Annotated in this window: 57 protein-coding genes, 4 tRNA genes and 1 pseudogene (2 of these 62 running past the window's edge); 33 read left to right on the top strand and 29 right to left on the bottom strand. The window is 65.7% G+C overall.

Annotated features, from left to right (window positions below; all coding sequences use genetic code 11):
- The 8 genes from J3E61_RS07800 to J3E61_RS07765 form a co-directional block, all read right to left on the bottom strand.
- Positions 1–1,475, bottom strand: the start of a protein-coding gene (locus J3E61_RS07800; RefSeq protein ID WP_210083176.1) for an arabinosyltransferase domain-containing protein. Its footprint begins 1,774 nt before the window's first position; only the first 1,475 of its 3,249 coding nucleotides appear in the window; it begins with the start codon at positions 1,473–1,475; its stop codon lies off the left edge, out of view.
- 126 nt (positions 1,476–1,601) lie between these two features.
- Entirely contained in the window at positions 1,602–4,832 is a 3,231-nt protein-coding gene (locus J3E61_RS07795) for an arabinosyltransferase domain-containing protein (RefSeq protein ID WP_210083175.1), read from the bottom strand.
- A complete protein-coding gene (locus J3E61_RS07790) occupies positions 4,832–6,685 on the bottom strand; it encodes a galactan 5-O-arabinofuranosyltransferase (RefSeq protein ID WP_210083174.1) in 1,854 nt (617 codons plus the stop codon). Before J3E61_RS07790 ends, J3E61_RS07795 begins: the two co-directional genes overlap by 1 nt.
- Complete coding sequence (locus J3E61_RS07785; protein WP_192724659.1) at positions 6,685–7,467, bottom strand: decaprenylphospho-beta-D-erythro-pentofuranosid-2-ulose 2-reductase; 783 nt, start codon at positions 7,465–7,467, stop codon at positions 6,685–6,687. Before J3E61_RS07785 ends, J3E61_RS07790 begins: the two co-directional genes overlap by 1 nt.
- Complete coding sequence (locus J3E61_RS07780) at positions 7,468–8,868, bottom strand: FAD-binding protein (RefSeq protein WP_192724658.1); 1,401 nt, start codon at positions 8,866–8,868, stop codon at positions 7,468–7,470. It lies immediately after the preceding gene.
- Positions 8,869–8,899: 31 nt separating this feature from the next.
- Positions 8,900–9,295 carry a GtrA family protein gene (locus J3E61_RS07775; RefSeq protein ID WP_210085470.1) on the bottom strand — a complete coding sequence of 132 codons (396 nt, stop codon included), beginning with the start codon at positions 9,293–9,295 and terminating at the stop codon, positions 8,900–8,902.
- Positions 9,296–9,326: 31 nt separating this feature from the next.
- The gene (locus tag J3E61_RS07770) at positions 9,327–9,989 is read right to left on the bottom strand and encodes a phosphatase PAP2 family protein (protein ID WP_210083173.1); all 663 of its coding nucleotides are present in this window, start codon (positions 9,987–9,989) and stop codon (positions 9,327–9,329) included.
- A gap of 43 nt (positions 9,990–10,032) precedes the next feature.
- Positions 10,033–11,445: a PLP-dependent aminotransferase family protein gene (locus J3E61_RS07765; protein WP_210083172.1), complete on the bottom strand. Its 1,413-nt coding sequence runs from the start codon at positions 11,443–11,445 to the stop codon at positions 10,033–10,035.
- 48 nt (positions 11,446–11,493) lie between these two features.
- Between J3E61_RS07765 and J3E61_RS07760 the strand changes: the two genes are divergently transcribed.
- Entirely contained in the window at positions 11,494–11,961 is a 468-nt protein-coding gene (locus tag J3E61_RS07760; protein ID WP_210083171.1) for a carboxymuconolactone decarboxylase family protein, read from the top strand.
- A gap of 46 nt (positions 11,962–12,007) precedes the next feature.
- A pseudogene (locus tag J3E61_RS07755) lies at positions 12,008–12,399 on the top strand (carboxymuconolactone decarboxylase family protein).
- Positions 12,400–12,417: 18 nt separating this feature from the next.
- Here the strand turns inward: J3E61_RS07755 and J3E61_RS07750 are convergent.
- Positions 12,418–13,797, bottom strand: a complete 1,380-nt coding sequence (locus J3E61_RS07750) for an HNH endonuclease (protein ID WP_210083170.1) — start codon at positions 13,795–13,797, stop codon at positions 12,418–12,420.
- Between the two features lie 89 nt (positions 13,798–13,886).
- Positions 13,887–14,501: a TetR family transcriptional regulator gene (locus tag J3E61_RS07745; RefSeq protein ID WP_210083169.1), complete on the bottom strand. Its 615-nt coding sequence runs from the start codon at positions 14,499–14,501 to the stop codon at positions 13,887–13,889.
- Between the two features lie 91 nt (positions 14,502–14,592).
- Here J3E61_RS07745 and J3E61_RS07740 point away from each other — a divergent pair, with 91 nt between their 5' ends.
- Positions 14,593–15,111 carry an isoprenylcysteine carboxylmethyltransferase family protein gene (locus tag J3E61_RS07740; protein WP_210083168.1) on the top strand — a complete coding sequence of 173 codons (519 nt, stop codon included), beginning with the start codon at positions 14,593–14,595 and terminating at the stop codon, positions 15,109–15,111.
- On the opposite strand, the gene J3E61_RS07735 is transcribed toward J3E61_RS07740, so the two are convergent.
- The 5 genes from J3E61_RS07735 to J3E61_RS07715 are packed head-to-tail and all read right to left on the bottom strand — an operon-like array spanning position 15,108 to position 20,116.
- Positions 15,108–15,938: an ABC transporter permease gene (locus J3E61_RS07735; protein WP_192724650.1), complete on the bottom strand. Its 831-nt coding sequence runs from the start codon at positions 15,936–15,938 to the stop codon at positions 15,108–15,110. The genes J3E61_RS07740 and J3E61_RS07735 overlap by 4 nt on opposite strands.
- A complete protein-coding gene (locus J3E61_RS07730) occupies positions 15,935–16,834 on the bottom strand; it encodes a glycosyltransferase family 2 protein (protein WP_210083167.1) in 900 nt (299 codons plus the stop codon). Before J3E61_RS07730 ends, J3E61_RS07735 begins: the two co-directional genes overlap by 4 nt.
- The gene (locus J3E61_RS07725) at positions 16,827–17,627 is read right to left on the bottom strand and encodes an ATP-binding cassette domain-containing protein (protein WP_192724648.1); all 801 of its coding nucleotides are present in this window, start codon (positions 17,625–17,627) and stop codon (positions 16,827–16,829) included. Before J3E61_RS07725 ends, J3E61_RS07730 begins: the two co-directional genes overlap by 8 nt.
- Before the next feature lie 5 nt (positions 17,628–17,632).
- Complete coding sequence (locus J3E61_RS07720) at positions 17,633–18,136, bottom strand: DUF2587 domain-containing protein (protein WP_192724647.1); 504 nt, start codon at positions 18,134–18,136, stop codon at positions 17,633–17,635.
- A 27-nt stretch (positions 18,137–18,163) separates the two neighbouring features.
- On the bottom strand, positions 18,164–20,116 hold the full coding sequence (locus J3E61_RS07715; protein WP_210083166.1) for a hypothetical protein: 1,953 nt from the start codon (positions 20,114–20,116) through the stop codon (positions 18,164–18,166).
- 125 nt (positions 20,117–20,241) lie between these two features.
- On the opposite strand from J3E61_RS07715, the gene J3E61_RS07710 reads away from it, so the two are divergent.
- Entirely contained in the window at positions 20,242–21,438 is a 1,197-nt protein-coding gene (locus tag J3E61_RS07710; protein WP_192724645.1) for a cysteine desulfurase-like protein, read from the top strand.
- Here the strand turns inward: J3E61_RS07710 and J3E61_RS07705 are convergent.
- On the bottom strand, positions 21,430–22,410 hold the full coding sequence (locus tag J3E61_RS07705) for an NAD(P)H-quinone oxidoreductase (protein ID WP_210083165.1): 981 nt from the start codon (positions 22,408–22,410) through the stop codon (positions 21,430–21,432). The two genes, J3E61_RS07710 and J3E61_RS07705, sit on opposite strands and share 9 nt — an antisense overlap.
- Positions 22,411–22,488: 78 nt before the next feature.
- Between J3E61_RS07705 and J3E61_RS07700 the strand changes: the two genes are divergently transcribed.
- Positions 22,489–23,001 carry a MarR family transcriptional regulator gene (locus J3E61_RS07700; RefSeq protein WP_192724643.1) on the top strand — a complete coding sequence of 171 codons (513 nt, stop codon included), beginning with the start codon at positions 22,489–22,491 and terminating at the stop codon, positions 22,999–23,001.
- A 77-nt stretch (positions 23,002–23,078) separates the two neighbouring features.
- A tRNA-Ser gene (locus J3E61_RS07695) sits at positions 23,079–23,165 on the top strand.
- A gap of 269 nt (positions 23,166–23,434) precedes the next feature.
- Here the strand turns inward: J3E61_RS07695 and J3E61_RS07690 are convergent.
- Positions 23,435–24,820, bottom strand: coding sequence for a PLP-dependent aminotransferase family protein (locus J3E61_RS07690; RefSeq protein ID WP_210083164.1), 1,386 nt, complete (start codon positions 24,818–24,820; stop codon positions 23,435–23,437).
- Positions 24,821–24,866: 46 nt separating this feature from the next.
- Here J3E61_RS07690 and J3E61_RS07685 point away from each other — a divergent pair, with 46 nt between their 5' ends.
- Both J3E61_RS07685 and J3E61_RS07680 read left to right on the top strand, forming a co-directional pair.
- Positions 24,867–25,277, top strand: a complete 411-nt coding sequence (locus J3E61_RS07685; RefSeq protein ID WP_192724641.1) for a hypothetical protein — start codon at positions 24,867–24,869, stop codon at positions 25,275–25,277.
- Complete coding sequence (locus tag J3E61_RS07680) at positions 25,274–26,218, top strand: NAD(P)-dependent oxidoreductase (protein ID WP_210083163.1); 945 nt, start codon at positions 25,274–25,276, stop codon at positions 26,216–26,218. Before J3E61_RS07685 ends, J3E61_RS07680 begins: the two co-directional genes overlap by 4 nt.
- On the opposite strand, the gene J3E61_RS07675 is transcribed toward J3E61_RS07680, so the two are convergent.
- The 4 genes from J3E61_RS07675 to J3E61_RS07660 form a co-directional block, all read right to left on the bottom strand.
- On the bottom strand, positions 26,172–26,672 hold the full coding sequence (locus tag J3E61_RS07675; RefSeq protein WP_210083162.1) for an isoprenylcysteine carboxyl methyltransferase family protein: 501 nt from the start codon (positions 26,670–26,672) through the stop codon (positions 26,172–26,174). The two genes, J3E61_RS07680 and J3E61_RS07675, sit on opposite strands and share 47 nt — an antisense overlap.
- A 4-nt stretch (positions 26,673–26,676) precedes the next feature.
- Entirely contained in the window at positions 26,677–27,783 is a 1,107-nt protein-coding gene (locus J3E61_RS07670) for a type III polyketide synthase (protein ID WP_192724638.1), read from the bottom strand.
- Positions 27,784–27,916: 133 nt separating this feature from the next.
- Positions 27,917–28,750 carry a crotonase/enoyl-CoA hydratase family protein gene (locus J3E61_RS07665; RefSeq protein WP_192724637.1) on the bottom strand — a complete coding sequence of 278 codons (834 nt, stop codon included), beginning with the start codon at positions 28,748–28,750 and terminating at the stop codon, positions 27,917–27,919.
- Between the two features lie 19 nt (positions 28,751–28,769).
- Positions 28,770–29,210: a hypothetical protein gene (locus J3E61_RS07660; RefSeq protein ID WP_210083161.1), complete on the bottom strand. Its 441-nt coding sequence runs from the start codon at positions 29,208–29,210 to the stop codon at positions 28,770–28,772.
- A 40-nt stretch (positions 29,211–29,250) separates the two neighbouring features.
- Here J3E61_RS07660 and J3E61_RS07655 point away from each other — a divergent pair, with 40 nt between their 5' ends.
- Positions 29,251–29,832 (top strand): TIGR03086 family protein, encoded by a 582-nt coding sequence (locus J3E61_RS07655; protein WP_210083160.1) that lies wholly within the window; start codon positions 29,251–29,253, stop codon positions 29,830–29,832.
- Here the strand turns inward: J3E61_RS07655 and hisC are convergent.
- Positions 29,829–30,878: a histidinol-phosphate transaminase gene (gene hisC / locus J3E61_RS07650; RefSeq protein ID WP_210083159.1), complete on the bottom strand. Its 1,050-nt coding sequence runs from the start codon at positions 30,876–30,878 to the stop codon at positions 29,829–29,831. The genes J3E61_RS07655 and hisC overlap by 4 nt on opposite strands.
- A gap of 83 nt (positions 30,879–30,961) precedes the next feature.
- Here hisC and J3E61_RS07645 point away from each other — a divergent pair.
- From J3E61_RS07645 to J3E61_RS07635, 3 genes are all read left to right on the top strand, one after another.
- Positions 30,962–31,050 (top strand) — tRNA-Ser (locus J3E61_RS07645).
- 39 nt (positions 31,051–31,089) lie between these two features.
- A tRNA-Arg gene (locus J3E61_RS07640) sits at positions 31,090–31,162 on the top strand.
- Positions 31,163–31,385: 223 nt separating this feature from the next.
- The gene (locus tag J3E61_RS07635) at positions 31,386–33,551 is read left to right on the top strand and encodes an acyltransferase (protein ID WP_210083158.1); all 2,166 of its coding nucleotides are present in this window, start codon (positions 31,386–31,388) and stop codon (positions 33,549–33,551) included.
- A gap of 11 nt (positions 33,552–33,562) precedes the next feature.
- Here J3E61_RS07635 and J3E61_RS07630 read toward each other — a convergent pair whose 3' ends face one another.
- Together J3E61_RS07630 and J3E61_RS07625 are read right to left on the bottom strand one after the other, a co-directional pair.
- Complete coding sequence (locus J3E61_RS07630) at positions 33,563–34,921, bottom strand: alpha/beta fold hydrolase (RefSeq protein ID WP_192724632.1); 1,359 nt, start codon at positions 34,919–34,921, stop codon at positions 33,563–33,565.
- Positions 34,918–36,375 carry an adenylate/guanylate cyclase domain-containing protein gene (locus J3E61_RS07625; RefSeq protein WP_210083157.1) on the bottom strand — a complete coding sequence of 486 codons (1,458 nt, stop codon included), beginning with the start codon at positions 36,373–36,375 and terminating at the stop codon, positions 34,918–34,920. The genes J3E61_RS07630 and J3E61_RS07625 overlap by 4 nt, the downstream gene beginning before the upstream one ends.
- 85 nt (positions 36,376–36,460) lie before the next feature.
- Between J3E61_RS07625 and J3E61_RS07620 the strand changes: the two genes are divergently transcribed.
- From J3E61_RS07620 to J3E61_RS07595, 6 genes are read left to right on the top strand one after another with little or no spacing between them, the layout of a single operon-like run.
- On the top strand, positions 36,461–36,934 hold the full coding sequence (locus J3E61_RS07620) for a DoxX family protein (RefSeq protein WP_210083156.1): 474 nt from the start codon (positions 36,461–36,463) through the stop codon (positions 36,932–36,934).
- Between the two features lie 57 nt (positions 36,935–36,991).
- Entirely contained in the window at positions 36,992–37,489 is a 498-nt protein-coding gene (locus J3E61_RS07615) for a sigma-70 family RNA polymerase sigma factor (RefSeq protein ID WP_192725231.1), read from the top strand.
- The gene (locus J3E61_RS07610) at positions 37,486–38,181 is read left to right on the top strand and encodes a Rieske (2Fe-2S) protein (protein WP_210083155.1); all 696 of its coding nucleotides are present in this window, start codon (positions 37,486–37,488) and stop codon (positions 38,179–38,181) included. Before J3E61_RS07615 ends, J3E61_RS07610 begins: the two co-directional genes overlap by 4 nt.
- Before the next feature lie 17 nt (positions 38,182–38,198).
- On the top strand, positions 38,199–38,759 hold the full coding sequence (locus J3E61_RS07605) for a DUF664 domain-containing protein (RefSeq protein WP_210083154.1): 561 nt from the start codon (positions 38,199–38,201) through the stop codon (positions 38,757–38,759).
- Positions 38,760–38,768: 9 nt separating this feature from the next.
- Positions 38,769–39,272: a metallophosphoesterase gene (locus J3E61_RS07600; RefSeq protein WP_210083153.1), complete on the top strand. Its 504-nt coding sequence runs from the start codon at positions 38,769–38,771 to the stop codon at positions 39,270–39,272.
- Entirely contained in the window at positions 39,265–39,678 is a 414-nt protein-coding gene (locus J3E61_RS07595) for an MmcQ/YjbR family DNA-binding protein (RefSeq protein ID WP_210083152.1), read from the top strand. The genes J3E61_RS07600 and J3E61_RS07595 overlap by 8 nt, the downstream gene beginning before the upstream one ends.
- Position 39,679: 1 nt before the next feature.
- On the opposite strand, the gene J3E61_RS07590 is transcribed toward J3E61_RS07595, so the two are convergent.
- A complete protein-coding gene (locus J3E61_RS07590; RefSeq protein ID WP_192724625.1) occupies positions 39,680–40,018 on the bottom strand; it encodes a winged helix-turn-helix transcriptional regulator in 339 nt (112 codons plus the stop codon).
- Between the two features lie 89 nt (positions 40,019–40,107).
- Here J3E61_RS07590 and J3E61_RS07585 point away from each other — a divergent pair, with 89 nt between their 5' ends.
- Positions 40,108–40,989 (top strand): NAD(P)-dependent oxidoreductase, encoded by an 882-nt coding sequence (locus J3E61_RS07585; protein WP_210083151.1) that lies wholly within the window; start codon positions 40,108–40,110, stop codon positions 40,987–40,989.
- Here J3E61_RS07585 and J3E61_RS07580 read toward each other — a convergent pair.
- Positions 40,964–41,512, bottom strand: coding sequence for a cupin domain-containing protein (locus J3E61_RS07580; RefSeq protein ID WP_192724623.1), 549 nt, complete (start codon positions 41,510–41,512; stop codon positions 40,964–40,966). The two genes, J3E61_RS07585 and J3E61_RS07580, sit on opposite strands and share 26 nt — an antisense overlap.
- A gap of 48 nt (positions 41,513–41,560) precedes the next feature.
- Between J3E61_RS07580 and J3E61_RS07575 the strand changes: the two genes are divergently transcribed.
- The gene (locus J3E61_RS07575; protein ID WP_210083150.1) at positions 41,561–43,438 is read left to right on the top strand and encodes an MBL fold metallo-hydrolase; all 1,878 of its coding nucleotides are present in this window, start codon (positions 41,561–41,563) and stop codon (positions 43,436–43,438) included.
- Positions 43,439–43,442: 4 nt separating this feature from the next.
- Here the strand turns inward: J3E61_RS07575 and J3E61_RS07570 are convergent, their stop codons facing one another.
- The gene (locus tag J3E61_RS07570) at positions 43,443–44,213 is read right to left on the bottom strand and encodes an SDR family oxidoreductase (RefSeq protein WP_210083149.1); all 771 of its coding nucleotides are present in this window, start codon (positions 44,211–44,213) and stop codon (positions 43,443–43,445) included.
- Between the two features lie 17 nt (positions 44,214–44,230).
- Here J3E61_RS07570 and J3E61_RS07565 point away from each other — a divergent pair, with 17 nt between their 5' ends.
- Genes J3E61_RS07565 through J3E61_RS07555 form a run of 3 tightly spaced genes read left to right on the top strand, consistent with a single transcriptional unit; the run spans position 44,231 to position 46,793 of the window.
- Positions 44,231–44,839 carry a histidine phosphatase family protein gene (locus J3E61_RS07565; protein WP_210083148.1) on the top strand — a complete coding sequence of 203 codons (609 nt, stop codon included), beginning with the start codon at positions 44,231–44,233 and terminating at the stop codon, positions 44,837–44,839.
- 9 nt (positions 44,840–44,848) lie between these two features.
- Complete coding sequence (locus J3E61_RS07560) at positions 44,849–45,874, top strand: phosphotransferase family protein (RefSeq protein ID WP_210083147.1); 1,026 nt, start codon at positions 44,849–44,851, stop codon at positions 45,872–45,874.
- A 1-nt stretch (position 45,875) separates the two neighbouring features.
- Complete coding sequence (locus tag J3E61_RS07555; protein ID WP_210083146.1) at positions 45,876–46,793, top strand: alpha/beta hydrolase; 918 nt, start codon at positions 45,876–45,878, stop codon at positions 46,791–46,793.
- On the opposite strand, the gene J3E61_RS07550 is transcribed toward J3E61_RS07555, so the two are convergent.
- On the bottom strand, positions 46,790–47,194 hold the full coding sequence (locus J3E61_RS07550; RefSeq protein WP_192724617.1) for a DUF1049 domain-containing protein: 405 nt from the start codon (positions 47,192–47,194) through the stop codon (positions 46,790–46,792). The genes J3E61_RS07555 and J3E61_RS07550 overlap by 4 nt on opposite strands.
- Positions 47,195–47,323: 129 nt before the next feature.
- Between J3E61_RS07550 and J3E61_RS07545 the strand changes: the two genes are divergently transcribed.
- Genes J3E61_RS07545 through J3E61_RS07525 form a run of 5 tightly spaced genes read left to right on the top strand, consistent with a single transcriptional unit; the run spans position 47,324 to position 51,477 of the window.
- Positions 47,324–48,265: an ABC transporter substrate-binding protein gene (locus J3E61_RS07545; protein ID WP_192724616.1), complete on the top strand. Its 942-nt coding sequence runs from the start codon at positions 47,324–47,326 to the stop codon at positions 48,263–48,265.
- Between the two features lie 4 nt (positions 48,266–48,269).
- On the top strand, positions 48,270–49,379 hold the full coding sequence (locus J3E61_RS07540; protein ID WP_210083145.1) for an ATP-binding cassette domain-containing protein: 1,110 nt from the start codon (positions 48,270–48,272) through the stop codon (positions 49,377–49,379).
- 3 nt (positions 49,380–49,382) lie between these two features.
- Positions 49,383–50,066: an ABC transporter permease subunit gene (locus tag J3E61_RS07535; protein ID WP_192724614.1), complete on the top strand. Its 684-nt coding sequence runs from the start codon at positions 49,383–49,385 to the stop codon at positions 50,064–50,066.
- The gene (locus J3E61_RS07530; RefSeq protein ID WP_210083144.1) at positions 50,063–50,863 is read left to right on the top strand and encodes an ABC transporter permease; all 801 of its coding nucleotides are present in this window, start codon (positions 50,063–50,065) and stop codon (positions 50,861–50,863) included. Before J3E61_RS07535 ends, J3E61_RS07530 begins: the two co-directional genes overlap by 4 nt.
- Positions 50,860–51,477, top strand: coding sequence for a putative glycolipid-binding domain-containing protein (locus J3E61_RS07525; protein WP_192724612.1), 618 nt, complete (start codon positions 50,860–50,862; stop codon positions 51,475–51,477). Before J3E61_RS07530 ends, J3E61_RS07525 begins: the two co-directional genes overlap by 4 nt.
- On the opposite strand, the gene J3E61_RS07520 is transcribed toward J3E61_RS07525, so the two are convergent.
- The gene (locus J3E61_RS07520) at positions 51,440–52,384 is read right to left on the bottom strand and encodes a prephenate dehydrogenase (RefSeq protein WP_192725230.1); all 945 of its coding nucleotides are present in this window, start codon (positions 52,382–52,384) and stop codon (positions 51,440–51,442) included. The genes J3E61_RS07525 and J3E61_RS07520 overlap by 38 nt on opposite strands.
- Before the next feature lie 108 nt (positions 52,385–52,492).
- On the opposite strand from J3E61_RS07520, the gene J3E61_RS07515 reads away from it, so the two are divergent.
- The 5 genes from J3E61_RS07515 to J3E61_RS07495 all read left to right on the top strand — a co-directional run.
- On the top strand, positions 52,493–53,014 hold the full coding sequence (locus J3E61_RS07515; protein WP_192724611.1) for a tRNA adenosine deaminase-associated protein: 522 nt from the start codon (positions 52,493–52,495) through the stop codon (positions 53,012–53,014).
- Positions 53,011–53,469, top strand: a complete 459-nt coding sequence (locus tag J3E61_RS07510; RefSeq protein ID WP_210083143.1) for a nucleoside deaminase — start codon at positions 53,011–53,013, stop codon at positions 53,467–53,469. Before J3E61_RS07515 ends, J3E61_RS07510 begins: the two co-directional genes overlap by 4 nt.
- A 29-nt stretch (positions 53,470–53,498) precedes the next feature.
- A tRNA-Ser gene (locus tag J3E61_RS07505) sits at positions 53,499–53,589 on the top strand.
- 382 nt (positions 53,590–53,971) lie between these two features.
- Complete coding sequence (locus J3E61_RS07500; protein WP_210083142.1) at positions 53,972–54,904, top strand: hypothetical protein; 933 nt, start codon at positions 53,972–53,974, stop codon at positions 54,902–54,904.
- Positions 54,905–54,949: 45 nt separating this feature from the next.
- Positions 54,950–55,503, top strand: partial view of a hypothetical protein gene (locus J3E61_RS07495; RefSeq protein ID WP_210083141.1) — the 5' portion only. Its footprint extends 79 nt past the window's final position; only the first 554 of its 633 coding nucleotides appear in the window; its start codon is at positions 54,950–54,952; its stop codon lies beyond the right edge, outside the window.

Here is a 55,503-nt window from a genome sequence, read left to right as displayed (position 1 = left end):
ACGGTCAGGAAGTAGTAGCGCAGAAAGTCCTGATACCACGGGATCGTCGGGCCGACTTTGTATTTGATGCGTGCCGACTCGGCGACCGTGGCCAGCGTCTGGTCGCGGAAGACGACAACGAAGATCAACGCAAGCGCAGCGGCCAGCGGCGCCACCTGCGCCAGAATCCCGTCGACGGCACGCCTGCTCCGAACCACCCCGGCGACCGCCCGCGCTCCGACCAAAAGCGGTGCCAGCGCGATCAGACCCTGTGGAGCCAGCGTCACGCAGAAGACTGCCACCACGATCGCGACCGCCGCGGGCCACAACCGACGGCTGGCGATGGTGTTCTCGATCAACACCCACGCGACGAGCGCACCGAATGCGATCAACGGCTCGGGCCGAAGGCCGTTGTTGAACGGCAGCCACGCGGCAAGGAAGACCGCGCCCGCGGTCCACGCGGCGACCCGATTGTTGGCCAGTCGCCGACCGACTCGCGGCAGCACCCAGCGACTGATGATCAGCCAGGTGCCGATGGCCGCCAACGTGGCGGGCAGTCGCATCCACACACCCGCCGTGCTGATCGCGGCCATGTGCGCGAGCACCGACTGATACCAGTCGAACGGCGCCTCGGTCGCGCCGAAGAAGCGGTAGTAGTTGGCCGCGTAGCCGGCGTCGGCGGACACGCGCGCGATGGTGAGGTTGTAGCCGTCGTCGGACGATGTCGCGCCGATCAGATGCCAGAGCAGCAGGGTGCCGACGACGCCGACGTCGAGGATCCACGTCGACGGGCCGGCCCGCCAGAACCGCCGCCACGGGACGCGACGACCGGACCGGCGGTCGAGCACCGCCAACGCCACGATCGAGGCGATCACGCAGAGAACGCCGAGCACCATCACGCCGAGCTTCAAAGCAGTCGGTGAGGTGATGAAGCGGGTGTCGACATCGATGCGTGCCGACAGCCCCGGCTGAGCCGCCACCTGGAGGTCGGTGAACACGCCGGTCACCTGTGGCTTCTTCTCCGCGGCCAGTGTGCCGGTGGCACCGGGCATGCCGATGAAGTCGGCGCCGACGCTGCCGGGGTTGGCCCACACGTGCAGGGTGCTGCAGGCGCCGGAGGCGACGGCCGCCCTCGGCGCCACCGCGGCCACCGAGTCACGGAAGGCGACGACGACGGAGTCCGTGTTGGCCGTCACGAACAGCCCGTTGCGCGTGGCCTGGATGCCGCCGGGCGGGTTGGTGGACAGCACCACACCGCCCGCGGCGGGCATCGACGCGATGGTCCGGCAGGGGATCGAGGCGTCGAGGGCCTGCGGGGCTCCGGAGACCAGCGGCGCGGTGATGTCGGTGACCAGTCCGTCCGGGCCGGGCGCCTGCGGCCAGGCGATGGTCGCGGTGGTCTGCGTGACCGGCAGCAGCGGGACCAGCCCGCACAACACGACGCCCGCGATGCCCGCGATGACGGCGATCAGCCGGGCGATGCGGTGGGCAGGCACGAGCGTCGATGGTAGGCGACGGACCTTTGTTGGTTGTCGACGCGTGGCCGGGCTCCGCGAGACTGCGGTGAGATCGTGATTTTGCGCGAGTTCGCGATCTGGCCGCAGTTTGGGCGCTGGGTGTGCCTAATGACGCAGCGGCGCCGGGCTCCAGAGCCCGCTACGAGTTGCCGAACCGAGATCGAGCCGTGCTGGTTGGGCGTTGGCGTAGTACGGCGTGAGCTGCTGCAGCGCGCCCCAGTCGCGGAACCAGTCGTCGCGCAGATAGGTCGGCACCGTGGTGGGCCGCAGCAGCAGTTCAGTGATGCCGAGCGGGCCGCCCCCGAGGTTGTCCATCACCGGGGAGTTGGCTTCCGCGCCGAACCGGTCGGGCAGGATGCGCCATTTCGGCACCTCGACGACGCCGTACTGATGGCCGAAGGGACGCTGGCAGGGGAACGCCATGCCGACGAGCCAGTCGAGGAGCACCGGGTCCTGCGAGCCGACGACGTCCTGCAGCGTGCGCAGGTGTGGGATCCGCGGCGGGGTGACGGCGATCCAGTGCATCGGGTTGAGGTCGTCGTCGGTGGCGACCAGCCGCACCTGGGTGGCGTCGCGCGGAATCGCGGCCATGGGTGCCCGCAGGTTGCGCCAGGCGGGTGCCGAGCCGACGTCGGCGAACCCGACTCCGCCCGCCGGCTCGCCCTTGTCGTTGGCCCATTGCACGACGACCTCGCCCGGATCGAAGCGCCCTGCGGCCGAGACAACGAGCAGCGGGCCCGCTTCATCGCGGGGCGGCAGCCGGTACCACGCGGAGCGCAACACCGCGGGCTGCTGGGTGCCGGGCCGCCAGCTGCCCATCACCGGAGTGCGGGTGGGGTCGAGGTTGTACGGCAGCCGGGCCTTCGAGCCGTTGACCCCCGCGGCCGCTGTCGTGCCGCCCTCTGTGCCGGCCTCGTTGGCGCTCAGGGTTCCGGTCTCGGTGTCTGCGAAGTTGGAGGTGCCGGGCGACTCCATCACCGGGTCGGCGGACACGTCCCCGGGAATGCCGTTGGGGCCGAAGCCTTCTGCCGTGACGTGACCAAGCGCCTCGCCGACGGGCACGCCGATGGGAGGCAGCAGTCCGGCGTTGGGATCCTGTTCGACCATCACGTCGTTGGCCAACCCGCAGGTCTTGCCGGTGAGCGCCTCGAGGTTGGATCGGCCGTTGCTCCACGCCGGGAACTGTTGCGTCATCCCGAGTGTCAGTGTCAGCACTTCGAAAATGACCAGCACCCAGGTCGCAATTGCCAACGGGCTCTGCACAATTCGCTGCCACCGGTGTTGGGTCGGCGGGGATTCGTCACGGCCGGAGAAGTGGAACCACGCCGCGACCAAGAGCGCCAGCACAGATAGGCCGAGCAGGAATGTGGTGAAGCCGAAATGCCACTCCGGGAACTGATTCGACCACGGCACACCGAAGTTGGAGACGTACCACCAGCCGTTCACGGTGGCGAATGACAACGCCATCACGAACAGCACCGTCGCGGCGAACACCGCTCGGTTGCGGCGCGACTTCATCGCCGACGCCGTGATGGCCACCGCGGCCAATGCTCCGAGCGATCCTGCGAGCCCGGCGAACACGCCGAAGTGGTGGGTCCACTTGGTGGGGGTGAACATCATCGCCAGGAACGAGATGATCGTGATGCCGACGATGCGCCTGCTGGGCCCGAGCGCGGTGCCGGGAATCCGGCCCTTGCGCAACGACATTGCCACCGAAACGGCCAGCGCCAGCAGCAGAGTGAGCACACCGAACCGGCGGGCCACCGACCCGTCGGGGCTGGTGGTGAACAGCCGCTCGTAGCGGATGTGTTCGTCGAACCAGCTCAGGCTCGGGCCGACTGCGGACTTGAAGGTGCTGGCCTGGACCTCTCCGATCAGCGTCTGGTCGCGGAAGATCAGGATGATCGTCACCGTGCAGGCAGCCAGGATCGGCGCCAACAGGGCCAGGTAGCCGAACCGCGAAGTATGCCGCGCCACAATGGTTTTCAGCGGACCGACGGCAACGAGCAGGGCACCGACGGCGGCGATGCCCGTGGGACCGGAGAACAACGTCAGCGCACCGATGATGATCGCGATGGCCACCGGCAGCATCCGGTTGGTGGCCACGCCCCGTTCGACCGAGCACCAGGTCAGCAGAATGCCAAGGGCGATAATCGGTTCCGGTCGCAGCCCGTTGTTCAGCGGCAGCCAGAACGCCAGGAACATGCCCGCGGCCGTCCATGCCGCGGCCCGACTGGTCTTGACCGCGTGGCCGAGTCGGGGGATGACCTCGCGGCTGATCAGCCACCAGCACGTCAGCGCCATCACCAGGGTCGGCAGTCGCACCCAGGCGCTGTTGGTGCTCACATGCGCCCACAGCGCCAGCAGGTCGTAGTACCAGCCGAAGGGCGCTTCCGGGGTGCCGAACCACCGGTAGTAGTTGGCCATGTAACCGGCGTGCTCCGACACTCGGGCCATGGTCAGGATGTAGCCGTCGTCAGATGTGTTGGCGCCGACGAAATGCCACCACACCAGGACGGCGGTCACCACGCCGTCCAGCGGGGTCGCCGACCACCAGCGCTGGGGCAGGAATCGCTTGACCCGTCTGCCGTCGGCGGCGTCGAGTACGTGCAGCGCGCCGAGCGCGAGCACGGTCATCGCGACGCCGACGATCATCGCCAGCATTTTCAGCAGCGTCGGCGAACTGCTGTAGCGGGAGTCGATGGTCGCGGAGAACTTCAGGCCGGGGGGCGCGGGGCCTGCCAGATCGGTGAAGACGCCGACGATCTGCGGGCGGAAGTCATAACCGCTGCGTTCGCCGCGCAACGGCTTGCCCGGGTTGTCGGAATCGTGCGGCGTCACCAGGCCGACGAACTCGCCGGTGACCTTGTCGGCGTGCGCGGTGAACGTGAGCTCTCGACAGGCGGGGCTGAGCACCTGGGTCAGCGGGGCGCTGACCACCGGCGTGTTGCGGACGATGACGAGCAGGTCGTTGTTGACCCGCTCGATGAGTAGCCCGCGGTCGACCGCCTTCGGTGCCTGCTTGGGCACCGTCGAAAGCAGCACGGTCTTGCCTGGGCCGGTCAGCCCGGCGGCCGCGCTGCACGGTACCGAGATGTCCAGGTCGGTGGCGACGTATCCGATCAGCGGCGCGTTGACGCTCTGCAGCACACCGTTCTGCGGCCAGTTGAGCTGCGCGGTGGTCTGGGTGACCGGAAGCAACGGGGTGGCGATCGCGAGCGCGGCACCGAGCAGCCCGGCGACGATGGCAATGAGCCGCGCGATGCGATGGTTGCCCGCAGCGGTCACGGGGGTTGATGGTAATTGGCCGGTGTGTGGCGGGGCTTCTGTGGCCATCACGACTTCCTGATCGCCAGCACGAAGGGCCCGATGTCGGTCACGGCGAACCGCGGGTCGGTGAAGAGCGCCTTGTCCAGGGTGACGTGGTAGCGGCGGACGTTGGGCTGGTTCGGGTAGACGTCGGCGGCCAGCCGCAGCGTGTAGGTGTCATTGGCGCCGCGGCGCATCAAGAACACCGTCGGCGGCTTCCACGGCAGCTTGTCCAGGGCGGTGATGAACTGGTCGGCGCTGGTGAGCGTGGCCCAGCTTTCAATGGCCTTGGCCCGCTCGTCGAACTGGGCGAGCGGGTTGGCGTAATGCGACGTCAGTCCTTGGAACCCGTAGTAGGGGTAGTAGGACAGGAAGCTGTAGTCCGCCGTGAGCACGACGGTTTGGTTGCGCGGCTGCCCCGTCGTCGCCTGGATCTTCGCGTCGATCTCGCGGTAGTACTGCTCGGCCCCCGGCGGCCTGCGATCCGCGCGGTGGCCGTCGGCGTCGGTATCCGTGTACGCCACGACGACGTCTGGCTTCAGCACGTTCGGAATGTCCTGGGTGAACCCGAGTGCGCCCGCAGCGCCGAGGACCGCCGCCGCGGCGACGACCCGCCTGCCGACTTCCGGTCGGTATCTGCTGGCGATCGCGAGTGTCGCCTCGACGAACCCGAATGCGCCTGCGGCGGCGAGCAGCACCGTCAGTGTCGGCTGCAGCCGGAACGACAACAGCGTCGTGCGGGCGAGTGTGGTCAGCATCGACAGCAGCGACCACGCGTAGACGGCCAGCACCGCGATCGCCAGTGCCCCGGCGCGGGTCGAGGAACGGGCGCGGACCGCGAGCCACAGCGTGCCGACCATGCAGAGCCCGCCGAGAAGGGTGAACTGCAGCATCGGGAAGGACAGTTCCGCGCCGTCGGCGGGCAGATAGTGCTGCGCGGTGCCGGAATCGGCAGGATGGCCGTTGATCGCGGCCATCACATACGGACCCCAACCGATCAGTGCGATGGCGCCTGCGATGACGGCGATGACGGCGAGCCTGACCAATGGCTCCAGCCATCGCCGCGCGACCGCGAGGAGCAGGCCCATGATTGCCAGCGTGAACGCGGCGAACCCGAACAGCAGTGTGTAGAACAGCGCGGCGACACCAAGAAAGACGCCGACGCCGATGACGGCAGCCCAGCCACCACCGCGAGTCGCCCCCCGGAGCCCCGACCAGGCGAGGACGAACACCGGCGGTAGCAGCACGGCGATGATCGCCGAGTAGGGCTCTGCCGGTGAGTATGCCAGCGCCGCAGCGGTCGTGGCCGTCGAGACGATCAGCGCGTACTCGAAGCGAATCATGCTGGCCCACAACACGAAAGCGAGCACAACGGCGATCGCGATCGACGTGATGGCCCACGGCTTGAACATCTCCCATGCGGGGGTGCCCGTCAGCGCCGCGAGCCGCCCGCCCAGCCAGAACCAGCCCGGCGGATAGAACGGCGGCAGACCGTAATAGGTCATGTCGTGCGGGGCGGCGGTGTCGGCCAGTCGGGTCAGGTACTCCGTGCGGAATTGCTGATCCACCGAGATGCCGAACAGATAGAGCTTGGTCGCACCGAGTGGCATCCCGAGAGTGACGACCGCGAAAGCCGACAGGAACACCAGCGCACCTGCCCTCGCGAGCAGCCGCCGTCCGCGGCGCCACACCCATCCGCTTGCGAAGATGCCTGCCAGGCAACCGAATTGGCCGACAGTGGTCAACGCATGCAACTGGTTCGATGAGTTGTAGGCGGGCCACTCCACCCGCGCTATCGCGGCGAGCGAGATCGCCGCAACCGCCACCGCCACGACGACCGCGACCGTCATCTGGCCGAGAACGGCCAGCGGGCCGCGCATCAGATGGGGAGCTTGCGGAAGATGGGCCGCGGAATGTGTCGCAACACCATCATCACGTACCTGAACGCCCCCGGCGCCCATACCAGTTCCTTGCCCTTGGCCGATGCCGTGACCGCCAACTCGGCGACGTACTCCTTGTCGACGGTGAACGGCGCTTCCTTGGCGCCTGTCGATTTCCAGTGCGCGATGGTGGTGCTGGTGCGCACCTGCCCGGGCCTGATCACCAGCACCCGAACCCCGAACTCGCGCAACGCTTCTCCGAGACCGAGGTAGAACCCGTCGAGGCCGGCCTTGGTGGACCCGTAGACGAAGTTGGACCGGCGCACTCGCTCACCGGCTGCCGAGCTCATCGCGATGATCTGCCCGAAGCCTTGCGCCTTCATCTTCTCGCCGAGCAGTACGCCGACGGAGACCGCTGCGGTGTAGTTGATCTCGGCGATCTGTACGGCCTTGCGCTGGTTCTGCCACAGCTCTTCGGCATTGCCGAGCAGACCGAACGCGACGATCGCCACATCTATGTCGCCACCGGCCGCCGCGGCGTCGATGACCTTCGGATGGTTCTCGGTTTCGGTGCCGTCGAAGTCGATCCAGTCGACGGACTTGGCACCGGCCTCTTTCATCGCGGCGACGGCTTCGTCCTTGCGCGGGTGGTCCGGCAGGTCGGCCAGCACGATCCGAGCGTGGGCATTGCGCAGATAACGCGCGCAAATGGCCAGCCCGATCTCGGACGTGCCGCCGAGCAGCAGGATGGTCTGGGGGTTGCCTACGGCGTCAAGCACCATCTAGAGCAGCTCCAAGCGTCGGGCCATGTCGGATGCGAAGACGCCGTTCGGATCGGCCTTGCGGCGCAGCGCAATCCACTCGTCAATACGGGGATACATCTTGTGGAACCTGTCGGCGCTCACCCTGGAGTCCTTCGCGGTGTAGACGCGGCCGCCGAATTGCATGACGCGGTCGTCGAGTTCGTTGAGGAACTCGTTGACCCCGGGTTTGTTCGGGAAGTCCATCGCGACGTTCCACCCGGCCATCGGAAAGCTCAACGGCGCGCGGTTGCCGGGGCCGAACAGCTTGAAAACATTGAGTGCCGAGTAGTGGCCGCGCGTCTGAATCCACCGGATGATGGCCTTGAACTCGTCGAGCGCGTCGGGCGGTACGAGAAACTGATGCTGCGCGAAACCCGTTGGGCCGTAAGCGTTGTTCCACCCGCTGACCAGATCAAGCATGTGGTAGAACTGCGACAGGTTCATGATCTTGCCGCTGTACGTTCCGCCGAGGCGGTAGTACACCTCGCCGATCGCCATGAACGACAGCTTGTTCATGGCGCTGACCGGAAAGACGTTGGGCACCGTGAGCAGTTGCGGTGCATCGAATTTCAGCGGGTTCTTCGCCAGCTTGGGCGGCAGCTGGTCCAGCGTCGCGAGGCTGCCCCTGCTGACTGCGGCCCTGCCCAGTTTCGGCGGCGGGCTGATGAGGTCGAACCACGCGCTCGAGTAGGTGTATTTGTCTTCGCTGCCGTCGAGATGGACGGCCACCGTCTCTTCGAGGTCCTTGGTGGCCACGCCGTCGGCGATGAAGTACGCGGTCTCGGTTCGGGTCATGGCGATGCTGGCCCGCAGCACGATTCCCGTCAGGCCGTTGCCGCCGACGGTCGCCCAGAACAGGTCGCTGTCCGGGCCGTCGGGCGTGATGGTGTGCACTTCGCCGTCGGCCATCAGAAGGTCCAGCGACAGCACGTGGTTGCCGAAGCTGCCCGCGCTGTGGTGATTCTTGCCGTGGATGTCGGAGGCGATTGCCCCGCCGACGGTGACCTGTCTGGTGCCGGGCAGCACCGGGACCCACAGTCCGAACGGCAGCGCGGCCTTCATCAGTTGGTCGAGGCTGACGCCCGCATCGACATCGGCCACCGCCGACTCGGCGCTGATCGAATGGATCTTGTTGAGCGCGGTCATGTCGATGACGAGGCCGCCGCCGTTGCAGGCCTGGTCGCCGTAGGACCGGCCGAGTCCGCGGGCCAGGATGCCGCGCCGCAGGAAGGACGGACTCGACGCGCTGGGATCGGCGGCTTCGCGGACGGCCTTGGCGATCAGTTCGACGTCGGGGGTGGCGAGAACCTGCGCGACGGACGGGGCGGTGCGCCCGAAGCCCGTCAGGGCACGCGCGGTCGTCGGGAGGTTCTCAAACATCGTGACGAGGGTACCGCCTGGCGTCTGGGGCTCAGCGCAGCCGGAATATGACCGCCCGCTGGACGATGAAGTTGATCACCGTCGCGGTGCCCTGGGCGATCACGAATGCCGCCGGCACACCCCACGACTTGTCGGCCCATGCCGTGTACAGGACATGGTTGATGCCCACCTGTACGACGAACGTGAGCGCGTAGAGCACGACGACGGCGATGAATCGGGCGGTGCTGGGGGGCGCTTGGAATGTCCAGCGTCGATTGATGACGTAGGCCGTAGTGGTGCCGGCAATAAAGCTTAGGATTTTGGCGAGGTCGCGCTGAAGGCCCAGTGCGTGCAACCCGACGTAGAGCCCGTAGTCGACGATCGCGGAGAATCCGCCGGTCACGATGAACCGCCACGCCTGGGTCTTCAGGGTCAGGTTCGGCGACATCGGGGGCTCGGCCACCCGGGCAGCGTAGCGATCAACCCTGGCCGGCTCGGGGTCTGGGCCGATCGGGCAACAGCGCGGCGCCGGCAAATACGGCGCTGCAACCGAGTAATACGCCACCAAGCGTGTCCGAGAACCAATGCACGCCGAGGTAGATGCGTGTCGCGGCCACGATCGCGGTGACGATCGCGATGCCCAGCCAAACGAGCAGATGTCGCGGCTTCGCGCCGCACGCAATGGCCACGATGCCGATCAGCGACAAGGCCGACGCCACGTGACCGGACGGAAAGGTGTGCTGCAGCCCGATTTGCATCTTCTCCACCAAGTGCGGGTGGGCGGCAGTGATCACCTGCTTTCCGACAGTGCTGCCAATCCCCACCAGACCCACCGTTGCGATCACAACGATGCCGGTCCAGAACGAGCGGCGCACGATGGCGCTGATCAGCGCTGCGACGAAGGTGGCAGGGATGATGAACGCCGGCGATCCGATCTGGGTCAACCTCTCCGCTAGCCGGGTCCGGTGGGGCGCGATGTGAGGCGGCACATGCCGAGCGATCGCGTCGTCGAGCCAGAGCGCGTCGCCGCCTTCGCGGATGTTGTACGCGACCGCGACAAGCAATGCGAAGAAGCACACCGAAGCCCCCAGGCACAGCAATGCGCGCAGCCACCGCGGAAACGGAGCCGGGGGATCGGTCACGGCGCGGCCCGCCGGATCTGGCGGCGCTGCGCGATCATGCCGACTACTTTGCCAGCCCGCTGGCCCGCAGCACGCCACACAGCGCATCGACTGCTGGACCGAACGCGTGCTCGGCGGGGGCGGCGAAGCCGACGATGATGCCGTCGCGGGCGGGAGTCTGCGGACCGGCGTGTGGGTGGCGCATCCGCGATAGGCCTTGCAGGGTGATGCCTGCCTCGCCGGACCGCCGCAGCACCTCTGGCTCGCTTCCGTCGGGCAGGGTCAGCAGCACGTTGACCCCCGCGGCCAGGCCGCTGATCCCGACGTCGAACCCGGCGAGCGCGTCAACGAGCGCGTCGCGACGCCTGCGGTAGCGCATACGCATCCTGCGGATGTGGCGGTCGTACTGGCCGCTGGTGATGAAGTCGGCCATCGTGAGCTGGTTGATGGCGTCGACGTAGAACTGTGCGCCGCCTGCGGCGTCGATCACCGGATCGACCAGTTCCTCGGGCAGCACCATCCAGCCGAGGCGCATCGTCTGCGCCATGCTCTTGCTGGTCGACCCCAGGTAGGCGACCCGTTGGGGGCACAGCGCTTGCAGGGCGCCGACCGGCTGGCGGTCGTAGCGGAACTCGCCGTCGTAGTCGTCGTCGAATATGTAGCCGTCGGTGCGCTGTGCCCATTCGATGACGGCGGTGCGCCGCGACGGGTGCAGCGGCATGCCCTGCGGATTGTGATGAGCGGGGGTGACCAGCACGGCCGACACATCCACGTCGTCGAGATCGCTTATCACAGCGCCGTTTTCGTCGAGGCCGATCGGTACTGTCGACACCCCGAGCGCGGTGATGGCATCGCGAAAGAAATGGAGTCCGTAGGCCTCGACGGCAATGGGGCTGCCGACCACGCGCGTCAACAATTCGACCGCATGTCTGACACCGGCGCAGATCACGATGGTCTCCGGTGATGTCCGCACGCCCCGCGCACGGGCAACGTATTCGGCGAGCGCGTCGCGGAGCTCGGGCCGTCCGCGGGGATCGCCCATCCGCAGCGCCTCGGTGGGGGCGTTGGTCAGGGCCCGGCGCGTGGCGGCGACCCATTGGGCGCGCGGAAACTCCGACACATCAGGCGATCCCGGCATCAGGTTGTGGTTCGGCACCACGCGAACGCCGCGCGGTGTGGCGGGGCCCCCGGTCGCGCCGACGCTGAGCACCCAGGTGCCCGCGCCCTGGCGCGATCCGAGCCAGCCTTCGGCGACCAGTTCGGCGTAAGCCTCCGCCACGGTGTTGCGGGCCAATCCGAGATCGGTGGCCAGGCTGCGCGACGGAGGCAGCATGGTGCCGGGGGCCAACCGGCCTGACCGTACGGCGTCGCGCAAGGCGCTGAGCAGCAGGTCGCGTACCCCGCGGGAGCCCGGGGTGATCGTCTGGCGCAGATCGAGGTGCAGATCGCGACTCCCCGAGTTGGCCCATGAATTCATAGCGGAATTGAACCATGTAGATGGGACTTTCGTCGTTAGCGTTGAGACATGACAACGACACTGGACAACCTGCCCACCACCCGCCTGAAGATCTACAAGACGTCGCCGGAGCTGTACGAGGCGATGATGGCGCTGAGCACCGCGGCTGCCAAGGATGTCGAGCCGGAGCTCGGCGAGCTGATCAAGATCCGTGCCTCGCAGATCAACCACTGCGCGTTCTGCCTCGACATGCACACCCGCGACGCGCGCAAGCATGGCGTGAGCGATCAGAAGCTGGACGTGCTGGCCGCCTGGCAGGAAGCGGGCGATTTGTACACCGAGCGTGAGCAGGCGGCGCTGGCGCTGACGGAAGCCGTCACCGAGCTGAGCAACGGCCACGTCTCCGATGAGGTGTATGCAAGGGCCGCAGCGGTTTTCACCGAACGCGAGCTCGGTCAGGTCATCGCGATGGCAGTCACCATCAATGCGTGGAACCGGATCAACGTGACGATAGGCCTCGAGCCCCCGCGCCGATGAGCCATCGCCTCACCTCAACGGGGTATCGCCGGAGGTCTACGAGGCGATGGTCACGCTGAGTGCCGCAGCGGCCAAGGATCTCGACCCGGATCTGGCCGAGCTGATCAAGATCCGCGCTTCGCAGATGAACCACTGCGCGTTCTGTCTGGCCATGCACAGTGTCGATGCACGCGGGCGTGGGATCAGTGAGCAGAAGCGGACCCTGCTGCCCGCTCGGAAAGAGGCCCAGGGCGTCTACACCGAGCGGGAGCAGGCGGCGCTGGCGTTGACCGAGGAGATGACCGATCTCACCGGCCCCTCGTCTCCGACGAGGTATACGCCCGCGCGGCCGCTGCATTCTCCGAGGGGGAACTGGGTCAGGTCATCGCAATGGCGCTAACGATCAACGCCTGGAACCGCATTGGCGTGACAACGCGCCTCCCACTGCGAAGGCTCTAACGCGGTCGCGCCAACCGCTTAGAAGGGTGGTGGGTCGGCTTGGTAGCGGGCGCGGTTTTGGGCGCGTTCGTAGTCGATGCGGTATTGGCGGTCTTGGGTTCGGGTGCGTTTGCGTTTGGGCATCGCTAGGTCGCGGTTCGGGTCCGGTGGTGGGCTGTTGGTCAGTTTTAATGCGCCGGTGGGGGTGGCGAGTTGGGGGAAGAACAGGGCCCCGGCCGGTGCGGTGGTGTAGGTGCGCCCGCGCGGTGAGGTCCACACGACGGTGCCATCCGGACGTTGGGAGTCGGCCCAGCCGCAGAACGTTTTGAGTAGATGATGAATCCGGCACTTCAAGCCGGTGTTGGACGGATGCGTCGGGCCGTGCGGGTAGGGCACGCTGTGGTCGATATCGCAACCCACCGCCTGTTGATCACACCCGGGGAACGTGCACGTCAGATCCCGGGACTGAATGAACCGCGTCAGTGCCGCCGACGGGCGGTAATGGGGTTCAGCGGCCAAGTCTTTCGCGGTGGGTACCGGGCGCACCGAGGCGCTGTTGGCCAACTCGGCCACCGTCGCCGCGGGCACCGCGCCGTAGCCGGGCAGATACCCCGGCTTGCTACTGGTGCCGTCGACAGTGGCGGCCTCGGCGATCACATTGATCACCAATGGACTCGAGGGCACCTCGGCGGTGGCGGGGCAGTCCGGGGCACCGCACAGACACGCCATGCAGGTGGCCCGCGCCGACAGCGGGCTCAGCGCATCGGTGCGACGCTGAGCGGTGGTGCGTGGATCATCCGGGCACACCGTGGCCGCTAGTTCGTCTAACGCGGTGTCGAAGACCGCGGCATCCGGGCCGCGGACCTGGCCATAGATTTCGGCGGTCCCGTTGGCGCCGGGGCGCACCGCGATATGGCGATCAGCATCGGCCTGGTTGGCGACCCGCACCGCCTCAGGGTCGGCGGCGATGACCATCCAGTCGACCAACTCGGCGACCCTCTCCCGGGACAGCTTGTTCCAGCCCGGCGCCTTGACCGCCAACTGCGCATCAACGCTCGCCAACGCGGCCTCATCAATGATCAAATCGGTGCGGTAAATGGCGGCCGCGATCACCCGCAAATCCACCTGCCCTGCGGCGAACACCGCGGCCAGTTTGGGCAGGCGTTCGATCAGGCTCTGCCCGTCGCTCATCTGCGACGACGCGCGTTTGCGGCTGATGCCCAACTGCGCGCTGATCTCCGCGGCGATCTGCTCCCAGCCATCGACTGCCCAGAAGTTGTGTTCATCGGTCTGCTCAGCGATCCGACGCACCGTGTACTGGCCGATGGCCAGCAACCGCTGAGCCGACGCGGCCCGCTCGACCTGCTGGGCATCACCCATCAGATCAAGCAACTCGCCATCACCACATCCTTCGAACACACCTCAATTCTTCCGAACCGGTCGTCAATTCGGCTCGGCGAGAAGCACTCTCGACGCCAACCTGTGGATGAATTCGAACCTGGGGATAACTACACCTCCGGGCCCAAAGATGTCGGACCCGTCAGGTACCGCTGCACGGTCGGACCCACCCACGCGACGAGCTCATCGATATCAGCGGACGCCATCGGTTCGATCTGCAGCTGATAACGCGCGAACGCCAACCCCATCAGATGCGAGGCGACCAATTCGACGCGCAGCACGGCGTCAGCGACACCGAACTCAGCCGCGACCCGTTCAGCGACTGGGCCTGCCAACGCGTCGTGAAGTAGCTTGCGCGCCAAGGGATGTACCGTCGCCGACCGCCACACGGTCAGTAGCGGCTCGAAGGTATCGCCTTCATCCCAGCGTTCGAGGAAGCGCCGGACAAGGCGCGTGCCGATCCCGTCTCGGCCCTGATCGTCGAGCAGTTCGGCCAATTGGTGCAGTGGGTGCTCTGGGATGTCGATGACGGCGGCGTTGAACAGGCCTTCCTTGTTATCGAAGAAGTAGTAGACCATCGCGACGTCAACGCCGGCGTCGGCGGCGATTCCGCGCACGGTCGCCTTCTCATAACCGTGCTTGAAGTGCTCGCGGGCCACCTCGATGATGCGCTGCTTGCTCTGCTGGCCCGTGCGCCATCGGCCCGTTCGCCGCAGTTCAGCCATGTCGAGCAGCGTACTTCAACGCCTGTTGACGTTTACCGAACTCCAAGCGTACCGTCTTCTTCAGCGACTGTTGAAGAAGGAGGCACCCGAAATGGCAAGACGACGGCTCTGGTGGCGGCATCTGCTTTCGGTACTGCTGGCACCGGCGATGATGACGGTCTTCATTCCGTGGGCGATCGCGTCGGCCACGGATACGCACGCCCCGGATCTGGGCACCGCCAAGGGCCTGACACTGGCCATCGCAGGCGCCGTACTGATCGCAGGCGGCCTGGCGATGTTGGTGTGGACTGTCGTGTTGTTCGACCGCGTCGGTGAGGGCACCCTGGCCATCGGGTCACCAACCAAACTGGTTGTCCGCGGCCCGTATCGACACGTCCGCAATCCGATGATGACGGGCGTGTTCTGCATTCAGCTCGGCACTGCGATCGCCACCGCGTCGCCGTGGCTGTTCGGCTGGTTCGCGTTCTTCTTCACCTGCGTGCTGATCGCGATTCGCGGGGTAGAAGAACCCCACCTACGCCGGCGGTTCGGCGCGGACTACGACGAATACGTGCGGCACGTGCCGCGGTGGATCCCGCAGCCCACCGCGTGGGAACCGAGCCGCGTCTAAACCCAGTACGGCACGCGCGCGCGAAACTGGCGCATGGCCAGCGCGGCGAACATCCACCCAATTACGGTCAGCACCACCACGATCACCCAGTGATGCAGTTCCTGATCGGCGCCCAGTAGTGGGGCCCGCACGATGTCGAGGTAGTGCAGTAGCGGGTTGAGTTCGACGATCCTGGCGTACGAACCCGCGCCCTGCTGCCGCAGCGTGGACTCGTTCCAGATGATCGGCGTCATGAAGAACAACAACTGCACAAGGCTGAACAACAGCGGGCTGATATCGCGATAGCGCGTGGCCAAGATGCCGAAGCAGATCGACACCCAAACCATGTTCAGCACGATCAGGCCAAGCGCGGGGATGACGGCAAGATCGGTCCATTTCCACGGTTTGGGAAAGATGATCGCGATGACGACGAAGATGATGATGTTGTGGGCGAACAGGATGACTTGGCGCCACACCAGCCGATAGACGTGCACGCTCAGCGGTGTCGGAAGTTGTTTGATGAGGCCCTCATTGGCGACGAACACCTCGGCGCCCTCGAGGATCGAGGCGTTGATCAGATTCCAGATGATCAGGCCCAGCGTCACGTAAGGAAGATGCTCGGCGAGCGGCAGCTTGAACAGTTTCGAGTACAGCAGGCCCATCGCGATCGCGGTAGCACCCGTCGCGATCGTGATCCAGAACGGGCCGAGCACCGAACGCCGGTACCGCTGCTTGATGTCCTGCCAGCCAAGGTGCAGCCACAGCTCACGCTTGCCGAATCCCGCGACGAGGTCGCCCCACGCGCGGTTCATCGTGCGCGACTGCGCCGCCGCATCGGTGAACGTCAAGAGCCAGGCCTTTCAAATCTCTCGCGACGACCCAAGCGCCGCAACCGAATCCACTCCCACAGGGCTGCCGGGTCACGCCGCGACACCAGGAAGTACCAGCCGAAGCGGATCCATTCCTGCGGCAACAGTTTCCGCATGCCAGGCTGCGACATCAGGTAACCACGGTTCCGATACGTGAAGAACCGCTTCGAGGCGTCGTCGGGGTACTGGGTGTGCATCCGGCCACCGAGGATCGGCTTGAACTCATCACTGCCGTGCGGATGCAGGTACACCGTGTTCAGGCAGGTGGCGAATGGCAGCCCGGACCGGACCAGACGGCGGTGCATCTCGACCTCGTCGCCCCGCACGAACAATCGAAGATCCGGAACCCCGATGGCCTCCAGCGTCGCTGCGCGAAACAGCGCGCCGTTGAACAACGACGCGATGCCGGGCAGCACATCTTCGGTGCCCGTGCTCAATTCACTGACCCATCGCCGCCACGCCAGGCCCCTGCGCAACGGAAACGCCAGTCGTCGCGGGTCATCCATGTCGCACACCATTGGCGACACCTCGGCCAGCCCGTACGTTTCAGCGCACGCCAGCAGCGTGGCCAGCACCTCGGAGTCGGCCGGACGGCCGTCGTCGTCGGCCAGCCATACCCAGTCCGCGCCAAGCGCCAGCGCGTGCAGTATGCCCAGCGCGAAACCGCCTGCGCCACCGAGGTTTCGGCGCGATCCGAGATAGGTTGACGCGACCGGCTGGCCGTCGACGATCTCGCGCACCCGAGGGTCGTCGTCGTTATCGACAACCACCAGGTGATCAGGTGCCCGGGTCTGGGCGGTAACCGCGTCAAGGGATTTCGCGAGTTCATCGGGTCGTCGATGCGTGACGACCACTGCGCATATCGACTCAGTCATGTGCACGTTCTCGGGCGTTCTCTTCCAACACCTCTCGTACGTGTCGGGCCGCGTCCTCACCCTCGTAGGCGCGCACGACGTCCTCGATGCCGCCGGTCATCTTGATGGTGCCGTGGTCGATCCACATCGCGGTCTTGCAGAGCCGGGCGAGAAATTCGTTGGAATGGCTTGCGAACACCAGGATTCCGGATCGCTCGACGAGACCTTGCAGTCGGGTCTGGGCCTTCTTGAGGAATTCGGCGTCCACAGCGCCGATACCCTCGTCGAGCAGCAGGATCTCGGGGTCGATGCTGGTGACCACACCCATCGCCAACCGCACCCGCATGCCGGTCGAGTAGGTGCGCAGCGGCATCGAAAGGTAGTCGCCGAGTTCGGTGAACTCCGCGATCTCATCGACCTTGGCCAGCATCTGCTTTCGCGTCTGACCGAGGAAAAGCCCGCGGATGATGATGTTCTCGAACCCAGAGATCTCCGGGTCCATCCCAACGCCGAGGTCGAACACGGGCGCCACCCTGCCCGTCACCGAAGCCACGCCGCGGGTCGGTTCGTAGATGCCGGACAGCAGCCGCAGCAGCGTCGACTTGCCTGCGCCGTTGTGTCCGACGAGACCAACTCGGTCGCCGAGTTCGAGCGACATCGTGATGTCACGCAACGCCTCGATGACAACGACATTGGATTCGTTGCGTCCGATCGCGCCGCCGGCCTTCCCCAGGAATGCCTTCTTCAGCGACCGCGTCTTGGCGTCGAAGATCGGGAACTCCACCCACGCGTTGTGGGTCTCGATGTGGACCACGTGACCTACAGGTACTGACCAGTCCCGCCGCCGCGCTGGCCGGGCACGCCCACGCCGGGCGGCAGCGCGCCCTGGCGCATCTGCTCCAACTGCTGACGGGCCGCCATCTGCTGGGCGAACAACGCGGTCTGGATGCCGTGGAACAACCCTTCGAGCCAGCCGACCAGCTGGGCCTGTGCGATCCGCAGTTCGGCATCGGACGGCACGCCGTCCTCGGTGAACGGCAGCGTGAGCCGCTCGAGCTCGTCGCGAAGTTCTGGCGCGAGCCCGTCCTCGAGCTCGCGAATGCTGGTGCGGTGGATGTCGCGCAGCCGGTTGCGGCTGGCGTCGTCCAGCGGTGCCGCGCGCACTTCCTCCAACAGCTGCTTGATCATCGTGCCGATCCGCATCACCTTGGCAGGCTGCTCAACCAGATCGGTCAACGACTTGCCGTCGGCATCGTCATCGGACATCGCGCGGGGTTCGCCGCCGATGATTTCGATGTTGTCGTCGTCGGGATTGGCCGTCATTTTTCCTCTCCGGTCTTCTGCTCTTCGCTAGTGCTCAATGCCGCGCCACTCGTAGATGCGGGCCTCGCCGTTGTCGTAGATCTTCTCCCACGACCGTGACCTATCTAGCGACACTAGTCCGTCGGGCATCACGAACCCGCGGACCACCGGTGTGCTGGTGACCACGTACCGGATGTTGAGCGCCTTGACCGCCTCGGCAACGCGCGGGTCGGTGTCGGCGTCATCGGCATAGGCCCAGATGATGAACCGGTGAAAGCCCGGGCCCTGCTGAACCGGATAGTCGTAGTGCGTCCACAGCGGATGCAGGTCGGCGACGGCGTACATCCACGCGGTGCCGTCGGTGTTCGCATCGGCGATCAGGGTGTCATGCGCGCCCGGCAGCGTGGCCAGATACGCCCATGCCTGCAGGTCCTTGGCATCGACCATCACCCGGTCGTACTTCTCGCCGAACAGAAATTGGGCCCGCGGTAGATACGCGAGCCCGATGCCGATGCTGACGGCCACACAGATGGTGGCCGTCGCCGCGTGCCAGGCCCGTTGGTCGCCGCCCTTGACCACCCGGTGCGCCCCTGCGACGACAAACGACGCCAGCGTGAACACGGCTATGCCGACCGCCCCGTACAGCAGCATCGTGATGACCCCCGACAGCCGGCGGGGATCGCTGTAGAACAGGTCGGCGAACTTTCCGATGATCGGGCCGACCGGTCCCAGCCGAAACGGCGCCGACGAGTGCACGATGGCCACGACCAGCAGGCACCAGATTGCCAGCGGCCACCACACCCTCCGCACGATCAGCACGATCGCTCCGACGGCCGCCAGGATGATCAGCACCCACTGGATAGGGAAGTCGTTGAGGTGACGGGTGTGCTGCACAACGGCGTCGAATAGGCCCCGCTTCTTACCCTCGTGGGTGACGAACGCGTGCCCGACGATGATCTCTGCCTGCTGCAGCACGCCGAGAAACTGTGGCAGCAACAGCACCACGGTTGGGGCGGCGATGAGCAACAGGTTGACGAAGTCGGCCACGCGGCCGCGGACCGGCCGCCACAGCGCGTCGAAAAGCCACCAGGCGGCCACGAACAGAACCGTCACCACTCCGCCGGTGATGTGCACGGAGAACACACCGAGCAGCGCCAGCACTGCGAGCGGCATGCGATCCCGGTGTCGCAGCGACGACACCACCAACACCATCGTCGGGATCGCGATGCCGTAGGCGGCGAGGTTGGGCATAGACGCAACGTCGAACTCGATGTAGGGCAGCGCGGTGAACGATGCCGACAGCGCCGCTGCGGTGGCAGCGGCGCCCGCCGTACGCCATGCGTCGGTGCGGGTGCGCAGCATCCGCCACGTCAGCGCCGCGGCGCTGACCGGAAACAACCAGATCGAGGCGGCCAGTGAACTCAGCGTGTAGGCGGTGGTGGGTGCCGAACCGGTGAGCTGACTGAACACCGCCGCGAGAGCGTGAAATGTCGACGGGTAGTACAGCGCTTCGCGCGTCTCGACGTTGCGCAACTCGCCCATGTGCGTCGGCGAGGCCTGGCCGGTGTCGACGATGAAGCGAATCGTGTTGGCGTGCCACACCGAATCCCAGTTACTCGGAATGGACTGCCAGTTCGGCATCCCCCGAACCGCTGCCAACGCGATCAGCAAGGCGCCCACCAGGACGCCTGCCGCCACCACCAGTGCGGGTCCGCGGGCGACCGCCAGGGCCTCGGCATCGACGTCGCGAACACGGCCGAGCACGATCCGCAAACACCACGCAATACCCGTAACGATCGCCAGAGCAAACAGTGCCGTCCATCCGTTCCACGGGACGCCAAGTGCGCCAAACGGAACGATGGCCAACGCCACTGTGCCGTAGGTCAGTGCAGGACCGACTACGACCGCGGCCGGCCAAGTTAGCCGGCCAACACGTGCGACGACTGCCCCGGGGATCACCAGCAACAACAGTGCAATTAGCACTCCGAACCCCAAGCTCACTGCACTAGTATGGCTGCCCAGGTGACTCGGTCCGGGCACGGCATGGGCAGCGACAGGGCACGGCCGGGCATCCGCCAAGATTGTGTCGGTTTGTGGAATTCACAGGCGCTCTAAGGTGGGCTGGAATGGCATACGACGTCGCCCGGGTGCGCGGTCTGCACCCGTCCTTGGGCGATGGTTGGGTGCATTTCGACGCCCAGAACGGCATGCTGCTGCCCGACACAGTCGGCCGAGCAGTGTCGACCGCGTTCCGTGGCTCGATGCCGACGCCCGTTGGACCGCATCCGTCGGCGCAACGCAGTGCGGCGGTGCTGGAGGCCGCGCGCCAGGCCGTCGCTGATCTGGTCAACGCGGACCCGCGGGGCGTGGTGCTCGGTGCCGATCGTGCGGTGCTGCTGACGTCGCTGGCCGACGCGTCCTCGTCCCGGGTCGGTCTCGGATACGAGGTGGTGGTGACCCGCCTCGACGACGAGGCGAACATCGCACCGTGGCTGCGCGCGGCGAATCGCTATGGCGCCAAAGTGAAGTGGGCCGAAGTCGACATCGAAACCGGTGAACTGCCGACCTGGCAGTGGGAGGGGCTGATCTCGCGGTCGACCCGGTTGGTCGCGATCTCGTCGGCCTCTTCGACGCTTGGCACGGTGACCGATCTGCGGGCGGTCACGAAGCTGGTGCACGACGGCGGCGGGCTGGTGGTCGTCGATCACTCTGCGGCCGCCCCGTACCGGTTGATCGACATCGACGAGATCGACGCCGACGTGGTGGCGGTGAACGCGGTGGCGTGGGGTGGCCCCCCGATCGGCGCGCTGGTGTTCCGCGAGCCGTCGCTGATCGACTCGTTCAGTTCGGTATCGCTGAACCCGTACGCTACCGGTCCCGCGCGACTGGAGGTGGGCACACACCAATTCGGTCTGCTTGCGGGAGTCGTCGCCAGCATCGAATACCTGGCAAGCCTGGATGAGTCGGCGCGCGGATCGAGGCGCGAACGACTTTCGCTCTCAATGCAATCCGCGGCGACTTACATGAACCGCGTGTTCGACTACCTGTTGACCTCATTGCGTTCGCTGTCCACCGTGATGGTGATCGGAAGGCCGGAGACACACATCCCGGTGCTGAGCTTCGCGGTCAGCGACGTGCCTGCCGAACGGGTAGTGCAACGACTGGCCGACAACGGCATCCTGGCCGTCTCCAATGTCAGCTCGCGGGTGCTCGATGTCATCGGGGTCAACGATGTCGGTGGTGCGGTCACCGTCGGCTTGGCGCACTACACGACCACTGCCGAGGTCGATCAGTTGGTGCGTGCGCTGGCCTCGCTAGGCTGAATCACCAACGCGCAGAAGGATTTTCCCTGACGCCTCACCTGAGGCCAGCAGCTCATGCGCGGCCTTGGCCTGATCGATCGGGAACTCGGCGCCGATGATCGGACGCACCTGGCCGTCGGCGATCATCGGCCAGACGTTGTCGATCACCTCCGCGACGATCTCACTCTTGCTGCCCGGCCCGCTGACCGGACGAGACCGCAACGCAGTGGCGATGACACCGGCTCGCTTGCCGAGCAGTTTGCCGATGTTGAGTTCGGCCTTGACGCCGCCCTGCATCCCGATGATCACCAACCGCCCGCCGGTGGCCAGTGCATCGATGTTGCGGTCGAGGTACTTGGCCCCCATGATGTCGAGGATCACGTTCGCTCCGCCTTCGCCGCGGAGCCGCTCGACGAAGTCCTCGTCGCGGTAGTTGATGGTGATCTCGGCCCCGAGATCGGCGCACAGGTCGAGTTTGTTCTGTGCGCCTGCGGTCACGGCCACCCTGGCGCCGAGCGCGCGGGCCACCTGAATGCCGTGCGTGCCGATGCCGCTGGCGCCGCCGTGAATCAGCAGCAGCTGGCCGGACGCCAAACCAGCGGTCATGATGAGGTTCGACCAGACGGTGCACGCCACTTCGGGGAGCGCGGCGGCGTGCGGCAGCGGAACACCGTCGGGAACCGGCATCACCTGGCCGGCGGGGACGGCGACGAATTCGGCGTAGCCGCCGCCTGCCAGCAAAGCGCAGACTTGTTGCCCGACAGTCCACTGGGTCACGTCGTCGCCCACTTGTGCGACGGTTCCGGAGACCTCGAGTCCGAGTGTCTGACTGGCACCGGGAGGGGGCGGATAGTTCCCGGCGGCCTGCAGCAGGTCCGCACGGTTGACACCAGCGGCACTTACTTTGATGAGGACTTCGCCGGTTTCCGGTGCGATGTCGGGGATTTCTTGCCAGCTGAGCTGATCGGCTGCTTCGGCCACGATCGCGCGCATTGGGTCAACGCTACTATGCGCGGAATGTAGTATGCATTTCCCTCACGGAGCAATGCTTGCTTGATTTACTATAGCGAAATGGAGGGGATGATTGCCGGGCGTACTGCTAGTGAGATGCCTGGTCTAGATATCGCTGAGCAGAGGTCGTGGCAAAACTTCCTCGACTCGGCGTTGAGGATGTACGCGACCCTGAACCGGTCGCTGGTAGACGCGCATCATCTGACGTTGAATGATGTGCGGCTGCTCGACATGTTGGACAAGTCCGCGACCGGCTCTGCGCGTATGGGGGACCTAGCCGACGGGCTGATGTCATTGCCGAGCCGGGTCACCCGGCAGATCCGGCGCCTGGAACTGCAGGGATTGGTGCGCCGCGGGGCCAGCCCCGATGACGGCCGAGGCGTGCTGGCCTCCATCACCGAGGAGGGCCGGGCCGCGGTGACCGAGGCCATGGTCACTTACGGCCAGGGGGTGCGGTCGCATTTCCTCGGCAGATTGTCTCGCCCGCAGATCGCGGCGATGGGCGAAAACTGTCGGCGCATCAACGTCGCACTGAAGGCAGGTGCGCCGCCGGCGAAGCTCGGCCGCGTCTAGCTCACGTCCAGGCTCGAGGGCCGACTGACCCGTCGGCCCTTCGCACAAGCGCGCATCCGCCCCGTACTCTTGTCGGCGGTGGCGTGGCAGAGCGGCCTAATGCACTCGCCTTGAAAGCGAGAGACGGCTAAAACCGTCCGGGGGTTCAAATCCCTCCGCCACCGCTCTTCCGAATTGACGCTTGCGGAAATTGACTCAGCAAAAATGTCGGGTGCGGTGAATCGCGGCGGCCGAAATGGCCGGTACCGATATGGCGAAATCTCTCTATTCGGCCGCGATGTCCGCCGACGGCTTCATCGCAGGACCAGGCGGGGATCTGTCGTGGCTGGACGGCGAGGGCGGGGGCGAGGCTTTCGGTGGCCGGTGTCACCGTCGTCGGCGATATCCATGCCGTCGCACCCGTCTGCGGTGACCAACCTCTGGTACCGCGTCCTCAGCGGATAGCCTGCGCAAGCGTCTCCACACCGGTGACGATCTGCGACTCGGTCAGATTGGCATAGCCGAGCATCAAACCCGGTGGCGCTGAGGAGTCTTCGGCGTAGCACGGCGACAGGGGCTCGACCCGCACTCGACGCCGTGCCGCGCGGCGCACCAATTCCGCGATGGGATAACCGTCAGGAAAGCGGACGGTCAGGTGAACGCCCGCTGCCGCCCCAAGTACCGTTGCTTCCGGCAAGTGCCGGGTCAGTGCCTGCAGCAACGCATTTCGGCGACTGAGGTAGCGGCGGCGCATCTGGCGCAGATGCCGGTCGTATTCACCCGACGCCAACAGCTTGGCGAATGCGATCTGGTCCATCACCGAGCTTCCAGTGTCTGCCAGCCCTTTGGCCAGTGTGACGGCGCCGACGAGGTGTGCGGGCAACACCATCCAGCCGATGCGCAGTCCCGGCGCGAGCGTTTTGCTGGTCGAACCGATGTACACCACCCGGTCGGCCGCGATGCCCTGAAGCGCGCCCACGGGCGCACGGTCGTAGCGGTATTCGGCATCGTAATCGTCCTCGATGACAAGGTGGTCCGACCTCGCCCACTGCACCAGCGCGGTGCGCCGCGCCGCGGACAGCACCACGCCGGTCGGCGATTGATGTGCCGGCGTCGCGAGGACAGCCGTCGCATCGCTGGCCGCCAGCGCGCCGACGTCAAGGCCATCGCCATCGACAGGCACGGGGACCGGCTCGATACCGTTGTGCCGCAGCACCATTCGATGCAACCAGAAGCCGGGATCTTCCATCGCCACCGGCTGGCCGCTCAACGTCGACGCGAGCAGCGCGACGGCCTGCGTCGCCCCCGAGCACAGCACGATGTACCGCGGGTCGGCAACAACACCCCTGGCACGCCGCAGATAGTCCGCCACCGCCACGCGGGCGGAATACAACCCCTGCGGCTCGACATAACCGAACGCCTGCGATTCGATCTCGGCGAGCCCTTGTCTCAGCGCCCGCAGCCAGGCATGCCGCGGAAAGCTGGCAAGGTCCGGCGAGCCGGGAGCGAAGTCGAAGTCGAATTGCTTGGCAGCTTCGCCGGCGTCGCGCCGCGGGGTGCTGGCCGTGTCGACCCTCGACACGCGGGTGCCGGAGCCGTGCGTGCTGAGCAGAAACCCCTCCGCGGCGAGCTGGCTGTACGCATCGACCACGAGGCGTCGCGAGACGCCGAGATCTGCGGCCAGCACCCGGGTTGACGGCAGCCGCGTCTCGGGTGCCAACCGTCCGGTGCGGATGGCGTCGCGCAGACCGTTGGCCAGCTGACGGTGCAGCGGCTCCGGCGCCGCCCGGTCGAGCTCGACCAGCAGCTCCGGACCAGAAGTGGTACCCGAAATTGCCATCGAAGTGGAGCCTATCGTGAGGCCATTGAAGAACTAGCGTGAAGATATGACGACGACACCCCTGCGCACAAGGACCCGCTACGTCGAGGTGATTCTCATCGTCTTCGGCGCGTACTCGGTGGCCCTTGGACTCTTCATGTTCTTCGCGCCGGGAACCTTCTTCGAGACACTCGGAAACTTCGGCGTCCGCAACGACCACTACATCGTCGACAACGCGTCGTTCGAGTTTCCGCTCGGCCTGATGATGCTGGCCGCGCTGCGATGGCCGTCGTGGCGAGTCCCCGCATTGGCGTTCGCCACAGTGCATTGGGGCCTGCACGCCGTCAGTCACATCATCGACCCGCACCACGCGGCGGGTGAATCGGTCGGCTGGCTCGAGGCTGCGGGGTTGGTGGTGACCACCGTCTTCCTCGCAATTGCGCTGCGCGCCAGCATCTCCGGGGAGAGGGCCCGATGAGAATTCTGGTAGCAGGAGCGACCAGCGTGCCGGGTCTTCCACTGCTGAGGGAATTGAACGCACGCGGCCACGACGTCGTCGGGTTGACCCGGCAGTCGTCGAAGACGCCGCAGATCGAACAGGCAGGTGCTAAAACGGTGGTGGCCGACGTCTTCGATGCCGACCAGATCGATGCCGTTGTCGCCGACGTCGAACCCGAGGTCGTGGTCAGTCTGTTGACCACGCTGCCGAAGCGGGGTCCTATGCGGCTCAAGGACTTTGAGCCGGCACGCGCACTGTGGGGCCGCGGCGCACCGAACCTGGTCGCGGCTGCGCAGCGTGCCGGCGTGCGCCGGATCGTCGCGGAGTCGGTGATCTTCGCGTATGGATACCCGTCGGCCGGGCCCGCGCTGATGGACGAGTCCGACCCTTATCCCGGTCCGCCGCCGCCAGGCGGTGAGGCGATGCTCAAGGCGCTGCGTGACATGGAGCAGACGGTGCTCACCTCGGGTCAACACAGCGAAACCGAGGGAATCGTGTTGCGCTACGGCGCTTTCTACGGCCCCGGCGTGCCGCACGACGAGCTGTTCACCCGGCTGGTGAAGTGGTGGGCGATGCCCGCCCCGACCGGAAACGGCGTCGTGTCCTGGGTTCACATCGACGACGTCGCCAAGGCGACCGCGGACGCCGTCGACAGCGGTCGGGGCGGACAGATCTACAACATCGTCGACGATCGACCGCAGTCGTTCGGCGACTACATCCGCGAGCTGGCAGTCACGCTGCACCGGCCCAAACCGCTGCCTATTCCACGGCGACTGTTCGGGCTGGTCGCTCCTTACGCGGCGATCGCGTTCGGCGACACCCGGTTGCCGTTGTCGAACGCGAAGGCCAAGGCGGATCTGGGCTGGACGCCCGTCACGCGTAACCCAGCGCTACGTTCTCGGAGCGGATCCGCACGTTGAGCACCAGCGCGTTGGCGATAGTGAACACGATCGCCGTCAGCCACGCCGCATGCACAAGGGGCAGCGCAGCCACCTCCACGGTCACCGCCGTGTAGTTGGGGTGGTGCAGGAAGCGGTACGGTCCGCGATGTACCAGCGGCGCACCGGGAATGACGATCAGTCGCGGATTCCAATGCTTACCTAGCGTTGCCACGCACCACCACCGCAGGACGGTGCTGAGTGCCACGAGCACCACCATCGGCCAACCCAGCCATGGAATGAAAGGCCGGTGCAGCAGCGCGACTTCGGCGATGCAGCAGACCAGCAGCAGGGTGTGCATGCCGATCATCACGGGATAGTGACCGCGGCCGAACTCCTTGCCGCCGTTGGCAAATGACCAGTTCGCATTGCGCCGTGAGACGACGAGTTCGACGAGTCGTTCCGCGCCGATCGCGAGGATGAACAGGTAGTACATCGCGCTACCAGCTCAGCAGCAACAGCTCGAAGCTGAATCCCGGCCCCATCGCCAGCATTACACCAAGCGAACCGGCCGGCGGCGGGGTAGCCAGCGTGCGGTGCAACACGTCGAGAACCGATGCCGACGAGAAGTTTCCGTTCTGCCGCATCGATTCTCGGCTGTGCACATTGGCTTCCGGTGGCAAGCCGACAGCACGCTCGATCGCGTCCAGCACCTTCGGGCCACCGGGGTGACAGATCCACGTCGAGATGTCACCGGTCGTCAGGCCGTGATCAGCGAGGAAGCGGTCGACCTCGTCGCCGAGATACGCGTCGGCCATGTGGGGCACATCGCGCGACATCACCAGACTGAAGCCGTTCGAGCTGACCTTCCAACCCATTACGTCTACGGTCCCGGGGAACAACCGGCTTCGCGTGGACAGTACGGCAGGACCGGGGTAGGCCGTCGGCGCTACGGGAACGCGGTCGGCTCCGGTGGCGACAACGGCTGCTGCGCCGTCACCGAACAGGCACGCGCCGATCAGTGCGGGAATGGACAGATCGTCACGTTGCAGCGTGAGTGAGCACAACTCCACCGACAACAGCACCGCGACGTGGCCGGGGAAGCCGCGCAGGTAGTCGTGCACCCGCGCCATCCCTGCCGCACCGGCGACGCAACCGAGCCCGAACAACGGAATGCGTTTGATATCCGGCCTGAACCCGATCCGCGACGCCAGCCTGGCGTCGATGGTCGGCACGGCGACCCCGGTGCTGGACACCATCACGATGGCATCCACTTCCTGGGGCGTGACGTGCGCCGCGTCGAGCGCCGCCCGCACAGCCTGCTCGCCAAGCTCGACGGCGACTTGCAGGTAGGCGTCGTTCGCCTCGGTGAAGCCGGTCAACTCGGGGTAGCGGGACAACGGCAGCGCGAGGCTGCGGGTATCCACGCCGCTGGTCTGTGCGAAGCGGGCGAATTCAGGGCCGAGGCCGCTCGTCAGCACGCTCGCGACTTGGTCTTGCTCGTAGCGGTGCGTGGTCAGTGCGACTGCGGTGCCTGCGATATGTGGGGCGCCGGTTCGCTGTCCGGCAATGTGATCCAGCGAAATGGAATGCGTTGTATCCGTCATACCGATCAATACGGCGTTGAGCCGCATATGTATTCAGTTCTGCATCCGCATAGTGACGCGAAACACCGCGCACGGCCGCCTTGGCGAATTCACCGCTTCCTCGCAGTGTTTTCGCAGGCAGACCGGAGGACAATTACTCGCCGGTGAAGTTCGGCGCGCGCTTTTCGAACGTCGCGGTGAGCCCCTCGGTGAGATCCTTCGACGGTAAGAATGCGGCGTTCCAGGCCGCGACATAGCGCAGGCTTTCCGAGACGCGGGCAATGCGTTGCTGATCGAGCACGTCTTTGATCCCGTTGACCACCAGCGGCGGGTTGCCGGCGATCTCAGCCGCCGTCTGGTGTGCCGCGGCCAGCGATGCGTCGGCGTCGGCGTAGACATCGTTGACGAGACCGATCTTCTCGGCGCGGGAAGCGTCAATGTCCTTGCCCGTCAACGCCAATTCGCGCAGATGCCCGTCGGTCAGGATCAGCGGCAGCCGGGCGAGGCTGCCGACATCCGCGACGATGGCCAGTTTGACCTCGCGCACGGAAAACTTCGCGTCCGCGCTGGCGTAACGGATGTCGACTGCCGAGATCAGGTCGACGCCGCCGCCGATGCACCAGCCGTGTACCGACGCGATGGTCGGGGTGCGGCAGTCGGCGACGGCGTTCATCGCACCCTGCATCCGCAGGATGGTCTGGTGAAACTCCGCCCGCGGCAGAGCCGATCCGCCACCGCCGAGCACACCCGACAGCGCGCCGCCCATCGCGGGCAGATCAAGGCCGTAACTGAAGTTGTTGCCCGATCCAGTCAGCACGATGGCGCGAACGTCGCGGTCGGCGTCGAGCTTGGCGAACACCTCGGGCATCTCCGCCCAGAACGCCGGTCCCATCGCGTTGCCCTTGCCGGGACCAATCAGGGTCACCTGCGCGACATGGTTCTCGATGTCGACGGTGACGGATTCATATGCCTCAACTTCGCGGCCCATGCCGCAATACGCTAGCCAGTCAGCGAGGCGGCGTTCCCATCAGTACCTCGCTGACAGTGGCCTGAGGCAGGAACTGACAGGCCGCCTCGACCAGCATCTGGCCGACGGATTCGCCGTTGGGGCCGAGCGGGTTGTCCTTCTGTTTGAGGATTTCCCGGATGACGGCCAGTCGGGTGGCCTCGTCGAGTTTGTTGAAGTCGCTGCAGGTCATTGTCAGCGCGTTGGGCGGTGCGGGCACCACAGGGACGTCGGTGTTCTTCGGGAAGCCGGGGAACGGAATGTTAGGGATCGGGATGCCTGGCAGCCCGGGCATCGTCGTGCTCGGCGCGCGTGTCGACGTGAGCGGTGGCCCGGGCTCGGTCGTCATGGCGACGGTGCCGGGCGTCGAGCGCTCGCAGCCGGCGATCAGGCCGGCGAGGATCAGGGCGGCTCCGGCCAGCGCCAAAACGTGGGGCCTCATCCCGGCAACGATATGCGGTGCCGCGTCGTAGCGTGAGCGCATGCCTGACGACTTGCGTCCCGGACCTGATTCACCGCCGACTGACGAGCTGCAAAGCGCCGAAGCGACGCTGGCTGTGCTGGTGCACGTGTTGCACGGCATCGCCAAAGACGACGAAGCCAAACAGACGCCGTGCCGGGAGTTCGACGTCGCCGCGCTGACAGACCATCTGATGAACTCGATCACCACGATCGGTGGGATGGTCGGTGCGGAGTTCCCCGAACGCGACAGCTCCGACTCGGTCGAGCGGCAGGTCGTGCTCGCTGGGCGGCCGGCTCTGGACGCGTGGCATAAGCACGGCCTCGAGGGCAATGTGCCGTTCCGGTCGGGGGAGGCGCCCGCCAAGATGATGGTGAGCATCCTTTCGCTCGAATTCCTGGTCCACGCTTGGGATTACGCGAAGGCGACCGGACGTGAGGTGACCGCACCCGATTCGCTGTCCGACTACGTCTTGGGCCTGGCCAAGACGATCATCACGCCGGAGGGCCGCACCAACGTCGGGTTTGACAATCCGATCGACGTGGCCGCCGATGCCGGCGCTTTGGATCGGTTGGTCGCCTACACCGGACGCCAGCCGAGCTAGCGGTTCCAGCCCGTCGCGAAGGCGAGGAACGCGTCGTTCTCATGCGGGGCTGCGACGGTGACGCGCACGCCGTCGTCGCCGTAAGGCCGGACGATCACCCGGCTGTTCGCCGAGTCGTTCGCGAACTCCTGAGCGCGACCGGGCAACGGCAGCCAGACGAAGTTGGCCTGTGACGGCGGAACGGTATAACCGGCATCGCGCAAAGCGGCAGTGACGCGGGCGCGTTCGGCGATCACCGCGTCGGTGCGGGCCAGCAATTCGTCCGCGGCGTCGAGTGACGCGATGGCCGCGGCCTGCGAGATGCTGGTCGCGGTGAACGGCACGTAGACCTTGCCCAGCGCGGTGATGATGTCCGGATCGCCCACCGCGTACCCGATGCGCAACCCGGCCAAGCCGTAAGCCTTCGAAAACGTCCGCAGCACAACGACATTGCTGTGCTTGCGGACCAACCCGAAGCTGTCGGGAACCAGGCCGTCGCGGATGTACTCGACGTAGGCCTCGTCGAGAGCGATCAGAATGTTCGGCGGCACCGCCTCGACGAACCGGGCCAGCGCGTCGGGGTCGACGACGGTGCTGGTCGGGTTGTTCGGGTTGCACACGAAGATCAGCCGGGTGCGGTCGGTGATCGCGGCGAGCATGGCGTCGAGGTCGAAGGTGTAATCGGTCAGCGGCACCTGCACGGGCGTCGCACCCGCGGTGCGGACCTGTAGGGGATAGATCTCGAAGCTGCGCCAACCGAATAGCACCTCGTCACCGACGGTCGAGGTGATCTGGATCAGCTGTTGACACAAGCTGACCGATCCGCAGCCCACCGAGATGTGCTCGGGGGCGAAGTCGACATGCTTGGCCAGGCGTTCCTTGAGTTCGACGTACCCGTTGTCGGGATAGCGGTTGATGTTGTCGGCGGCCTTCTCGATAGCGGCCCGCACGCTCGGCAGCGGCCCGTGCACCGTCTCGTTGCTGGCGATCTTGATCGCACCCGGCACCGTCTTGCCCGGGGTGTAGGCGGGTAGATCGGCCAGTTCGGGTCGTAGACGGGCGGTCACCCGACCAGTTTATGGGTCGCTCACCTGCGCTTTGCCTTCGCCTGTTACCCCTGTGTACGCTGTCGGATCGGCGGTAATCGTCGGGAGGCGTGCCAGAGCGGCCGAATGGGGCTCACTGCTAATGAGTTGTCGCCCTCAAAGGCGACCGGAGGTTCAAATCCTCTCGCCTCCGCCGCGGCTGATTCGTCAGCCACACAACTGAACAGGACAGGCGCCCGTAGCTCAACGGATAGAGCATCTGACTACGGATCAGAAGGTTAGGGGTTCGAATCCCTTCGGGCGCGCTCACTTTCGAGGACGCCCCGGCATCGGTCGGGGCGTTTTTGTTGCTCGCTCAGCCGCCGGAACAGCAAATGTACAAGTGTGTGCTAGTTCTTACGTGAACTCCCAGATCATCTCCGATTTTTGACTGATCAACAGGTCAGGACCTCACGATTCGAAATTGACGTAGCCGATATATCTTTCTTGTAAGGTCCCCTGCAAACGGGAAATCCCGGGAGGCCTGAGGTGGCAGCCGTTCTGGATCAGAGCCCGCGCCCATCGCGGCGCCGACGAAGCGAAGCCGTGCCGGCGCAGCAGCGCTTGGACATCCAGGGCCTGCGGATGGTCGCGGTGGTGGCCGTGTTCGCCTTCCACTTGTGCGGCTGGCCGCGGGGCGGCTTCATCGGCGTGGATGTGTTCTTCGTGATTACGGGGTTCCTGATCACCGGCAGCCTGTTACGCAGCACCGGCCGTCGCGGGAGTGTGTCGATCCGTCGGTTCTATTGGAATCTGGTTCGCCGGATCCTCCCGGCCGCCTCCGCCGTTCTGCTTTGTACCTATCTGGCTTCGGTGGTGGTGTTCCCACCATCTCGGGCCCGTCAGGTCGGCGTGGATGCGTGGTCGGCTTTCATCTTCATGTCGAATTGGCGATTCGCTGCCCAGCAGCCGGATTTCTTCGCGGCGGACGGCGCTGTTTCGCCGGTCCAGCACTACTGGGCGGTGTCGATCGCGGAACAGTTCTACCTCGTTTGGCCGGCGCTGATCTTCGTGATCGGGCTCATTGTCGTCCGCATGGCGTGGACCCGACGACGCCAAATGAAGTTCATGGTCGCGGTGGTGACATACATCGTCATCGCCTCCCTGGCATTCGCCCTACACGCGACCGCGACGTGGCCGACATGGGCGTACTTCAACACCTTCGCCAGGGTGTGGGAGCTGGGCGTCGGCGCGCTGTTGGCGACAGCGGTCGGGACGCTGGGCCGAATACCGCCGGCGCTCAAGTCGTGGTTGTCATGGGGAGGACTTGCGCTGATCGCGGCGGGCCTGCTGCTGATCCCCGAGGCGGGCTTCCCGGCGCCATGGGCGTTGCTGCCGGTGACGGGCGCGGCACTTGTCATCGCAGCAGGCGTGGAACACGAACCGCCACAAGCATTTCTGCGAAATCCCGCCAGTGTCTATCTGGGCGACATCTCGTACTCGCTGTATCTGGTGCACTGGCCCGTGATCGTCTTCCTCGCCGCGCAGATGCCGCGTGGCGGCAGCTTCTTCTTCGCGGCGGGCGCGCTCACCTTCGCGTTGGCGGTCGGCTGCTACCACTTCGTCGAGAATCCGTTGCGGTATTTCGACTGGCGCAAAACCGTTTCCGCGCTCCGTGAGATACCTCGCGGCGGCTTCCAACCGCAGCGGTCGATACGCCCTGCCGCCGCAGCGGTGCTGATGCTGTCGGCGGTGGGGCTCACCGCCTACGCATTGGGGCTTACGACGCAATCCATTTACGTGCCGTCGCCGGTGGCAACGCCGGCCCCGTCGCCGATGGCGGCTCGGCCCCCGGTCGCGGTGCTGGAAAAGTCCGAAGCGAAGTCGGGTCCCCTGGCTTCGGCGCTGCAAGCGGAGATCACTGCTGCGTTGTCAGCCACGCAGTGGCCTCCGCTCGACCCCTCGATGGAAGCCGCGATGGTCGAGCCCTTGCCGTCGGAGATCCAGCGTTGTTCGGACACCACACTGCCCATCGACGAAGAGTGCACGTGGGGCGCAACTTCGGCGCCGACCCGGATCGTGATGGTGGGCGACGATGCCGCGCTGAATTACGCGAACTCGTTGCGTGAGCTGGCGCTGAACTCCGGCGACCAGATCCAGGTACATCTGGAGGCGATGGGCGGTTGCCCGTTCAACAATGATCAGCAGTCCGCCGACGCCTGCACTGCCCGCAAGCAACGCGCGCTGGACTACATCACCGCGAACAGGCCGGCAGTTGTGTTGATCGCGAACTCCTACGGGGACTTTCGAGCCGGCGACGGTCGTCCGATGACGACGGACGTGTGGTTTGATTCGGTGCGTCAAATCGTCGGCCAGATCCGCGACGCCGCCACCAAGCTCGCGTTCCTTTCACCGCCGCCCGCCGACAAGAACATCGAAGACTGCTACGGCACCGGGTCGAGCGTCCCGGCGAACTGCATCAGTCGCGTCACCGACCAATGGGCTTCCACTGCTGCAGCCGAGAAGCGCCTCGCCGAATCCGTTGGCGGGCTGTGGGTGGACTCGCGTCCGTGGTTCTGCAGCGGGGACGGACGTTGCCCCGGCTTTGTCGGAACCACGCCGACCAAACGCGATGCGACGCACCCGACCCGGGCCTACGGTGAGCGGATCGTTGCGGTCATCGACGAGTCGTTAAGGGCTGCAGGCGTTTACTGAATCGCCTCGGCTCAATGGAGCAATCCCGCAGCCGGATCGTGTTCGCCCACAGGCGCGTACAGCTCCCACGCCGCGGGAATGCCCTTCAGCACATGTGCGCCGCGCTCTTCGAACGTGATGCCGGAGCCGTTGACGAGATCCTTGACGGTGCGCGACACCAAGACCTCTCGGCTCTTGGCGAGTGCGGCGATCCGCGCCCCGATGTGGACGGCGATGCCGCCGATATCGTCGCCGCGTACCTCACATTCGCCGGTGTGCAAACCGCTGCGGATCTCGATGCCGATCTGCGGCATGAGGTCAACGAGCGTCTTCGCGCAGCGCACCGCCCTGGTTGGTCCGTCGAACGTCGCCAGGAATCCGTCACCGGTGTGCTTGACCTCGCGGCCCTGGAAGCGACTGATGTGCTCGCGAGTCAGATCATCGTGGCGCTCGAGCAGCTCACGCCAGTCGCGGTCGCCGAGCTCGGCAGCTTGGCGCGTCGAATCGACAATGTCGGTGAATAGCACGGTGGCCAGCACGCGATCGGGCGGCGGCTCGTGGCGGTGCCCGGTGAGGAACTGCTCGACCTCACCGGTGATCGAGGCGATATCCCCGACGGCCATCCAGTGATCGATGCCATTCAGCTCGATGAGGCGTGCCGTCGGGATCTCTTCGGCGATTTCCCGTGCGAACTCCACCGGGATGGCTTCATCGGTGCGATGCAGCACAAGCGTCGGCACCGAAACACTTTTCAGGATGTCCTGGACCTTGGCCCTGGTGAGCACGGCCTCGAAGGTGAGGCGGGCCATCTTCGGGCTCATCGCGGCCCGCTCCAGCGCTCCGGTGCCCATTCGGCTCGCGGGGCTGTTCTTGAGGCTGGGGGCCGCCCAATCCAAAGTCGATCCCTCGCCCCAATGGTCGAGGGTCGCCTCGACCCGGGCCATCAGCTCTATCCACTTCGCGCGGCCGGGTGAGCCGTCGTCATCACGCGATCCATTTGCGTACGTGCCGAAGAGGATCAGCGAATGCACGCGATGTGGATACGTGGCGGCGAACATGACACTGATGGGCCCGCCTTCGGAGTATCCGAGCAGTGCAGCGCGCCGGCTTCCTGCGGCGTCCAGTACGGCGCGAAGGTCGTCGGCGCGGCTCTCGAGGGTGGGTACGCCATCGACTGGATCAGACAGCCCCGTACCGCGCTTGTCGTAGAGGATCACGCGCGCGAACGACGCAAAATCTCCGACAAGCTTCGCCCAGCTGGCATCCGCCCACAGCAGGTCGACGTGGGAGAGCCACCCCGGGACGATCACCAAGTCCACCGGACCGTCGCCGACGATCTGATAGGCGAGATCTCCCCCCGGGCCCTTTGCGTACTGCGTGTGCGGAGTCATCGTCTTCGCGCCAATCGCAGCACGGTACGTGCGATTCGGGGTTGACGTCCGAGCTGATCCGCCAGCAGATCTCGGCGCGGCTGAGTTGCCACTGCCTGATCAATCTCAGCGGGATCGCGCTCGCCTACGGGCGCGTATAGCTGCCATCGCGCCGGAATGCCCTTCAGCGCATGTATGCCGCGGTCTTCGAACGTGATGCCGGATCCGTTCACAAGGTCCTTGACCGTGCTGGAGACGAGCACCTCCTGTCTGTCGGCCAGCGCAGCGATTCGGGCTCCGATGTGGACGGCGATGCCACCGATGTCGTCGCCGCGTACCTCACACTCGCCGGTGTGAAGACCCGTTCGGATGTCGATCCCCAGCCCCGCGATGCGCTCGTTGAGCGTGGTGGCACAACGTACGGCGCGCGTTGGCCCATCGAAGGTCGCAAGGAAACCGTCGCCGGTGTGCTTGATTTCTCGGCCCTGGAACCGGGCGATCTCTTCACGCGTCATCTCGTCGTGGCGTCCAAGCAGTTCGCGCCAGCTTCGATCGCCGAGTTCAGCGGCGCGTCCTGTCGAATCCACGATGTCGGTGAACATCACCGTGGCCAGCACGCGGTCGGCCGGAGTCTGGTGTCGGTGGCCGGTGAGGAACTCCTCGGTCGCGCCGGTGATCGATTTGATGTCGCCTGCACCAGGCCAATGATCGACGCCGTCGAGTTCGATGAACCGCGCATTGGGAATCTTCTCGGCGAGCTCGCGACCGTACTCCACAGGGATCGCATCCCCTGTGCGGTGCAGTACGAGCGTAGGAACGCGAACGCTACCGAGAATGTCCCGAATGTCGATATGTATCAGGATCGACTCGAAGACCAATCGAGCCATTTTCGGGCTCATGCCCGCGCGTTCGTACGCGCCAACGGCCCTTCGGTACAGGGCGCTGCCTTTTCGGCTGGGTGCCGCCCAGTCCACGGTCCGACCCTCGCCCCAATGGTCGAGGGAATCCCGCGCTAGTCGCTTGAGTTCGAGCCATTTAGCCCTCGCGGGCGAATCGTCTTCTTCCGGCCATCCGCAGGCATAGGACCCGAACATCACGAGTGCCCGAACCCGCTCGGGATACGTTCCGGCGAACAGCACACTGATCGGCCCACCCTCTGAGTAACCGAATAGCGCCGTGTGTTCGGATTCGGCGGCATCCAGTACGGCCCGCAAGTCGGCAACTTCGTCTTCGAGAGTCGGCGGTCGGTCGATGGGGTCGGACAGCCCCGTGCCGAGTTTGTCGTAGAGGATCACGCGGGCGAACGAGGCCAGGTCGTCAAGGAAAGCCTTCCAGCCCGGATCCGCCCACAGCAGGTCGACATGGGAGAACCAGCCCGGAACGATCACCAAGTCAATCGGACCGTCGCCGACGATCTGATAGGCGAGATCTCCCCCCGGGCCCTTTGCGTACTGCGTCTGCGGCAACGGGGCCATCGCGCCCAGTATCCCACTTGACCGCGTGATCAGGGCGTTTCTGGCGATTGCAGCAACGGCGTAACCGCCGCGCCTATCTCTTGGTATGACGCTGACTCAGTTGACTGCCACGCGCGCGTCGAGCGCTGTTGTTCTGATCCGCCTCTATGTCGGCCTGATCTTCGCGGGCGAAGGGGTGCTGAAGTTCCTGCGGCCGGACTCGCTTGGGCCCGGCCGCTTCATCAAGGTCGGCATCCCCGGCGCGACGTTCTTCGCGTACTTGGATGGCGTCTTCGAAATCGGCTGCGGCATGCTGATTCTCGTCGGGTTGTTCACGCGCCTGGCAACTTTGCCGATGATCGTCGACATGCTCGGGGCGTTGGGCATCACCAAGGTGCCACTGCTGTGGGGGCATGCGCCGCTGTACCCGAAGGAGGGCGGCTTCTGGGACTTCTTCCACGAAGGCCGCCTCGAAGTGGCGATGCTGTGCGGCAGTGTCTTCCTGCTCATGGTCGGTGCCGGGGCGTATTCGTACGATGCCCGAGTGAACCCTGACCGCGCTCCTGCCGTAGTCACGTAAGTGATCCGCAGCGAGCGTGAGGAGCGCCGTCCTCGACCCGTTGCCGGGCTGCAACCGGTGACGGGGGCGGCGTATGCGGATTGGGATGCGGTGTACCGCGACAATGTCACGTGGGTCTATCGGCTGATGTACGGCAAGGTCGGCAACCAGCCCGACGCCGAGGATCTGACCGCAGAAGTCTTCATGACGGCGCTGCGCCCGCTGCGGGTTTCGGCAACCGTGCCCGAGGTGCGCAAGTATCTTCGTATGACGGCTCGCACGGTTCTCGCGTCTTACTGGGGTGACCGGATGGGCCGCCAGGTGACCGTCATCGAGGACGACGTTCCCGAGCCCATCGAACCGGAGTCGATCGCCAGCGAGGCACCAGACAAGGTGCGCCAGCTGCTGCAGCGGCTGCCGGACAACTATCGTCGCATCCTGGAACTGCGTTTCCTGCAGGCGTTTTCGGTGCGGGAGGCCGCCAACCAGATGGGGGTGACTGTCGCGAACGCAAAGGTGTTGCAGCACCGCGCGCTGCGGATGGCCGCACAGTCGGGTGAGGAGGCCACGTCGTGAGCAACCGAACCGTACGCCGTTTCGTCGAGGGGCTGTTGCGAGGGCAACGCACAGAGTCCGCACGCCCGGACGACTTCGAGGCCGAACAGATGAAGACCGCGATCGAATTGCGGGCGGCGCGGCTGGGCAGCGATGCCCCCCGCGAGGAATTCGTCACCGATCTGCATCGCAGGCTGGCGGCCGAGATGGCCGAAGACCAGCCCGCGGTCTCGCATCCGCGATGGGCGCCACGCCGGCGCGAGGTGGTCATCGGCGGCTCGGTGGCCGCCGCCTCGGCGGCAGCCGGTTTGGTCGTCGGCCGTAATCTGCTCGCGCCCACCGTGACCCAGCAGGCGGCGCCCGTCCAAGGCGAACTCGAACCCAACGCGGGAACGTGGCGGGCTGTCGGTGCGAGCACCGATCTACCCGATGGCGGGGCACTTGCCTTCGACCTCGGCTCAGTCAACGGATTCGTGCATCGCAACGACGCCAAACTGGAGGCGGTGTCCGGCGTCTGCACGCATCAGGGCTGCAAGCTGTGGCTGGATGCGCCGGAGAGCCGGCTGCGTTGTCCCTGTCACTCGACGTCGTTCTCGTTGGAGGGGACGAACGTCACCCATCAGCTACCCGTCGCTCCGCCACCGCTGCCGAGGTACCGGGTACGCGAGATCGACGGGGTGATCCAGGTCTTCGCGCCGACGAAATCCGCCTAGCCGCATACGGTGTCGGTATGACCGACACCCCGTGGGAGCCCCCGCTTGCCGGCACCGAACCCGAGCACCTCCTCGGTGCGCTCGAGCGTCTGCGAACGACGTTCAGATGGAAGGTCGACGACCTCGACGCGGACGGACTGGCCACGCGGATCGGTGCGTCGGCGCTGACGCTCGGCGGCCTGCTCAAACACATGGCGATCAACGAGGACGCCATGTTCACCAGCAAGCTGACCGGCGAACCGATCGGCGAACCATGGGAGTCGTGGTGGGACGGCACCGACGACTGGGAGTTCACCAGTGCCGCAAGCGATGCACCCGAGCGGCTCTACGAGTTGTGGGACGACGCGGTCGAGCGGTCTCGCGCGCGGGTCGACGCGGCGCTGGCCCGCGGAGGCCTCGATCAACTCGTCGACGTCTGTTCCGCCGACGGCGAGCACGCGAGCCTGCGCCGTCTGCTGTGCGACCTGATCGAGGAATACGGGCGCCACACCGGGCACGCCGACCTGATTCGAGAGGTCGTCGACGGACGGGTGGGCGAGGATCCGCCTCCGGGATGGCGCCCGGTGTCCAACCGATAGGTTGGGACCGTGCGACTGCTTCTGATCGCCGACACTCATATCCCCAAGCGAGCCCGTGACCTACCCCGTCGCGTGTGGGACGAGGTAGCCGACGCCGACGTCGTGCTGCACGCCGGCGACTGGGTAGACCCTTCGCTGCTGGACGCGCTCGAAGCCAAGGCGAAGCGTCTGATCGGCTGCTGGGGCAACAACGACGGCGCGGAGTTGCGCCGACGGCTGCCCGAACGTGCCGACGTGACGCTCGGCGGCCTGCGCTTCACAGTGGTGCACGAGACCGGGGCGGCCACCGGCCGCGAAGCGCGGATGGCCAATGCGTACCCCGACACCGATGTGCTGGTGTTCGGCCACAGCCACATTCCGTGGGACACCACCGCGAAGACCGGTCTGCGCCTGCTCAACCCCGGCTCACCGACCGACCGGCGCAGGCAACCGTTCTGCACGTACATGACGGCGACCGTTGAGCACGCCGCGTTGTCAGATGTCGTGCTGCACAACCTGGATCGCCATGCCTGATCGCAAAGCGCGCGTCGCCGACGTGCATGAGATCGCTGCGGCGATGCCCCACGTGACCCGCATCGAGGGGCCGAAGGGAAACGCCATCTATCAGGTCGGCGGCAAATCGTTCGTGTTCTTCCGCACTCCGCAGCCCGATGCCGAGGATCCGGAGACCGGCGAACGCTACGCCGACGTGATCATGATCTGGGTGGAGTCCGAGAGCGACAAGCTCGCGCTCATCCAGGATCCCGGTTCGCCGTTCTTCACCACCGACCGGTTCGACGGGCATCTGTCGGTTTTGGTGCGCGCCAAGGACTTACGCTCAATCAGCAGAAGCGAGTTGACCGAGCTGATCCAGGACGCCTGGCTGTCGCGGGCGTCGAAGCGGCGCGCGGAGAAGTGGCTGGCCGAGCGGGTAGGCTAGCTCAGCTCGCGTCGGCGGCGCAAATCAAGCCGATATGTTTGGTCGCCCAATCACCAAGGGGTCCAAGGGCTTTCAACAGCTCCTCGCCGGCCGGTGTCATCGAGTACTCGACCCGCGGCGGCACCTCGTGATAGCTCTCCCGGTGCACGACACCGTGGCGCTGCAACTCCTTGAGGTGCTGGGTCAGCATTTTCTGCGAAATGCCGGCCAGGCTGCGGTGCAGTGCGTTGAACCGTTTGGGTCCGCCCTGTAGCTCCCAGAGGATCAGCGGCTTCCACTTGCCGTCCACCACGGCCATCGCGGCGTCGAGCCCGCAGGTGTACTTCCCCAACGCCGCCACTGGTCACCTCCATTAGTTCCAAAAAGGTAAGTATCGCACTTTTTAGTGGGTACTTGTCCAAAAGTTTGCGTGGACCCAACGATGGTCGCATGACCACTCCACAGCGCACGGTGAGCTTCCTCGGACTCGGTGAAATGGGTTCTGCCCTTGCCCGCGTAGCCCTGGCCGGGGGCTGCGCCACTACCGTCTGGAACCGCAGTGCCGACAAGATGACCGCCCTTGTCGACGCAGGCGCCTGCCCTGCCGGCACGGCAGCCGACGCCGTAATGTCCTCCGACCTGATCGTGGTGTGCTTGTTCGACCACCAATCCGTCCACGACGTTCTCGATCCGCTGGGCGATCGGCTCGCGGGCCGGCGCCTGCTCAACCTGACGACGACATCCCCCGACGGTTCCCGCGAACTGGCGCGATGGGCGTCGGACGTCGGTGTCGACTACCTCGACGGCGGGATCATGGCGACACCGAAGATGATCGGCACGCCGTCATCAAGTGTGTTGTACAGCGGTTCGCGGCGGCTCTATGACGAGTACCGGGATTTGCTCGAATTATGGGGCGGCGCTGAATATTTCGGTGCGGACGCGGGGATGGCGTCCCTGTATGACCTGGCGCTGCTGTCAGGAATGTACGTGATGTTCGCAGGCTTCTTCCACGGCGCCGCGATGGTCGGCGCCGCGGGCGTCCCCGCGAGGGAGTTCGCGACGCGAGCGGTCGGGTGGCTGCACAGCATGGTGCCTTCGATCGCCGGATACGCCGAGATCATCGATGCCGGCGACTACTCGCGCCCCGGCCAGCAGAGCCTCGAGTTCTCCGACATCAGCGACATCGTCGAGGCGAGCCGCGCACTCGGCATCAGCACCGAAGTGGTCGACATGGTCCAGCGTCTGATCCACCGGCAGATCGACGCGGGCTACGGCAAGGACGGGTTCGCCCGCGCGATCGAGAGCATCAAGCACCCGGAGGAGGTGGCGTGACGGCAGGCACGGCGGCGTGGTTCGCGCCGCACATGAAGACCGCGAGACGCGCCACTGTGTCGCCGGCATTCCGCCATCGATGCCGAGTGCCGTTCTGCACCACGGTGTCACCGGCGGTCAAGGTGACCTCCGCGCCGTCGTCGAGTTCCAGCACGACCGTGCCCTCGAGGACGACTTCGAAGTCGATCGTGTCGGTGGTGTGCATACCAGGGTCGGACCGGTCCATGTACCGGAGCAGCCCCGGCGCCTCGGCCTCGAGGTCGGCCACGCTCGCGGCGCCCTCGATATCGGAGCCTGCCGTGCTGGCCGGCGGTAAGGAGAACATCCCGAATCGAAAGCCACCGACCGGCGGGAAATACGAGTGATGGTCGGGGATGCTGCCGTCGTCCGGGAACTCCGGCGTCGTGTCGCCACCCCATAGTCGATGAAACCCCGTCGTCGGCGACGGCTGCACCAACTCGTCGCTGACGAACACGGACTTGCCGGACGGGTTGTGCCCGGTCACTACTCGACGCACATTCATGGCGTCAGTCAAGCACCGCCGTCGGGAATCCGTGGCAGTGTCTGCGTCATGGAGCAGAAACCGCCCACCGCCACCATCGAGTCGGCAAACAGCGGCCACCTCAACGGCCTGCCGTTCGATGACAGCCGCGACTTCGAGGATGCCGACCGCGGGTTCATCGGCGCGCTCGAACCATGCGTCGTCAAGGCCGCCGACGGAAGAGTGGTGTGGGACAACGACGTTTACGCGTTCCTCAACACCGATGTGCCGAACTCGGTGCATCCCAGCCTGTGGCGGCAGAGCCAGTTGTGCGCCAAACAGGGCCTCTACGAAGTGGTCGAGGGCATCTACCAAGTGCGTGGTCTTGACCTGTCGAACATCAGCTTCATCGAGGGCGACACCGGAGTCATCGTGATCGATCCGTTGATCTCCACAGAGACGGCCGCCGCCGCGCTGAACCTGTACCGCACGCACCGCGGTGAGCGGCCCGTCGTCGCCGTGATCTATACCCACAGCCATGTCGACCATTTCGGTGGCGTGCTCGGCGTGATCACGCAGGCAGACGTCGACGCGGGCCGGGTGGCAGTGATTGCGCCCGAACACTTCACCCAACACGCCGTCCAGGAGAACGTCTACGCCGGCACCGCGATGGCGCGGCGGGCCGCCTACATGTACGGCGCAGCGTTGCAACGCGGCCCGCAAGGTCAGGTCGGCTGCGGGCTGGGCCAGGTCGGTTCCACCGGTGAGGTCGCACTGATCGTGCCAACGGTCGACATTCGCGAAACCGGCGAGACGCACACCATCGACGGCGTCGAGATCGAGTTCCAGATGGCACCCGGCACCGAAGCGCCCGCCGAGATGCACTTCTACTTCCCGAAATTCCGGGCGTTGTGCATGGCCGAGAATGCCACACACAACCTGCACAACCTGCTGACGCTGCGCGGTGCACTGGTACGCGATCCACACGGGTGGGCCGGCTATCTGACCGAGGCCCTCGACCGCTTCGCCGACCGCGCCGACGTCGTGTTCGCCTCACACCACTGGCCCACCTGGGGCCGCGACCGAATTGTGGAATTCCTTTCCCTGCAACGGGATCTGTACGCCTATCTACACGACCAGACGCTGCGACAGCTCAACCAGGGCTTCACCGGCATCGAGATCGCCGAGACTTTTCGGATGCCGCCCGCGCTGGAGCGCGCGTGGCACACCCGCGGGTACTACGGCTCGGTCAGCCACAACGTCAAGGCGGTCTATCAGCGCTACATGGGCTGGTTCGACGGCAATCCCGGCCGGCTGTGGGCGCATCCACCCGAGGCATTGGCGCCACGCTATGTCGAGGCGATCGGCGGCATCGACCGCGTTGTCCAAGTTGCGCGCCAGGCCTTCGACGATGGCGACTTCCGTTGGGCCGCAACCCTGCTCGATCACGCGATCTTCACTGACCAGAACCACACCGCGGCACGCGAGCTCTACGCGGACACACTCGAACAACTGGCCTACGGGGCGGAGAACGCAGTGTGGCGCAACTTCTTCCTTGGCGGTGCGACGGAGCTGCGTGAGGGCAACTTCGGATCTCCGACAGTGGCCGCCTCGCCGTCCCTCCTCGGCCAACTGACTCCTGAGCAGATCTTCGACACGTTCGCGATCAACATCAACGGGCCGCAGGCATGGGATCTCGACGTCGCCGTCGACATCACCTTCCTCGACGTCGGCACCAACTACCGGCTGACACTCCGCAACGGCGTGCTGGTGTATCGCAAGCTACCTGCGGACGACTCGACAGCCAATGCGACGGTCAAACTCGCAAACAAGCTGCGGCTGTTCACCTTTGCCGCTGGCGACAGCGACTCGCCCGGGATCGAGATCAGCGGGGATGGCGGGGCTTTGCCGTCGATCATTGCGGTGGTCGACCGGCCCGACCCGAACTTCAACATCATCACGCCCTGAATCGTCACGGAATGCCGCCGTCGACGCGGATGATCGAACCGCTGGTGTAGCTCGACGCATCCGACGCCAAAAACAAAGCGGCGCCGATGATTTCGGGCGGATTGCCCAGCCGCTTGAGCGCGAAATGCTGTGCGCCTTTCGTCGTCGCCGGAATGTCCCAGGCCTTGCTGATGTCGGTCAGGAAAGGCCCCGGCATCAACGTGTTGACGCGCACCGTCGGTCCGAACGCAAGGGCCAACCCTTCGGTCAGCGCGTTCAGTCCCGCCTTGGCCGCCGAATATGGCAGCTGTTCCGGCCTGGGCCGGCGTGACCCGCTCGAGCTGACGTTGATGATCGAACCGCCACCGTCGGCCACCATCCGCTCGCCGACCAGGGCCGACAACCGGAACGGGCCCTTGAGGTTCAAGTTGATCACGGAGTCGAACAACTTCTCGGTGACCGAGCTCAGCGATTCGTACAGCGGCGACATGCCCGCGTTGTTGATCAGGACGTCGACCTTGCCGAACCGTTCGTAGGCCGCGGCCACCAGCCCGTCGGTCTCGTCCCAGTGCCCGACGTGCACCTGGTACGGAAACGCGCTGCGCCCGGTCGCGGCCTCGATCTCCTTGGCGGTGTCGACGCACGAGTCGTATTTGCGGCTGGCGATGACCAGATCCGCGCCGCAGTGCGCGGCCGCGAACGCCATCTCCCGGCCGAGGCCGCGGCTGCCGCCGGTGACCAGCACGACCCGGTCGGTGAGATCGAAGAGTTGGTCGGCGTATCCGCGAGAAGTCACAGCAATATGGTGACACGGTGCAACTGCTTCTCATCAGGCATGCGCTGCCGCTGCGCAGCGAACCAGGACAAGGCTCGGACCCTGACTTGTCCGAAGAGGGTTTCGAGCAGGCCAAGCGACTGCCCGACGCGCTCGCGCGGTTCCCGATCACGCGGCTGGTCAGCAGCCCGCAGGTCCGCTCGATACAGACCGCCCAGCCCGTTGCCGACGTGCTGGGGCTGGACGTCGAGGTCGACGACCGGCTCGCCGAATACGACCGCGACATGGCCCACTACATCCCGATCGAACAGATCGCCGCCGAATTCCCCGAGGAGCTGGCGCGCCTGGCGCAGGGGCACCTGCCCAGCAGCGTCGACGAGCAGGCGTTCCTGGATCGCATCAATGCGGGCATCCGGGCGATCGCTGAGTCCAGCGACCACGAGGACACGGTCGCGGTGTTCACCCACGGCGGCGTCATCAACGGTCTCGTGCACACCATCATGGGCACCGAGAAGATCCTGTGCGTCAACGTCGACTACGCCGGCATCACCCGGCTGCTGTCGTCCCGCGAAGGCAACCTCTACGTCGCCGCCGTCAACGGAACCGAGCACGTATGGGACCTCTTGCCGCGAAACCAGCGGTGGTAGACAAGTCCCGTGACTACCTCGCTCGAAGGGCTGGATCTCGACGCCCTTGATCGCCATCTGCAGTCCATCGGCATCGCACGCAGCGGGGAGTTGCGCGCCGAGCTGATCTCCGGCGGCCGGTCCAACCTGACGTTCCTGGTGTCCGACGACGCGCACAAGTGGGTGTTGCGGCGGCCACCGCTGCACGGGCTGACGCCCTCGGCCCACGACATGGCGCGCGAGTACAAGGTGGTTGCGGCGCTGGCCGACACCCCGGTGCCCGTCGCGCGCGCCGTCACGATGCGCAACGACGACTCCGTGCTCGGCGCGCCGTTCCAAATGGTGGAGCATGTTGCGGGGCGGGTCGTCCGCTACGACGCCGAACTCGAAAAGCTCGGCGACAAGGCCGTCATCAGCGACTGCGTCGACGCGCTGATTCGGGTGCTCGCCGATCTGCATGCCGTGGACCCTGACGCCGTCGGGCTCGGCGACTTCGGCAAGCCCACGGGTTACCTCGAACGGCAGGTACGCCGTTGGGGCGGGCAATGGGACCTGGTGCGGCGCGAGGACGACCCGTGCGACGCCGACGTCAAACGGCTGCATTCGGCTCTGGCAGAAGCGATTCCGCCGCAGAGTCGTAGCTCGATCGTGCACGGCGACTACCGGATCGACAACACGATTCTGGATGCGCAGGATGCCACCAAGGTCGTCGCGGTGCTGGACTGGGAGATGTCCACGCTTGGCGATCCGCTCAGTGACGCCGCGCTGATGTGCGTTTACCGCCACCCCATGTTCAACATGATCCACGCGGCGTCGGCGTGGGCGTCACCGCTCATGCCCGAGGTGGACGACCTCGCGAATCGCTATTCGTTGGCAGCCGAACAGCCGCTGGACAACTGGGACTTCTACCTGGCACTCGGCTACTTCAAGGTGGCAATCATCGCCGCGGGCATCGCATTTCGAGCCCGCATGGGTGGCGGGGTTGCCGACGATGCGGATGCGGTCGACAAGGCGGTGGCTCCGCTGGTCGCCGAGGGCCTGCGCATCCTGGCCTGACATGCGCCGGTTCGTCCGCTTCGCTGCCTGGTCGGTTGTTCTCCTGGTGGTTGCACTGACGGCGGTCAACCTCACCTTGGCGAAGCTGCCTTCGATGCCGCAGTCCGACGGGCGGTATATCAGCCTGCGGGGCAAGGACATTAACTTCTTCGAGCAGCCCGGCGAAGGTCCTCCGGTGGTGCTGATTCATGGACTGCCCGGCACGCACAAGGATTTCGAGCGGGTCTTCCCGCTGCTGCGGGGCAGGCACGTGATCGCAATCGACCGCCCCGGGTTCGGGTGGTCGAAGGGCGGCTGGCTGCCGTATCAGGAACAGATCGAGCTGGTGCACGAAATGCTCACGCAGCTAAGGCTTTCCCGCGCGGTTGTGGTCGGGCACTCGTTCGGCGGCACGGTGGCGCTCGGGCTTGCGCGTCGGTATCCGCAAGACATCGCAAAGATGATCCTCGTCGCGCCCGGCGCGGGTGGCACCCGCTCGAAGCCGATGGATCAATTCAACGCCCACTACGTCCAGTTCAGTCAGCTGCCGGTCGTCGGCACAGTCATCGACGTGACGGCAGGAAACGTGATCAAAAGGCTGATCGCGAGCGGTGGTGCAGCGCATGCCTTCGAGCCGAAGCCGACGGACGCGACATACGAGGCGCGCCTGCTGTCGGTGACGATGACGCCCGGCAATCTGGCCGCATACGGCTCGGACCAACTGGAGTTCGACGACACCTCGCGCTGGGTGGACGCCAACGTGTCCCAGATCCGCGTGCCGTCGGTGATCGTCGCCGCGCTCGACGACAAGCTGATCAATATCGATCACGCCCGACGGCTCGCCGACAGCCTGCCGCAGACGCGACTGGTCACCGTCGACGGCAACCACATGATCCCGTACACCCACCCCGACGTGATCGCCGCTGCGGTGCTGAATTAAAGGCCTGCCTTCAAATTCTTCTTCGCCGCGCGGCGCAACTGCACAATGCGGGCGGTGCCTGCCGCGACGGTCAGCAGTCCGCCGCACACCGCGGCGAGCAGAATCGCCACGCCCACCGGCAGGTTCCACTCCCACCCGAAGAAGTGGATGGTCGCCGAATCGGTGTTCTGCAGGATGAAGACCAGCAGCAGGATCAGAATCACGAACCCGACGATCAGCGCCGACCACAGCGCCGCCGCACGCGTGAACTTGACGGCCGACTCCGGCGAAACGAGATACTCGCCCGGGGTGGCCGTCGGGTCCGGCGGCGCCCCCTTCGAGGAGCCCGCCTGCGGCTCAAGAGGCCTCGGCGGAACCTCGCCGCGGGGGTGATCGGGCGAGGCGGGCGGATCGCTGGTCATAGTGCCATCTTTGCCCGTTCCAGCACCGAAAGAAACCACATCAGTGATCACGCTGACCTAAAGGGCGGCGTTTCGGCGCACATCTCGATAGGGTCCCGGGGGAGCCAATGCGCCGGGAGGACGTTCGGTATGTCGAGCACGCGTACATCGATTCTGGCGGTCATGGCGGCGGTTCTTGCGCTCGTGATCGCAGGCTGCGGCAGCTCCAACCCGCTCGGCGGCGGAGAGATATCCGGAGATCTCAAGTCGATCAAGGTCGGTTCGGCCGACTTCACCGAGTCGAAGATCATCGCCGAGCTCTACGCCCAGGCGTTGGAAGCCAACGGCTTCACCGTCGGCCGTCAGTTCGGCATCGGCAGCCGCGAAACGTATATCCCTGCGGTGCAAGACCATTCCATCGACCTGATCCCGGAGTACACCGGCAACCTCCTTCAGTACTTCGACAAGCAGGCGACGGCGACGACGTCCGATGCGGTGCTGTTGGCTCTGCTCAAAGCGCTTCCCGGCGATCTGTCGATCTTGTATCCATCACCGGCGGAGGACAAAGACACCCTGGCGGTGGCCGAGGCGACCGCGCAGAAGTGGAATCTCAAATCGATTGCGGACCTTGCCGCGCATTCAGCCGAGGTGAAAGTCGGCGGGCCATCGGAATTTCAGACCCGCGTGACCGGCCTCGTCGGTCTCAAGGACAAATACGGTCTGGACATCGCGCCCGCCAACTTCGTCGCGATCAGTGACGGCGGCGGACCCGCGACAGTGCAAGCCCTGACGAGCGGTGCCATCACCGCGGCCAACGTCTTCAGCACTTCACCGGCGATCGAGCAGAGTCACCTTGTGGTTCTCGAGGATCCGAAGAACGTATTCCTCGCGGCGAACGTGGTGCCGCTGGTGGCGTCACAGAAGATGTCCGCTGAGCTCAAGACCGTATTGGACGCCGTCAGCGCGAAACTGACCACAGAGGGTCTGATTCAGCTCAACACGGCGGTGGAAGGCAACAAGGGCATCGACCCCGACGAGGCGGCGCAAAAGTGGATCAAGGACAACGGCTTCGACAAGCCCCTGCAGAAATAGACGAATGATCACATTCGAGAACGTCACCAAGAAATATCCCGATGGCACTGTCGCGGTTGACAACCTGACGCTGGAGGTCCCGGAGGGGACGCTGACGGTGTTCGTCGGTCCATCCGGCTGCGGCAAGACCACCTCGATGCGGATGATCAACCGGATGATCGAGCCGACGTCGGGCACACTCACCGTGGACGGTAAAGACGTCACGAAAGTCGACGCGGTGAAGCTGCGGCTCGGCATCGGCTATGTCATCCAGAGCGCGGGGTTGATGCCGCATCTGCGGGTGGTCGACAACGTCGCCACCGTACCGGTGCTGCGAGGCGAATCACGGCGCAGCGCACGCAAATCCGCGCTGGACGTGATGGAGCGCGTCGGTCTGGACCCGAAGCTCGCCAACCGCTACCCGGCGCAATTGTCGGGCGGTCAACAGCAGCGGGTTGGTGTGGCTCGCGCGTTGGCTGCGGACCCGCCGATCCTGTTGATGGATGAACCGTTCAGCGCGGTGGACCCGGTGGTGCGCGAAGAGTTGCAGACCGAAATCCTGCGGCTGCAAAGCGAATTGCGCAAGACGATCGTGTTCGTCACCCACGACATCGACGAGGCGGTCAAGCTAGGCGACAAGGTCGCGGTGTTCGGGCGCGGCGGCACGTTGTTGCAGTACGCAGACCCGGCGTTCGTGTTGTCCAACCCCGCCAACGAGCTCGTTTCGGGATTCGTCGGGGCCGATCGTGGTTATCGGGGCCTGCAGTTCTTCCATGCGACGGGTCTGCCGCTGCACGAGATCAAGACGGTGGCCGACGGCGAGGTCGACGCTCTGGCGTTGCAGCCCGGTGAATGGTCCCTGGTCGTCAAGGCAGATCGCACGCCACTGGCCTGGATCAACGCCGATGGTGTCGCGGTCCACCGCAAGGGCTCATCGCTGTATGACAGCACCGTTGGCGGCGGGTCCTTCTTCAAGCCGGACGGCACCCTGCGACAGGCGCTCGACGCCGCGCTGTCCTCACCGACCGGGTTGGGTGTGGCGGTCGATGAGCGCGGCCACTTGATCGGCGGCGTGCGCGCCGATGATGTGCTCGAGGCGCTCAGCGAACAGCGCCGCGTTCCGGAGCTGGGGTAGCGCATGCGCTATCTGCTCACTCACCTCGACGACCTCTGGACGCTGACGCTGATCCACCTACGGTTGTCACTGGTTCCAATCGTCCTTGGACTGATCATCGCCGTGCCGCTCGGCGCGCTGGTCCAGCGGACCACTGCGTTGCGACGGCTGACGACGGTGACTGCCAGCATCATCTTCACCATCCCGTCCCTGGCCCTGTTCGTCGTGCTGCCGCTGATCATTCCTACCCGCATCCTCGACGAGGCGAATGTCATTGTGGCGCTGACGCTTTACACCGTCGCGCTGTTGGTGCGCGCGGTACCCGAGGCGCTGGACGCGGTGTCACCCGCGGTGCTCGACGCCGCGACCGCCGTCGGCTACAAGCCGATCTCGCGAATGTTGAAAGTGGAGCTGCCACTTGCTGTTCCGGTGCTCATTGCAAGTCTGCGCGTGGTCGCCGTCACCAACATCTCCATGGTTTCGGTCGGATCGGTGATCGGAATCGGTGGCCTTGGCACCTGGTTCACCGAGGGGTATCAGGCCAACAAGAGCGACCAGATCATCGCAGGCATCATTGCGATCTTCGTGCTGGCCATCGTCATCGACTCCCTGATCATGTTCGCCGGAAAGGCGATGACGCCCTGGACGAGGGCCACCAATGTGCCCCGAGCAGCCCGCGCAGGAGCGACCGCAGGAGCGGCCGCATGAACTTTCTGCAGCAAGCACTTTCGTACATCTTCACCGCGGCCAACTGGGGTGGGGCCGCCGGCCTGACGGCACGCATTCTCGAGCACCTGCAGTACACCCTCGTCGCCGTCGTCTTCTCGGCCCTCATTGCCATCCCACTCGGCATGATCATCGGACACACCGGCCGCGGCACCTTCCTCGTAGTGACCGGGGTCAACGCGCTTCGCGCACTGCCCACGCTCGGAGTGCTGTTGCTGGGTGTACTGCTGTGGGGCCTGGGGCTGGTGCCGCCTACGGTGGCGCTGATGTTGCTGGGCATCCCGCCGTTGTTGGCGGGCACCTACTCCGGCATCGCCAATGTGGACCGCGCGGTCGTCGACGCGGCGCGTTCGATGGGCATGACAGAGACCCGGGTGCTGCTGCGCGTCGAGGTGCCCAACGCGATGCCGCTGATCCTCGGGGGCCTGCGCACGGCGACGCTGCAGATCGTCGCCACCGCGACGGTCGCGGCCTACGCCAGCCTCGGCGGCCTCGGCCGCTACCTGATCGACGGCATCAAGGTGCGTCAGTTCTATCTCGCGTTGGTCGGTGCGCTGATGGTCACCGCGCTGGCGTTGATCCTCGACGCGGCGCTGGCATTCGCCGTATGGGCGTCGGTCCCCGGCTCCGGCCGGCTGCAGAAACTTCGGGGCATGCCGCAACCGTTGCTCGGCGACGAGATCGTCCTCGAGTCGAGAACGACGGCGCACTCGCCTTCTTCAAGCAGTTCGGTAGGCCGCTACGAACGAGGGGATCCTTCGCTTACGGTAGAGGGGTGAGTGAAGCAGGCGGCTCCGAAAGCGCAGGCGCACGCGAGGAGCAAAAGGGCCAGTGGCCGCGAATCTTGACCTGGCGAGCGCATGACGTACCGCGGATGGAATCCGTGCGGGTTCAGCTGTCCGGCAACCGCATAAAGGCATACGGCAGGATCGTCGCCGCCGCGACGCCGTCGCACCCCGCCTTCTCGGCTTCCTATGACCTGGTGACCGATGAGGCGGGCGGGACAAAGCGGCTGTCGATGACCGTCACACTTGCCGAGCGCGAGCGGCAGCTGTCGATCGCCCGCGACGAAGAGAACATGTGGCTGATCCAACAGCACACCGGCGAATCCAAACGCGCCGCCTATGAAGGCGCGCTCGATGTCGATGTGATCTTCAGCCCGTTCTTCAACGCGCTGCCGATCCGGCGCACCGGGCTCTATCAGCGCACCGATTCGATCACGTGCCCGGTGGTCTACGTGCGGCTGCCCGAGCTGTCGGTGGACCCTGCGGTCATCGGCTACAGCAGCGCACCCGACGGGATCAAGCTGCATTCTCCGGTCGCCGAGACGACGATCCGGGTCGACGACGAGGGCTTCATCCTCGACTACCCAGGGTTGGCAGAGCGGATCTGATCACCCCGCCCGCGCGGCCGGCGGCGGCGAGCTCCTCCCGCCACCTCTCGTTGCCGACGACGACCGTCACGATGTCCGGTCTGCTGAAGCTGTCGTAGCGGATCCGGGCCGCATGACCTGGTTCGACCAGCTCCGTCAGCGGGCTCTTCGCGGCCAGCGCATCGCGGGCCTGGCCGAGCAGTGAAAGCGTGCGCTCCAGAACAGGCAGCAGCTGATCGGCATTGGCCTCGCACATGGCGCGCACCAGATCAGGTGCGGTGGCCGCCACTCTGGTGCCGTCACGAAACGAGCCGGCGGCCAACGCAAACGCCAACGGCACCTCGCCCGCGGTGATCGCGAGCGCTTCGGCAAGCAGGTGGGGCAGGTGCGAGATGGTGGCGGCGGCGGCGTCGTGCTCGTCGGATCGGGCCGGGACCACGACGGCGCCGCAGTCCAGCGCGAGGTTCATCACCATCGTCCAGATGTCGGGGTCAACGTGGTCGTCGACGGCGACCACCCAGGGCGCGCCGACGAACAGCCGAGCGTTGCCGGCGGCCCAGCCGGAGTGCGCTGTCCCGGTCATCGGATGGCCGCCGACGAAGCGCTCGAGCAGACCGAACGACCGGACTTCGTCGACAACGCAGCCCTTCACACTGGTCACGTCGGTCAGCGGACATTCGGGCGCGGTGTCACGGATGCGACCCAACATCTGCGACAGTGCGGGCACCGGGACGGCGAGCACGATCAGGGCTTTGCTGTCGGCGGCGTGCGTCAGGGCATCGTCGAGGTTGTCGGTGGCGTCGAAGCCGTCGAACTTCGCGGCCTGGACGCCATCGATCGAGCGGTTGTAGCCGAACACCTCACGCCCGGCCGCGGCCGCCGCGCGCATTACGGAGCCCCCGATAAGTCCAAGACCCACCACGCAAATGGGTGTGTTTGTCACCCTTCCAGGTTGGCATATCGCCGGTATCGCCCGACGTCAGGCTTGGTGGCCATTGCTGGTAAAGCCTGCACCTCCGGACTACCGTTAGCCCACATGGGAGCACAGAGTGCACCGGCACAGGGCCAGGCCGCGGATATGCCCGACGGCTTCGGCGTGGCCGTTGTACGCGAGGACGGCAAGTGGCGTTGCTCGGCGATGCGCAAGGCCGCCCTGAACAGCCTCACCGCGGCGGAAACAGAGCTACGCGAATTGCGCAGTGCCGGTGCCGTTTTCGGATTGCTGGACGTCGACGACGAGTTCTTCGTGATCGTGCGGCCGGCGCCTGCCGGAACGCGGCTGCTGCTTTCGGACGCAACCGCTGCACTCGACTACGACATCGCCGCCGAGGTGCTCGAGAAGCTCGACAACGACATCTCACCCGAGGAACTCGAAGAAGCCGACCCGTTCGAGGAGGGCGACCTCGGGGTATTGGCCGATATCGGCCTGCCGGAAGCGGTGCTTGGCGTGATCCTCGACGAATCCGACCTGTATGCCGACGAGCAGTTGGGCCGGATCGCCAGGGAGATGGGATTCGCCGACGAGCTGTCGGCCGTCCTCGACCGTTTGGGTCGGTGAAAACCGACGAAGACCTCATCCGGGGTGCGTTGGAGGCCGCGCGGGCAGCGGGCCCGCGCGATGTGCCGATCGGGGCGGTGATCGTCGGCGCGGACGGCACGGAGTTGGCGCGGGCGGCCAACATGCGCGAGGAACTCGGTGATCCGACCGCGCATGCCGAGATCCTGGCGATGCGGACCGCGGCATCCGCGTTGGGCGACGGCTGGCGGTTGGAAGGCGCCACGCTGGCGGTCACGGTGGAGCCATGCACGATGTGCGCGGGCGCGTTGGTGATGGCGCGGGTAGCGCGGCTGGTGTTCGGTGCGTGGGAACCCAAGACCGGTGCGGTCGGGTCGTTGTGGGACGTGGTGCGCGATCGTCGGCTCACGCACCGGCCCGAGGTACGCGGGGGAGTGCTGGCTTCCGAGTGCGCCGCGCCGCTCGAGGCGTTCTTCGCGAAGCAGCGATTGGATTAGGGCGGTCGTCGGCCGGTAAGCTGCCACACGGTGGCGTGTCCGAGCGGCCTAAGGAGCACGCCTCGAAAGCGTGTGACGGGTAACCCCCGTCCGAGGGTTCAAATCCCTCCGCCACCGCCAACAGCCAGCAGCCTGTACGAGCAGGTCGATGGCGTCACTTCTCGGCACTGAAGACCTTGCGAGAAGTTCGCTCAGCCCTTGATGCCGAAGCTTTCGAGGCCGCGATCGCCGGCCGGCCACGCTGTCTCCGAGACGATCCGCGAGGGCTGCCGATTCGCTTGAGCTGCGGTTTCAGTGGATGCACCGGGACTCTGATCTTGGTCTTGCTCACACTTATCTTATTTGCACCTACGTCAAACCTGCGCCGTGGTAAATAAACGCGACTCCGACCCGCACTGCCCTAACGAACGGGGATTTGCTCATGGCCGCACATTCATCTCAGGCTCGCTCGAGTGCCCGTCGAAACGGAGGCGGCCGCCATCGCGCGAGAACATCGCGCCATTTGGAGCCGTACAACTGGCTGGGCGCCGGCGCGATCACGGTCAGCGTCGCGCTCGGGGCCGCGTTCGTCGGCGGGTCGGGTATCGCACAGGCTGACGACGATTCGGGCAAACCCGCCGCCACCGCCTCCTCGGCATCATCGACATCGACCTCGTCCGACGACCAGGTCCACGCCCCGAAGAAGCCGGACTCTCCCGCTACCGACCACAAGAAGTCCGAGTCGGACACGCCGACGTCCGATGGCTCAGCGGCCGCGGACACAGCAACGACTTCCAAAGTCGCCGATTCTGCGCCCGATGGAACAGAAAAACCCGACACCAAGTCGTCGGATGCCGGTAAGCACGCGACGACGCAGAAGGACACTGAGTCGCCCGACGCCACACCGTCAGCTGAGGATTCAAAGTCCCCGACGGAGACGGTCACCGACACCTCGGAGAAGTCGGCTGCGGTGGCAGCCGATCCGCAGCCCGTCGCCGACCCCGTTGAGGCTTCCAGCCCGGATCCCGTTGACGCCGTAGGCAGTTCGACGGTGTTCGGCTTCAATGGCGCCAACACGGCGGGGAGCCGTTTTTCGGCGACGGCGAAGCCGACGAGCGCTGTCTCACTCGCCGGGCCTGCCGCCGCACTGCCCAACCCGTTTGGGCTCATCGGTGCGGTGATTGCCTACGACCTCAAAGGAGCCCAGGACCTGATGAACCCCGTGATCGCAGGGGCGTTGGGCGTATGGCATCTGCAAACCGGGTTGAACGAACTCAAGACTCTTCATCTGATCGGCGGCGCTTTGGACATCGTCAGCGGCGTTCTCGCCCTGGCCACCCCGATTCTCAAAGCGGTGCCAGTGCCAGGAGTGACGCTGTTGATTCCGGTCACCGCAGTGCTGGGAAGCACCACTGCGACTGTCAACACAATCGGCCAGGGGTTGTTGCACTGGTAGCGCTTTGTTGCCGACAACGGCGCGCTCGTCTGTAAGGCTGTCCCCGTGCAGCTCGTGCTGAGTGTTTTCGCGCTTACCGTCGCGACGCTGACAGTGATTCTTGCTGCACGGCGACTCCTCGACTTCGGAAGTCAGCTCGTATACGCCCGATTGGTTGCAGTCGGCGGGATGGTGGCGTTCTCGTCGGAGCGCACGGAATCGGCCGGGGGTCGTGAGCACTGCGTCCGCTTCGAGGTTGGTGGTCCCGGCGTCTTTCACAACGTCACGGTGGATCTCCTCGGATTGCCGGAATTCGCTGCAACACCCGTGTCGCCGGCACCTCGGACCACGATGAGTGCCCGCGACGATCCGATCGACTGGATCTTCACCGTGCCGGACGGCGAAGCAGCGTCCGACGCCTGGGTGATGGTCTCCTGGATTCGGTCGCACTTCGAGGGCATCGATTCCGAGGCAATTGCTCAGCGGCTCAACGACAGTCAGCTCTACGAATGGCGTTGGTTCACCGAACCGACTCGCTTCGTGCGCACCGGCATTCGGCATGTAGCCCGTCGATACCCACGCCGGTCGACCCGGACCATGCGCGAGCTTCCTTTGTATGG

It is taken from the genome of Mycobacterium sp. OAE908, assembly GCF_017872775.1.
Classification (GTDB): domain Bacteria; phylum Actinomycetota; class Actinomycetes; order Mycobacteriales; family Mycobacteriaceae; genus Mycobacterium.
This window is presented reverse-complemented; position numbering and strand designations above follow the sequence as displayed.

What these genes read in the sequence shown, in the direction of transcription:
- J3E61_RS07795 (WP_210083175.1), bottom strand. Translation starts at nt 4,832, where the DNA reads ATGGCCACAGAAGCCCCGCCACACACCGGCCAATTACCATCAACCCCC.
- J3E61_RS07790 (WP_210083174.1), bottom strand. Translation starts at nt 6,685, where the DNA reads ATGCGCGGCCCGCTGGCCGTTCTCGGCCAGATGACGGTCGCGGTCGTC.
- J3E61_RS07785 (WP_192724659.1), bottom strand. Translation starts at nt 7,467, where the DNA reads ATGGTGCTTGACGCCGTAGGCAACCCCCAGACCATCCTGCTGCTCGGC.
- J3E61_RS07780 (WP_192724658.1), bottom strand. Translation starts at nt 8,868, where the DNA reads ATGTTTGAGAACCTCCCGACGACCGCGCGTGCCCTGACGGGCTTCGGG.
- J3E61_RS07775 (WP_210085470.1), bottom strand. Translation starts at nt 9,295, where the DNA reads ATGTCGCCGAACCTGACCCTGAAGACCCAGGCGTGGCGGTTCATCGTG.
- J3E61_RS07765 (WP_210083172.1), bottom strand. Translation starts at nt 11,445, where the DNA reads ATGAATTCATGGGCCAACTCGGGGAGTCGCGATCTGCACCTCGATCTG.
- J3E61_RS07760 (WP_210083171.1), top strand. Translation starts at nt 11,494, where the DNA reads ATGACAACGACACTGGACAACCTGCCCACCACCCGCCTGAAGATCTAC.
- J3E61_RS07745 (WP_210083169.1), bottom strand. Translation starts at nt 14,501, where the DNA reads ATGGCTGAACTGCGGCGAACGGGCCGATGGCGCACGGGCCAGCAGAGC.
- J3E61_RS07740 (WP_210083168.1), top strand. Translation starts at nt 14,593, where the DNA reads ATGGCAAGACGACGGCTCTGGTGGCGGCATCTGCTTTCGGTACTGCTG.
- J3E61_RS07730 (WP_210083167.1), bottom strand. Translation starts at nt 16,834, where the DNA reads ATGACTGAGTCGATATGCGCAGTGGTCGTCACGCATCGACGACCCGAT.
- J3E61_RS07720 (WP_192724647.1), bottom strand. Translation starts at nt 18,136, where the DNA reads ATGACGGCCAATCCCGACGACGACAACATCGAAATCATCGGCGGCGAA.
- J3E61_RS07710 (WP_192724645.1), top strand. Translation starts at nt 20,242, where the DNA reads ATGGCATACGACGTCGCCCGGGTGCGCGGTCTGCACCCGTCCTTGGGC.
- J3E61_RS07705 (WP_210083165.1), bottom strand. Translation starts at nt 22,410, where the DNA reads ATGCGCGCGATCGTGGCCGAAGCAGCCGATCAGCTCAGCTGGCAAGAA.
- J3E61_RS07700 (WP_192724643.1), top strand. Translation starts at nt 22,489, where the DNA reads ATGGAGGGGATGATTGCCGGGCGTACTGCTAGTGAGATGCCTGGTCTA.
- J3E61_RS07690 (WP_210083164.1), bottom strand. Translation starts at nt 24,820, where the DNA reads ATGGCAATTTCGGGTACCACTTCTGGTCCGGAGCTGCTGGTCGAGCTC.
- J3E61_RS07685 (WP_192724641.1), top strand. Translation starts at nt 24,867, where the DNA reads ATGACGACGACACCCCTGCGCACAAGGACCCGCTACGTCGAGGTGATT.
- J3E61_RS07680 (WP_210083163.1), top strand. Translation starts at nt 25,274, where the DNA reads ATGAGAATTCTGGTAGCAGGAGCGACCAGCGTGCCGGGTCTTCCACTG.
- J3E61_RS07675 (WP_210083162.1), bottom strand. Translation starts at nt 26,672, where the DNA reads ATGTACTACCTGTTCATCCTCGCGATCGGCGCGGAACGACTCGTCGAA.
- J3E61_RS07670 (WP_192724638.1), bottom strand. Translation starts at nt 27,783, where the DNA reads ATGACGGATACAACGCATTCCATTTCGCTGGATCACATTGCCGGACAG.
- J3E61_RS07665 (WP_192724637.1), bottom strand. Translation starts at nt 28,750, where the DNA reads ATGGGCCGCGAAGTTGAGGCATATGAATCCGTCACCGTCGACATCGAG.
- J3E61_RS07660 (WP_210083161.1), bottom strand. Translation starts at nt 29,210, where the DNA reads ATGAGGCCCCACGTTTTGGCGCTGGCCGGAGCCGCCCTGATCCTCGCC.
- J3E61_RS07655 (WP_210083160.1), top strand. Translation starts at nt 29,251, where the DNA reads ATGCCTGACGACTTGCGTCCCGGACCTGATTCACCGCCGACTGACGAG.
- J3E61_RS07630 (WP_192724632.1), bottom strand. Translation starts at nt 34,921, where the DNA reads ATGACTCCGCACACGCAGTACGCAAAGGGCCCGGGGGGAGATCTCGCC.
- J3E61_RS07625 (WP_210083157.1), bottom strand. Translation starts at nt 36,375, where the DNA reads ATGGCCCCGTTGCCGCAGACGCAGTACGCAAAGGGCCCGGGGGGAGAT.
- J3E61_RS07620 (WP_210083156.1), top strand. Translation starts at nt 36,461, where the DNA reads ATGACGCTGACTCAGTTGACTGCCACGCGCGCGTCGAGCGCTGTTGTT.
- J3E61_RS07605 (WP_210083154.1), top strand. Translation starts at nt 38,199, where the DNA reads ATGACCGACACCCCGTGGGAGCCCCCGCTTGCCGGCACCGAACCCGAG.
- J3E61_RS07595 (WP_210083152.1), top strand. Translation starts at nt 39,265, where the DNA reads ATGCCTGATCGCAAAGCGCGCGTCGCCGACGTGCATGAGATCGCTGCG.
- J3E61_RS07585 (WP_210083151.1), top strand. Translation starts at nt 40,108, where the DNA reads ATGACCACTCCACAGCGCACGGTGAGCTTCCTCGGACTCGGTGAAATG.
- J3E61_RS07580 (WP_192724623.1), bottom strand. Translation starts at nt 41,512, where the DNA reads ATGAATGTGCGTCGAGTAGTGACCGGGCACAACCCGTCCGGCAAGTCC.
- J3E61_RS07575 (WP_210083150.1), top strand. Translation starts at nt 41,561, where the DNA reads ATGGAGCAGAAACCGCCCACCGCCACCATCGAGTCGGCAAACAGCGGC.
- J3E61_RS07555 (WP_210083146.1), top strand. Translation starts at nt 45,876, where the DNA reads ATGCGCCGGTTCGTCCGCTTCGCTGCCTGGTCGGTTGTTCTCCTGGTG.
- J3E61_RS07550 (WP_192724617.1), bottom strand. Translation starts at nt 47,194, where the DNA reads ATGACCAGCGATCCGCCCGCCTCGCCCGATCACCCCCGCGGCGAGGTT.
- J3E61_RS07545 (WP_192724616.1), top strand. Translation starts at nt 47,324, where the DNA reads ATGTCGAGCACGCGTACATCGATTCTGGCGGTCATGGCGGCGGTTCTT.
- J3E61_RS07540 (WP_210083145.1), top strand. Translation starts at nt 48,270, where the DNA reads ATGATCACATTCGAGAACGTCACCAAGAAATATCCCGATGGCACTGTC.
- J3E61_RS07535 (WP_192724614.1), top strand. Translation starts at nt 49,383, where the DNA reads ATGCGCTATCTGCTCACTCACCTCGACGACCTCTGGACGCTGACGCTG.
- J3E61_RS07530 (WP_210083144.1), top strand. Translation starts at nt 50,063, where the DNA reads ATGAACTTTCTGCAGCAAGCACTTTCGTACATCTTCACCGCGGCCAAC.
- J3E61_RS07515 (WP_192724611.1), top strand. Translation starts at nt 52,493, where the DNA reads ATGGGAGCACAGAGTGCACCGGCACAGGGCCAGGCCGCGGATATGCCC.